Below are 53,971 nucleotides of genomic sequence, written 5' to 3' on the forward strand. Positions count from 1 at the left end.
TCAGCGCCCAAGTGTAGCCGAACATGATCAGCCGGCCGATGATGCTGCCGGTGAAGGCCTGGACGTGGGCATAGGCGGCCGGGCCGGACGCTGCAGCGATCAGCCACCAGGCCAGCAGCAGGGTTCCGACGTAGAGGGCGATACCGGTGGCGCGGTGGACGATGGACAGCGCCATCGTCAACGTCCAGCGGTAGACTTGCATGTGTGGTGAAAGCGGTCGTTCGATCCGTGCGGTCATGGGCTTTTGATGTTTATGGCGGCCCAGCAGGGGGCGCGCGGGGATCGCGAAAGGTCGGCTCTATTTACGGAGTCGATTTGGCTGGCGCAATCACCAAATCGCCATAAATCGAATCGGTGTTCAGCCTTACGGCGTTGATGCAACAAGCCAATCAGGGCCTTGGTATACCAGATCGATGGTGCACCGACCAACAATCGAACATTAATTCACTCTTTATGGCGGCGGGCGAGGCCCATTGAAATTACTATTGGAACGGCTCTAAGCCACCGCGCGCCCGCCACGGTTCGAACCAGTCAGTTCATGCGCCCTGAAGCAACGCGGTTCACCGACGGACCATCCGCGATTTCCGTCCTGCGCATCGATTTTCCGTCCGGCGGCGGATATGCGCACCTTGCATTCCACCCCAGCCGGAAGGCGCGTCGGGTCGACCGCGCAGATCGGATCGCCTACAGCTTCATGCGCAGCTCATTCCGAACGGACGAATCGGAGAAGTTGCGGCCGGTTGTCGGGGCAGGTCCGGGTGATTGCAGGTCTTGATCTTCGTGAACTCGTGGAGCTCGCGCTGCTGCTGATCGCAGTCGGCGCGCTCTCCGGGTTTCTGGCCGGTGTGTTCGGCATCGGCGGCGGCGCGATTCTGGTGCCGGTGTTTTACGAATGCTTTCGCATTGCCGGCGTGCCGCTGGACGTGCGCATGCCGCTTTGCGTCGGCACATCGCTTGCGGTCATCATCCCGACGTCGATCCGTTCGTTCCAGGCGCATCACAAGCGCGGCGCCGTCGACATGTCGATCCTGCGCGTGTGGTGGCTGCCGATCCTGATCGGTGTCGTCGCCGGCAGCGTGGTCGCGCGCTACGCCCCGGAGCGGCTGTTCAAGATCGTCTTCGTCTGCGTCGCCTATTCGGCGGCGGTCCGCCTGATCTTCGCGCGTGAAGGCTGGAAGCTCGGCGACGATCTGCCGAAGGGTCCATTGATGCGCGTCTACGGATTCTGCGTCGGCATTTTGTCGACGCTGATGGGCATCGGCGGCGGCCTGTTCTCGAACCTGCTGATGACCTTCTACGGCCGGCCGATCCATCAGGCGGTCGCGACCTCCTCGGCGCTGGCGGTGCTGATCTCGATCCCCGGCGCGCTCGGCTACGTCTATGCCGGCTGGCCGGCCGCGGCGACGTATCCCAGCGTCGCAGCGCTGCAAATTCCGTTCGCGCTCGGTTACGTCTCGCTGATCGGCGCCGTGCTGGTGATGCCGATGAGCCTCGTGACGGCGCCGCTCGGTGTGAAGGCCGCACATGCAATGTCGAAGCGGACGCTGGAGGTCGCGTTCGGATGCTATCTGTTTATCGTGGGCAGCCGGTTTGTGATGAGTCTTGTGGGCGGGCAGTGATCGGGGTGACCCGCGCTCACCAAGCGTTCCGCTGTCATCGCCCGACTTGATCGGGCGATCCAGTATTCCAGAGACAGCGGTGACTGAGCCGAGAGGCCGCGGCGTACTGGATGCCCCGGTCAAGCCGGGGCATGACAGCGCGTTGTGCGGATGGTCCTCGTCGCAAAACCCGCGACGAGCCGTCTCCTCACTTCTTCGCGTAAATATCCTTGTACGTATCGCGCAACACGTTCTTCTGCACCTTGCCCATGGTGTTGCGCGGCAGTTCGTCGACGACGAAGACGCGTTTGGGCATCTTGAATTTTGCCAGGCGCCCGTCGAGCGCTTTCAGCACTGCGGCCTCGGTGACATCGGCGCCCTTGTTGCAGACCAGCACGGCCGTGACGCCCTCGCCGAAATCGGCATGGGGCACGCCGATCACGGCGGACTCCACCACGCCGGGCATGGCGTCGATCTCGCTCTCGATTTCCTTGGGGTAGACGTTGAAGCCGCCGGAGATCACGAGATCCTTGCCGCGGCCGAGGATGTGGACGTAGCCCTTCTCGTCGATCTTGCCGAGATCGCCGGTGATGAAGAAGCCGTCGGGCCGGAATTCCGACTTGGTCTTCTCCGGCATGCGCCAATAGCCTTTGAAGACGTTCGGGCCCTTGACCTCGATCATGCCGATCTCATCGCGCGGCAATTCCTTGCCGGTCTCGGGTTCGGTGACGCGCACGGAGACGCCGGGGAGCGGAAAGCCGACCGCGCCGGGCACGCGCTCGCCGTCATAGGGGTTCGACGTGTTCATGTTGGTCTCGGTCATGCCGTAGCGTTCGAGCACGGCGTGGCCCGTGCGCGCCAACCATTCGCGATGGGTCTCTGCCAGCAGCGGTGCGGAGCCCGAGATGAACAGCCGCATGTGCTTCGTCGTCTCGCGCGACAGCGCGGGATTTTGCAGCAGGCGCGTGTAGAACGTCGGCACGCCCATCAGCACCGTGGCGCGCGCCATCAGCTTGATGATGAGGTCCGGATCGAGCTTTGGCAGGAAGATCATCGAGGCGCGGGCGAACAGCGTCACGTTGGTCGCCACGAACAGGCCATGCGTGTGGTAGATCGGCAGGGCGTGGATCAGCACGTCCTTGTCGGTGAAGCGCCAGTAATCGACCAGCGACAGTGAGTTCGACGCGAGATTGTCGTGACTGAGCATCGCGCCCTTGGAGCGGCCGGTCGTGCCCGACGTGTAGAGGATCGCGGCGAGGTCGTCGTTGGCCCGCGAGACGGTCGCAAACTCGCTGCTCGCCTTATCGGCGGCGTCCGTCAGCGAACCCTTGCCGTCAGGCCCGAGCGTCTCGACCTTGGCCTTCACCTTGGCAGCGATCGGCGCGAGCCCCTCGGCCTTGGAGGGATCGCAGACCACCAGCGACGGCTCGGCGTCGCCGATGAAGTAATCGAGCTCGTTCAGCGTATAGGCGGTGTTGAGCGGCAGATAGACCGCGCCGGCCCGCACGGTGCCGAGATACAGCACGATATTGGCGACCGATTTCTCGACCTGCACCGCGACGCGGTCGCCGGGCTTCACGCCGCGCGCGGCCAGCACGTTCGCCATTTGCCCGGCCCGCGCGATCAGATCGCCATAGCTGATATGGGCGCCGTCCTGCGTTTCGATCGCGAGGCGCTTGGGGTCGTCGAGGCCGTCGAACAGGCGGGAAAACAGATTGGCGTTGGCTGCTTGGTTCATGCAAGATTTCCTCGACCGCAAGGCAAACAAGGCCGGTCAAAACCGAGGGCTGGATTAGCAAAAACCGCCCCAATGAAGCAACGGAGACAGTTTGCATGACCAAAAATGGGAAACGCGTAGCCTGGGTCACCGGCGGCGGCAGCGGGATCGGGGAGGCCGGCGCCGAGGCGCTTGCGGCCGACGGCTGGATCGTCGTGGTCTCCGGCCGGCGGCAGTCAGCCCTGGATACCGTGGTTGCGAAGATCGCCAAGGCCGGCGGGACCGCCGAGGCGCTGGCGCTGGACGTGTCGAACGCCACCGAAGCCCAGACGGCGGCCGATCACATCGTCGCCAAGCACGGCCGCATCGACCTGCTGGTGAACAATGCCGGCATCAACGTCCCCAAGCGCAACTGGAAGGACATGGAACTGGAGGGCTGGGACAGGCTGGTCCAGGTCAATCTCAATGGCGTGCTCTATTGCATGCGCGCGGTGCTGCCGACGATGCGCAAGCAGCAGGACGGCTCGATCATCAACGTCTCGTCCTGGGCCGGTCGCCACGTCTCCAAGATGCCGGGGCCCGCTTACACCACGACCAAACATGCGGTGCTGGCGCTGACCCATTCCTTCAACATGGACGAGTGCGTCAACGGCTTGCGCGCCTGCTGCCTGATGCCGGGCGAGGTGGCGACACCGATCCTGAAGCTCCGCCCGGTGGTGCCGAGCGAGGAAGAGCAGGCGAAGATGCTGCAGTCGGAAGATTTGGGACGCACCATCGCGTTCATCGCCAGCATGCCGCCACGCGTCTGCATCAACGAACTCCTGATCAGCCCGACGCACAATCGCGGGTTCATTCAGACGCCGAACAACAGGGATTAGTGCGGAGGCGTGCGCCACAATCTCCGCCCGTCGTCCCGGGGCGCGACGTAGTCGCGAACCCGGGACCCATAACCACAGGGAGAAGTTGCGGCGCGAGAAGGTAACTCCGAGTCTTCGCCAAACCACTCCCTGTGGTTATGGGTCCCGGATCTGCGCTGCGCTTGTCCGGGACGACAGCGGAGTGTGTCACTTCGCTCTTCGCAATGACGGCGCACCCACCACACGGTCACACCGCCCCATAGTTTCACGCATCACAATAAATTATTCCTCGAAACCCCTTCGCAAACCGTCCCGTAGTTCGGCCAACGACGCGCTGCTGCTTCACGTCAAACGGTCGCAGTCGCCGTTGTTGCCCCAACGCAAACGCCGGCGAATTGCCGGTCACAATCCAATCGGGAGTTTCTCCATGTCGAAGCGCATTGCCTATCTCACCGCTGCTGCCTTCAGCGCGCTGGCCATCACCGCGACCGTCATCGCACCCGCTCGCGCCGAGGAAAAGACCGTCATGGTCGGCGGCGCCGCGATGTTCCCGTCGAAGAACATCGTCCAGAACGCCGTCAACTCGAAGGATCACACCACGCTTGTCGCGGCGGTGAAGGCGGCCGGCCTGGTGCCGACGCTGGAAGGCAAGGGCCCGTTCACGGTGTTCGCGCCGACCAACGCCGCCTTCGGCAAGCTGCCGGCCGGCACCGTCGACACCCTGGTCAAGCCTGAGAACAAGGCGACGCTGACCAAGATCCTCACCTACCATGTCGTGGCCGGCAAGCTCGAGGCCTCCGACCTGACCGACGGCAAGAAGCTCAAGACCGTCGAGGGCGAGGAGCTGACCGTCAAGAAGCAGGACGGCAAGGTCTGGATCGTCGACGCCAAGGGCGGAACCTCGATGGTGACGATCTCCAACGTCAACCAGTCCAACGGCGTGATCCATGTGGTCGACACCGTGCTGATGCCGGCAACGTAACACCGCGCACCCCTGTTTCATCCCCCGCAGGATGCGGCGAAACAGCGAGCCGGGGAGACCCGGCTCGCTTTATTGTGACCGCCATGGCCGGCGATTCGTGTCCCGGCCCGGCGTAACGAAGGCGGGCGGAGCGGCGTATAATCGCTGACACACGACGTTCAGGACGGAACCATCATGTCGAGCCTTACAGTCACGGACGAGCACATCGGCGCCAAGCCGGCCAAGGCGATTCAGCCGGTCTGGGTCCGCGTGATGCACTGGACCAATGCGGTCGCCATGATCCTGATGATCCTGTCGGGCTGGCAGATCTACAACGCCTCGCCGCTGTTCGGCTTCAGCTTCCCGCGCGAGTACACGCTGGGCGGCTGGCTCGGTGGTGGTCTTCTCTGGCATTTCGCGGCGATGTGGCTGCTGATGGTGAACGGCCTCGCCTATCTCGTGACCGGTTTCGTCTCCGGCCGTTTCCGCAAGAAACTCCTGCCGATCACGCCGGCGGGCGTGCTCCACGACGTCAGGGCGGCGCTGACCTTCAAGCTCAGCCATGACGATCTCAGCGTCTACAACTACGTGCAGCGCGCGCTCTATGCCGGCATCATCGTCGTCGGTGTGCTGATCGTGCTGTCGGGCCTGTCGATGTGGAAGCCGGTGCAATTGCACTGGCTGGTGACGCTGTTCGGCGATTACCCGACCGCGCGCTACGTCCATTTCTTCTGCATGGCCGCGATCTGCGCCTTCCTCGTCATTCACGTGCTGCTTGCGCTGCTGGTGCCGAAGAGCCTGCGCGCGATGATCATCGGTCGCTAGAGCATGATCCGGAAAAGTGTGAAGCGGTTTTCCGGCAAGATCATGCTCAAACAAAAGATGTGAGAATCGATATGGCCAAGCGTCCCTTCCTGATCCCCGGCGTCGACAAGCGGCTCTTGATCAAGGACTCCCTCAAGACCATGCCGGACGTCACCCGCCGCCGTTTCATCGCCGGCGGCGCCAGCCTCGGCGCGCTGACGCTGCTCACCGGCTGCGACGTGATCGACTCGTCCTCGGCAGACACGATGCTGGCGAAGATCTCGAAATTCAACGACGCCGTGCAGGATTTCATCTTCAATCCCGACGCGCTAGCGCCGACGTTTCCGGAGAGCGCGATTACAAAGCCGTTCCCGTTCAACGCCTATTACGATCTCGACGATGCGCCGGAGATCGAGGCCGATGACTGGAAGCTCGAGGTGCGCGGCCTCGTCGACAACAAGAAGTCGTGGACGCTGCCCGAGCTCACCAAGCTGCCGCAGTTCACCCAGATCACCCGCCACATCTGCGTCGAAGGCTGGAGCGCGATCGGCAGCTGGACCGGTACGCCCTTGCGCGATTTCCTGAAACTGATCGGCGCCGACACCCGCGCGAAATACGTCTGGTTCCAGTGCGCCGACAAGGACGGCTACAATTCGCCGCTGGACATGCGCACCGCGCTGCATCCGCAGACGCAGATGACGTTCAAATACGCGGGCGAGACCCTGCCGCGCGCCTATGGCTTCCCGATGAAGATCCGCGTGCCGACAAAGCTCGGCTTCAAGAACCCGAAATACGTCGTCTCGATGGAAATCACCAACGACTACAAGGGCGGCTATTGGGAAGACCAGGGGTACAATTCGTACAGCGGGAGCTGAGGTCGCCCCACAACTCTGGACATCATCGCTGCGGCGACCCTATTTTGCCGGCCGCATGAGTTCGAATCCAGCGAGCGGAATGACCATCAAGACATGGCTGATAGCGTCGCTGATCTGCGTTTCGGCGATGTCTGCGCTGGTCGACGGGCTGTTCTTTCTGCGCGGCATGTATGACAAGCCCGTCAGCAGCCTTCTCGCCGGCTATGTTGCGGGAATCTTGCTTGTCATGTGGATCTTGGCTGATCGAAAGGATCATCCGCAAGTCGGACGATCCTTCGATGACGGCTTTCTCCTGCTTGTGTTTTGGGTGCCTTATTTGCCTTACTACCTGTGGCGGACGAGGCGCGGCACGGGGCTATGGATGTGCGCCGGCTTCCTCGGCCTGTTCTCGCTCGGCTTCCTCGTCCAACTGGCAATATGGGCAGTCTTCCAAGTCGAGCTGTAGATCTCGTAGGGTGGGCAAAGCGACTTGTCCGCCATAGCTCGAAGAGCGACGGCGGAAGCGTGCCCACGCATTTTTCGTGATCGAGAGAGATGGTGGGCACGGCGCTACGCGCCTTTGCCCACCCTACGGTGCCGAGTTCCTCGGCCCCACCTTCCTCTGCAGCAACGATAGCACCGCCCCCAACGCCAGCAGCGCCGCCGAGACGTTCAGCGCGTAACTCAGGCTCCCCAGCGCATCCGTGATGGCGCCGACCACGATCGGACCGAGCGTCTGGCCGACGCCGAACGAGATCGTCATCGCCGCGATCGCGCGCGGCCATACCTCGCTCGGATAGTTGAAGCGCACGAAGGCGGTGGTCGAGCCGACCACGGCGAAGAAGGCGACGCCGAACACCACCGCCGAGGTCGCGAGCCACGCGGTCGAATGTCCGAGCATCGGCAGGCCGGCGCCGATCGCGTTGGTGCCGAGAATGATCGCGGTGGCGAGCCCGCCGCGGTCGAGCGCGAGCACGCCGCGCCAGACCCAGGGCGTCACGAACGCACTCATGCCGATCAGGCCCCAGAAGCCGGCTTGCGCCGCCGCGCCGCCGCCGCCGTCGCGCACATAGGCGATCATGAAGGTCATGTAGGCGATGTAGCCCGCGCCAAACAGTAAGTAGGCGGCGAGATAGATCAATGCGGGAAGGATCCGGAATGAGCCGTGACCATCTTCCGAAAAACGCGCGCCGCTCTCGATTCGGACCAGGAACAGCGGCACGGTCATGATGGTCGAGAGCAGCGTCAGCGCCCACCACACCATCCACCACGAGCCCGGCCCGAAATATTGCAGCGTGAACGGCGCGATCAGCCCGGAGGAAAGGATGCCGATGCCGGGGCCGGCATAGAACAGGCTCAGCAGGAAATTGGCCCGCTCCGGGCGCGACTGCGCGATGGTTGCGGCCAACGCGCCGCCGGCGACGAAGCCGGCCGCGGCCCCCAGGCCCAGCACGAGGCGCGCCAGGCTCAGCGCGATGAAATTGCCCGTCAGCGCGCAGGTCGCAAGCGCGGCGACGCAGGCCACGGTTCCACCGCGGATCGCCGCCGCCCAGCCGACGCGCTGGATCAGCCGGGATGCCACCAGCGCGCCCACGAGGTAGCCGACGGCGTTGATGGTGTTCATGAAACCCGCCGCCGAGTAGGACCAGCCGAGGTCCTCCCGCATGTCGGGCAGCACCAGCGCATAGGCAAAACGGCCGATGCCGAGCCCGACGGTCGCGGCCAGCGACAGGGTCAGGATTAGCCGCGCGGGATGTGCGACGGGCGGGGGTCGATCAGGGGCGAGCAAGGGGTACTCCGGCGACCCTCAGTGTGGCAGGCCCTGCCCGGCTTGCACAGCCGCGCGGCGGCAATGGTGTCTTGCCAAGCGCGCAACGCCGCTCTAGCACTCCGGCCGAAATTCACGAGATGCCGTCATGCCCGGCCTTGTGCCGGGCATCCACGTCTTCGGCGCTGTTGAGGCAAGACGTGGATGGCCGGGACAAGCCCGGCCATGACGAAACGGAGGAAGAACGACCATGGCGACCCACAAATTGCTGCTGCTCCCCGGCGACGGTATCGGCCCCGAGGTGATGGGCGAGGTGAAGCGGCTGATCGATTGGCTCAATTCGGCCGGGATCGCCAAATTCGAGACCGATACGGGCCTCGTCGGCGGCTCGGCCTATGACGCCCACAAGGTGTCGATCTCCGAGGGCGACATGGTCAAGGCGCTCGCCGCCGACGCCATCATCTTCGGCGCGGTCGGCGGCCCGAAGTGGGACGCCGTGCCTTACGAGGTGCGCCCGGAAGCCGGCCTGCTGCGCCTGCGCAAGGATCTCGCTTTGTTCGCCAACCTCCGCCCCGCCGTCTGCTATCCGGCGCTGGCCGACGCTTCGAGCCTGAAGCGCGAGGCGGTCGAGGGTCTCGACATCGTCATCGTGCGCGAGCTGACCGGCGGCGTCTATTTCGGCGAGCCCAAGACCATCACCGATCTCGGCAACGGCCAGAAGCGCGCCGTCGATACCCAGGTCTACGACACCTATGAGATCGAGCGCATCGGCCGCGTCGCCTTCGAGCTTGCCAAGAAGCGCAAGAACAAGGTGACGTCGATGGAGAAGCGCAACGTCATGAAGTCGGGCGTGCTCTGGAACGAGGTCATGACCGCGGTCCACAAGCGCGAATATCCCGATGTCACGCTCGAGCATCAGCTCGCCGATTCCGGCGGCATGATGCTGGTGAAGTGGCCGAAGCAGTTCGACGTCATCGTCACCGACAATCTGTTCGGCGACATGCTGTCCGACATCGCGGCGATGCTGACCGGTTCGCTCGGCATGCTGCCGTCGGCCTCGCTCGGCGAAGTCGACGTCAAGAGCAAGAAGCGCAAGGCGCTGTACGAGCCCGTGCACGGTTCGGCGCCCGATATCGCGGGCAAGGGTCTCGCCAATCCGATCGCGATGATCTCGTCGTTCGGCATGGCGCTGCGCTATTCCTTCGACATGGGCGCGCTCGCCGACAAGGTCGACGCCGCGATCGCCGCCGTGCTGGCGAGCGGCCTGCGCACCGCCGACATCAAGTCGGAAGGGACGACCGCTGCCTCGACCACGCAGATGGGCGAAGCGATCCTGAAGGAACTGCAGAAGCTGCACGCGTAAGCGGCGAACGCAGCTCTCGTAGGGTGGGCAAAGCGGAAGCGTGCCCACGACTTCGTTGCTATTGTAGAGAGATGGTGGGCACGGCGCGTTGCGCCTTTGCCCACCCTACGGCACCTGCTCTCGGAGCCTGGCTCATGGACGCCTCTTCCCGCCCCAAGATCGCGGAAACCATCATCCATGACACCGTGCGCCAGCGCGAGGCGCAGATCGGGCGTCGCTGCGAGATCCTGAGCCACACGCGCATCGAATACGCGACGCTCGGCGACTACTCCTATCTCGGTGAATACTGCGATGTCGCCGACGCCGTGATCGGCAAGTTCACCGCGATCGCGAACTCGGTGCGCATCGGCGCGCCCAATCATCCGATGGGCCGGCCGTCGCAGCATCGCTTCACTTATGTCCCGGAATATTACGAGGCGAGCGCGAGCCGCGACCGCGACTTCTTCGCGGACCGGCGCGGCGATCGCGTCATCGTCGGCAACGATGTCTGGATCGGCCATGCCGCGATCCTGCTGCCGGGCGTCACGGTCGGCGACGGTGCGGTGATCGGCGCCGGTGCGGTCGTCAGCCGCGATGTCGCGCCCTATACGATCGTCGGCGGCGTTCCCGCGCGCGCCATCCGCAAGCGGTTTGACGATGCCGTCGCGGCCAGCCTGCGCCGCATCGCCTGGTGGGATTGGCCGGATCAGCTCATCTTCGAGCGCCTCGCCGATTTCCGTTCGGAGGCGATCGAGGAGTTTTGCCGGCGATACGATCCGGCGGCTAATTCGTAATCTCCCAAAACAAAAAGGCCGGGCGCGAGCCCGGCCTTTCTGATTCGAAAAATCGATCCGCTCAGTACAGCGGGAAATTCTGCGGATAGCCGCCGAGATCGGACGGCGTCGGCAGCGGCTGGCGATCGATCGGACGGTTGTTGTTCTCGCGGGCGAACGACGGATAGCCCACCGCCGGCGGGAAGGCGTAGTCGCTGAACTTGCGGTCGCCCGGATTGACCTCGGTGCCGCCGTCGAGCCAGGAGCGCTTGCTCACGTAGATACGGGTGCGACCCTGCTGGTAGACCGCATTGGGGCCGCTCGGGCCGTAGATCGGCCGGCCGCGATCGTCATAGCGCTGCTTGGTCTTGGTGTCGGCCGCAGCCGGTGTCGCGAAGGCCACGGCAATCGCGGCGCCTGCCGCAAGCAACGTCGCCAGTTTGTTCGCGGCAAAGAAATTCGAGCTCATCACGTCCCCTTCAGGCGGCAAGCCGCCAGTCGATTTCACCCCATACTAGCCCGGCCGGGGTGGCCGCAACTAGGTCAATTCAGTCACACCGCGCCGGAATAATCGTGCGCGCCGGCAAAAGTTGCATGCGTACCAGTGACTTGAGCTTGATGAGGATCAAAGCGCGCCGCGCAATTGCGCATTCGCCGCGCCCAGCAGCCAGTCGGCGGAGCCGGCGGGATCGCAGGAGCGCCGCTTCAGCTCCGCATGGGCGAACAATTCCGCGAGCTTCGGCTCGTTGCCGGAGGTGAGCAGCGTCAGCCGGTTCAGGGTGCAGGCGATCGCCGCGCGGCGGGCCGGCATCGTGTCGCCCTGGCAGGAGAAGCCGGAGATCTGCAAGCCCGGCTCCTCGTTGCGCTTGAGGTAGCCGAGGCAGGCCGGCGTCCCGTCCGCTGTGCCGGTCGGCCGGAACAAGGCGACGGGGCCGAATTTGGTATCGATCAGGCCGGCCTGCTCGAGCGCGGTGGCCGCACCCAGTCCCATCTGGACGGCGAGGCCCGCGGCCGCCGGCCGCGTCACGTCGAATTCGCTGCCTTCCCGGTAGATCTCGAGCTCGGCCACAGGCTTGTCGGCCTCGCCGGTCCATCGCATGACGTCGCGCCGGCCCCCCTCGGGGTGCCTGAAAATGGTGTAAGAGGCTGTTTTCTCTGATGAATCGAGCCGGCTGAGAGCAAAGGCCGGGTGCGAGCGGGAGGCCTCGGCCCAGCCTGGCTTCTCCGCGGGCTCGTCGTCGCGCAGGTCAGGCAGCTGACCGAGCCCGGCAAGCGCGAGGATGGCAAACAGCGCCAGCGCCCCCACATAGGCGAACAGGCGTGCCAGCGTGCCGACGACCTCGTCGGCGAAATTGGCAAGCGCCAGATGGATCTGGGTGGGCGTTGCGGCCGTGCTGGCCTCAGGCGATTGCATCCACGGCCTTCAGGCATGGTCCAACGTTGTCTTGAGGCCGGTTCTCGCATAGAAGCGCTGCTCTTCCTGTTTAAGCGTCAGCTTCAGGAACGGGCTTTTTCATCGGAGAGTGAACGATGGGTTACAAAGTCGCAGTCGTCGGCGCGACCGGCAATGTCGGACGGGAAATGCTCAACATTCTGGATGAGCGCAAATTCCCCGCGGACGAGGTCGTGGCCCTGGCGTCACGCCGCAGCGTCGGTGTCGAGGTCTCCTATGGCGACCGCACCCTGAAGTGCAAGGCGCTCGAGCATTACGATTTCTCCGACGTCGACATCTGCCTGATGTCGGCGGGCGGCGAGGTGTCGAAGGAATGGTCGCCGAAGATCGGCGCCGCCGGCGCGGTCGTGATCGACAATTCCTCGGCCTGGCGCATGGATCCGGACGTGCCTTTGATCGTGCCGGAAGTGAATGCGGATGCGACCGCCGGCTTCAAGATGAAGAACATCATCGCCAACCCGAACTGCTCGACCGCGCAGCTCGTGGTCGCGCTGAAGCCACTGCACGACAAGGCCACCATCAAGCGCGTCGTGGTCTCGACCTATCAATCGGTGTCGGGCGCCGGCAAGGACGGCATGGACGAGTTGTTCGCGCAGACCAAGTCCGTCTACACCAACCAGGAACTGGTCAGTAAGAAATTCCCCAAGCGCATCGCCTTCAACGTCATCCCCCACATCGACGTCTTCATGGAGGACGGCTACACCAAGGAAGAGTGGAAGATGATGGCGGAGACCAAGAAGATTCTTGATCCCAAGATCAAGCTCTCCGCGACCTGCGTGCGCGTGCCGGTGTTCGTCGGCCACTCCGAGGCCGTCAACATCGAGTTCGAGAATCCGATCAGCGCGGACGAAGCGCGCAGCATCCTGCGCACGGCGCCGGGCTGTCTCGTCATCGACAAGCAGGAACCGGGCGGCTACGCCACGCCGTACGAAGCGGCCGGCGAGGACGCGACCTACATCAGCCGCATCCGCGAGGACGCCACGGTGGAGAACGGTCTCGTGCTCTGGTGCGTGTCCGACAATCTGCGCAAGGGTGCCGCGCTCAACGCGATCCAGATCGCGGAAGTCCTGATCAACCGCAAGCTGATCAGCGCGAAGAAGAAGGCGGCGTAACCCCGCCACAGGTCTCGTAGGGTGGGCAAAGCGAAGCGTGCCCACCACCTGCGCATAATCGGAAAAGATGGTGGGCACGGCGCGTTGCGCCTTTGCCCACCCTACGAATTCAAACCGCGCCGACGCAGCTCTACACCACGCTCCGCGCGCTCCTGAATTCCTTGCTCGCCTGGTCCAGCACGAACAGCGTTCCCTCCGCGACGCCGAAATAGGCGCCGTGCAGCTGCATCTGGCCGCTCTCGACGGCCTTGCGCACGAACGGGAACGTCATCAGGTTCTCCAGGCTGCGGAACACCGCGGCCTTCTCGATGCGCTCGACGAATTGCGCCATGCTCTCGCGCTCGCGCTGCTCGACCACCTCGCCCGGCTTGATGAACATCTGCATCCATTTGCCGATGAAGTCGCCGGGCGTCAGCGGCTCGATCTTGTCGACGAAGGCGCGGATGCCGCCGCATTGGGCGTGGCCGAGGATGACGATGTGCTTCACCTTCAGCACCGTCACGGCATATTCGAGCGCGGCCGAAACGCCGTGCGCGTTGCCGTCGGGCTGATACACCGGCACCAGATTGGCGATGTTGCGGACGACGAACAATTCGCCCGGGCCGACGTCGAAAATGGTCTCCGGCGCGACGCGGCTGTCGCAGCAGCCGATCACCATCACTTCCGGGAACTGTCCCTTCACCGACAGCTCGCGATAGCGGTTCTGCTCGGCCGGCAGCCGCTGAGTGGCGAAGGCGTTGTAGCCTTCCAGCAAATGCTTCGGGAATGTGATCATGGCCTATGCCTAATCATATACCGGTAGCGCGAACAAGCCTTTCGAATAGGCAGGCCAGATGCTATCGGCTTCGGCCATAATAGAGACGACGACACCGGAAGGAACGTAGCATGACCCGCCCGCGCCGCAGCCACCTGTTCATGCCCGGCTCCAATCCCCGCGCCCTTGAAAAGGCACGAAATCTCGCCGCCGACGGCCTCATCCTGGATCTGGAAGATTCCGTCGCTCCCGACGCCAAGGCGGTGGCGCGCGACGGCATCGCCGCCGCGATCGCCGCAAAAGGCTTCGGCAAGCGCGAGATCCTGATCCGGACCAACGGCCTCGACACGCAATGGTGGGCCGATGACGTCGCGATGGCGGCCAAGGCGTCGCCGGACGGCATCCTGGTTCCGAAAGTTTCAAGCATCGAGGATCTCCAGACCATCGGCCACCATCTCGCCGAACTCGGCGCGGCGCCGACCGTCAAGGTCTGGGCCATGATCGAGACCGCACGTGCGGTGCTGCATGCCGAGGAGCTGGCCGTGGCCGGCCGCGATCCGAAGACGCGCCTCTCCGGTTTCGTGTTCGGCCCGAACGACATCTCGCGCGAGACGCGCATCAAGATGATGCCGGGCCGCGCCGCGATGCTTCCGATGATCACCCACTGCATCCTGGCGACGCGCGCCGCCGGCCTCGAGATCCTCGACGGCCCCTATAGCGACATCAACAATCCCGACGGCTTTGCCACCGAATGCGCGCAAGGCCGTGATCTCGGCTTCGACGGCAAGACGCTGATTCATCCGTCGCAGATCGAGGCCTGCAACGCGATCTTCACCCCGCCGGACGAGGAGATCGCGCGCGCCCGAAAAATCATCGCGGCGTTCGAGCTGCCGGAAAACGTGTCGCGCGGTGCGATCCGGCTCGACGGCGCAATGGTCGAGCGCCTGCACGCCGACATGGCGCGACGCACGATCGAGATCGCGGATGCGATCGCGGCGATGGGGAAGGGCTAGGGCGCACGCCCAGCCATCCGATCGACATCGTCACGGCGATGCGCGATCGCGCTGCTCTTCGCTGATACCTGGCGGCGCGGCGATCATGGATTTCCGGGCTCCCGCGCTCCGCGCGGGCCCCGGAATGACGGATTGCATCAGCCTTGCTAGGCCGCTTTGGACTGACTGGCGGCTGCGAGGGTATCGCGCAGGTGTTGTTCCTTCTTTTCATCGAGCGAGGTCTTGAGGACCGTCCCTCCCGCATCCTTGATCTCGTTGAGAACCTTGTCTGCGGTCATGCTCTTGATGAGCAGGAACAGAACGGCGTCGCCCGATTTCACCTTCGCGGCGAGATCCTTCATGAAGTTATCTTTGATGCCGAAATCGGTCAGCGCGCCACCCAATGCGCCTGCGCCGGCACCGAGGGCCACGCCGATAAGAGGATTCAGGAACACCAATCCAAACAGCAATCCCCAGAAGCTGCCGCTTGCGGCGCCCATCATCGCAGTGTTCACGAGCTGATTGAGCTTGACGGAATCCTCCGTCTTGACTGCGATCACGGCATCCTGGATCGCGATCAGATATTCCTTCTGGAGCTTGAGTATCTTCTGCCGAACTTCTTCTGCCTTGGCTTCGGATGGGTATACGATCGCAACAAGGTCTGACATTGAACACTCCTGTTCTGATTTGAAGTGCTGCCCCTGATCCGCTTGATATGCGCGGCCAACGTTTAACACAGACCGAAACGTCTCTCGTCAGCTAATAGGTTCCACGCGTTCACAACTCGGAGATGTTCCGAGGCGGTGCAATTGAGTAAGCGGGATTGTCTTACGTGCCGTCGAACAAGAGCCACGGGCTTGTACTTCCGCGCCTTTGTAACGAGGCGTGACGGATCTTAATCAAATCGTCGGCTTCGCGGTGGGAAGCGCAATCGTGACGGATATTTTTCAGCCTTGCGATCGCGGCGATGGGGAAGGGCTAGGGCTCGCTTTTGGCCTGGCCGGCGATGCCGTGCCACACGGCGTCCTTCAGGGCGATGAGCGAAGGCGGTGGGATGGTCGGCGGATCGGCAGGTCCATTTGCCGCGCCCGGCACCAGCACGGCAACATGGATCTCGCCGTCGGTGTAGTAGGGGTCGCCACCGCCATTTCGGCCGAACAGCGTCGGGCCTATGCCCGAGATCTGAAAGAAATTGCTGACGACGTTGGCCTTGCGCAAATCGGTCATCAGGAGGTCTCGCTCGGCATCGATGTCGGGATCGATGTGATGAGTGACCTGTCCGGTGTCGTGGCTTAGTCCGACACCCCGGTCGAAGGTCGCCGAGCCAAGCCAGACCGGCCGACCGTCGTCACCCTTGTCGAGGGCCTTCCAGAACCGAACGTGATGCCGTCGATCCGCGCTGCGCCCGACGGGCTTCTCGAAAGCGAATTGCTCCTTCTTTCCCAGATAGTAGAGCGGGCTGACGGGAGCGTTGTGATAGGGGCGATCCAGCACCACGCTCCCGACGATCTCGACACTCGAACGCAGGGTCACGGCATCGGCGGCAAACCATCCGGCCGCATTCATGGCGCGGACGAGGTCTTCGTCGTTGCCGACGATACCGACGTTCAGGGGATCGGCAGGGATATCGTCCGACGTCCTGGTCACCATCGGCAACGAAGCAAGTCCGGCTTCGTGCTCGTGGTGAATCCACAGCAGGGGCACGAGGAAATACGCCAGCGCCAGATAGACGAGCAGCAGGGTTGCCAAACGGAAAAGCCACCGTCGCTTCTTCGTCCCGTTCTCGGCTGGGTTGGTCATGCGGCTTCGTTCGCACCAGGATGCCCGACACCATACCCCTCCAGCCCGCGACTACAATGCCATTCAGGATATCTGCACCAGCCCCTCGGTGAGGCACGATATCGGCGCGTTTGAACGATTCCAGATTGGCGTCCGGCGGCTGCGACAATTACTCACATCCGTCTCACGGCAGCTTCTCCATGCAGGCTTCGATTCGATGTTGCACGGACGCGTGTCATGCGAACGCGTGCAGACATTTCAAGTGTCGCGCCTGTCGCCGCGTGGAATCAAAACATCAATAGATGACGTTCTCTCGTACCCGACGCGCCGGATCGCTCTCAAAATATTAGATGCCTTCTATTAGGCGACGCGCGTCTCGCTGTTTATTGCACATCGTGTCTCGTCGGCGCGATGAGACGGGGCATCAATAAGAAAAGTCTCCGGGGTGTTATGATTTACGACTTGAAGTGCACGCGCACGATTGGATTCGTGTGCGTATCGATGCTGCTGACCACGACCGCATCGTTCGCCCAGCAATCGGACCGTCCATCGTCGGCTGGAACTGCGCAGCCACTTCCTCCCGTGACCGTGTCCGCGCCCGAGCACCGCGCTGCGCCCGCCCGGAGGCAGCATGCGTCTAGTCCGGCGCGATCGAGACGTCAGGCCGGTCGCGGCGAAAGCGCGCCGGCGGCCGCAGCGCCGGCGACAGTCGGTGCGCAGCGTGCCGCATTGCCGGTGCCCTATGTCGGCGGACAAATCGCGCGCGGCGGCCGGCTCGGTCTGCTCGGCAACAAGGACTATATGGAAACGCCGTACAGCCTCACGAGCTATACGGAGAAGACCATCCGTGACCAGCAGGCGACCAGCGTCGCGGAAGTTCTCACCAATTCCGATCCGTCGGTGCGTGCTGCCATCGGCAGCAGCAACCGCTATGACGCGCTGACCATTCGCGGCTTCCGCGTCGAAAACAGCGAGATCGCGTTGAACGGGCTGTACGGTCTCGTGCCGGCCTATCGCATCAACCCGGCGCCGATCGAACGCATTGAACTGCTCAAGGGCCCGGCGGCGTTCCTCAGCGGCATGGCCCCGCAGGGAAGCATCGGCGGCAGCGTCAATGTGGTGACCAAGCGTGCCGACGAGGATCTGACGCGCCTGACCGTCGGCTACATCTCGAACGCCCGCTTCGGCACGGAGGTCGACGTGGCGCGCCGCTACGGCGATCAGAAGGAATGGGGCGTCCGGTTCAATGGCGGGATCGATGGTGGAAACACCACGATCGATCGCCAGTCGGTGCGTGATGGTGTCGGCTCGCTCGGCGTCGATTACCGGGGCGAGCGATTCCGATGGTCTGCCGACGTCATCTATCAAGACGACTGGATGAAGGCTGCGGCGCGCGGCTATACCCCGGTCAAGGGCATCGCCGTGCCCAATGCGCCCGATCCGCGCATCAATCTCGCCCAGCCCTTCGATTATGCCCGCGCAAAGAGCCTGACGGGCCTGACGCGCGCCGAATATGATCTGTCGAACAACGTGACCGTGTTTGGCGCCATCGGCGGCAATCAGTTCGGCTACGACAAGCGGGAGGCGCCGGGCGCGACGCTCCTCACGGCGTCGGGTGACGCACTTTCGACGTCGCGCTTCCAGACCGGCAAGTCCGAGGGCGTATCCGGCGAAGCTGGTGTGCGGGCCCGTTTCGACACCGGTCCGGTCAGCCACGAGGTGGTTGTCAGCGGCAGCGCCTTGAACCGCACCGATTGGCTCGGCCAGACCAATTATGGAAACTATCTGACGAACATCTACGCGCCGACGATCCTGGCGAGCCCGGGCACGCCGGTCTCTTCATTCCCGGAGGGCAAGTCGGCTTTTCTCGGACTGCGCAGCGTTGGTGTCGCCGACACCCTCTCGATGATGAACGGGATGTTCCAGGTGATCGTCGGAGCCCGGCAGCAGCAGGTCATCGCGAACAACTACGACAGCGTCAGCGGGCTGGAATCGACCCACTACGATCAAAGCGCCACATCGCCCTCCGTGGCACTGCTGGTGCGGCCGATCAAGGAAGTGTCCTTTTATGCGAGCTACATCGAAGGTCTCACGCCCGGGCCGACGCCTCCGTCCGGTGCGGCCAACACCAACCAGGTGTTCGCTCCGTTCAAGACGAAGCAGTACGAGGTCGGGACCAAGCTCGATCTCGGCCGATTCGGCGCGAGCCTGGCGGCGTTCCAGATCAGCCTGCCCAGCGGCGTCACCGATCCCGTCACAAAAATCTACAGCCTCGACGGCGAACAGAGAAATCGCGGCATCGAGCTCAATACCTTCGGCGAGGTCGGCCCCGGCATTCGGGTTCTGGGCGGCGTAACCTATCTCGACGCGCGCCTCACCAAGACCGATGGCCATCTCTATGACGGGAATCATGCGATCGGTGCGCCGGGCTGGCAGAGCAATCTCGGCATCGAGTGGGATGCGCCCTTCCTGCCCGGACTGACAACGACGGCGCGCGCCATCTACACCAGCCGGGCCTATGTCAGCTCGGACAACATCCAGAGCGTGCCGGCCTGGATGACCTTCGACATCGGTGCGCGTTATGCGACCAGCCTGGCCGGGCGGCCCACCACGTTCCGCGCGTCCGTCACCAACCTGTTCGACAACCGCTACTGGATCGGCAACCCGACCGGCTACGTGATCAGCGGCATGCCGCGGACGCTATGGCTGTCGATGTCGGTCGACTTCTGACGCGAAGCGAACCCTCGTCGCGCCGCCTCAGTGCGGCGCGATTTCGGCGCGATCGAGCGATTCCAGCGTCGACGCGTTGCCGCAATAGCCGGGGTAGTTTTCGGCGGCGGTGCCGGAGACAAGCTCCAGGTTGCAGCGTGCCTTGTGATGGCACAGCGAACAGACCCGCTCCATGTCGCGCAGCAGCAGCGGCTGTGCGCGCTGCAGGCGGTCGCTGTCGATGCCGAGCCGGTCGAGCATCTGCGGCAACTCGTCGGCGGCGTGGTGGCCGTGGCGGACGAGGTCTTCGAGATCGTCGGGCGCGATCCTGAGATCGTTGGCGATGCGGTCGAAATCGGAGCGATCGAGCTGCCGCAACTCGTTCAGCTCGCGGCGATGCTTCAGCCAGCCGGCAAAGGATTCGATGAGGTCCTGGACGATGGGATAGGGCCTGCTTGCGGTGCTCATGCGAAGCTCCATGGGGCTCGTGCGATGGGAGCAAGACTAGGCACAATCGTGCAGACGCGCGTTGCGCTGGATCAAATTGGGAAGGGATCGAGGAAGCGGCTCTCGTGTCGCGGAGGTGTGCGGCAGTGTCGCAACAACACCGTCGCCGGGACGACAGCGGAGAATTGGCGTTCAGCTAAACCGCTCCGTCGCCCACGCATACAGGCTGCCGTGAATCGGCTTCTCGCCACCGCGGCCCTTGGGGGAGATGTGCAGGCCGATGATCTCGGGATCGGTGACGAGGCCGAGATAGCTCGAAGGATCGAAGAACAGTTTTGGCTCGGCGTGCACGGCGTAGAACGACTGCTTCGGCAGCGCATTCTGCAACTCGCCGGTGCGGCGCGCGAGCGCGGTCAGTGCCGCCGGCCCGTAGATCGCGACGCGAATATCCGAGAGACGGTTCGAGCCGCCGCGCAGGCGGCGCATCAGGAAGGTGATGCGGTGGCGCGCCGACAGCCAGTTCGGCGTCAGTTCCTCCTGCTCCATCAGATCTTCGAAGGCGGCGACGATGCCGTGCTCCGGCGGCAGGTAAATCACGGAGTTGCCGAGCTGGCGCGGCCGTTCCCAGGCGAAATACGGTCTTGCGGGATTGATCTCGACCGGCTTGAGCAACAGCACGTCGGCATCGAGCCAGAGGCCGAGGCCTTTCGCCATCAGCTTCATGCGGAAGAAATCGCTGAACTGCAGCGTGGTCCAGTCGCGCCAGCTACCGTCCGGCTGCGGTGGCCGCAGCCGTTCGGAGAATGCGTGCGGCAGGATCGCCTCGGCATCGGCATTGTCGACGCCGGCGGGCAGACCCGGGATGGTGTCGAAACTATAGACCGTGACCTTGTGGCCGGCAGCGAGCTGCGAGCGCAGACAGGTCTGGCGCAGCGCGTCCATCGGGCCATGCCAGAAGGTGACGATCTCGGGCAGCATGAGGCAGAGATATACGGGATATCAAAGGCAAAGAAAAAGCCCCGGCGCGCGTCTCGCACCGGGGCTTCGAATGAGACTTGAGATCAAGCCCAGGCGCGTTCGCGCTTGAGCTTGTCCTCATAGGTGTCGATCGAGGACTTCTTCTCCATCGTGAGACCGATGTCGTCGAGGCCGTTGATCAGGCAGTGCTTGCGGAACGGGTCAATCTCGAACTTGACCTTGCCGCCGTCGGGACCGCGGATCTCCTGGTTCGGCAGGTCGATCGTTAGCGTCGCGTTGGCGCCGCGCTCGGCGTCGTCGAACAGCTTGTCGAGGTCTTCCTGCGACACGCGGATCGGCAGAATGCCGTTCTTGAAGCAGTTGTTGTAGAAGATGTCGCCGAACGAGGTCGAGATCACGCAGCGGATGCCGAAATCGAGCAGCGCCCAGGGCGCGTGCTCGCGGCTCGATCCGCAGCCGAAATTGTCGCCGGCGACCAGCACCTTCGAGGTGCGATAGGCAGGCTGGTTGAGGACGAAATCCGGATTCTCGCTGCCGTCGTCCTTGTAGCGCTGCTCGGAGAACAGTCCCTTGCCAAGGCCGGTGCGCTTGATGGTCTTGAGGTACTGCTTCGGAATGATCATGTCGGTGTCGACATTGATGATCTTCAGCGGCGCCGCGACGCCTTCCAGCGTGGTGAACTTGTCCATCTTGGGCTTCCCGGTTGGAACTCAGGGGAGGGCTGTTTAGCCCGGTTGCCGCTCAAATCCTAGGCCGGATTCGGCAATCTTGGTCTGTCAGGGTGGCGGGGCCATGCTCTCGGGGACAAAGCCGGTCGGCAGGCCGTCGATGCTCTTCATGTTCTTCAGCCCCCAGTATTTCCGCAGATTGTCGACGCCCTGCTTCGTCCAGTAGCGCACCAGGCTGCCGCGCTCCTGCTTGTAGTCGAACAGGGGCACGCCCATGCCGCACGATGTCTGCACCAGCTCGACCGAGAGGCGCACGATCTGGCGTGCTCCGGTCATGTCCTCGAACCCAGGAGCGAGATCGGCGTACTCCGGCGTGCCGCGCATCAGCGACCGGCCCTGGCCATAGAGCCGCAGGATCACCGGGGGTCCTTCGAAGGCGCAAAACATGATGGTCAGGCGCTTGTCGTCGGAGGCAAGCAGGTGCGCGCGGGTCTCGCTGCCGCTACCGGTGCAATCGAGGTAGGCGACGTCATTGTCTCCGAGCACCCGGAACGAGGACAGGCCCTTGGGGGACACGTTGATGCGCCCTTTCGGCGGGGCGCTCGCGACGAAGAAGATTTTTTGACGCTCGATGAAAGCCCGGTGCTCCGGTTCGATCTTCGCGAATTGCTTGCCCATGTCCGGCGTCCTTTGCGCGGCGACGAAGTCTGGACAGAAAGCCTAACACCTACTTAATACCGGTTTAAGGATCTAACTTATGCTGGTATAAACACCACCATGATCGGACAAGACCCGGCCGCCCCGGCTCTCTCGCTCAGTGCGTTCCTGCGGGCGCTCCGGGAGCGCCAGTCGCCGGCCGAATTCGGCCTCGCCGCCGGGCCACGGCGGCGCACGCCCGGGCTGCGGCGCGAGGAGGTCGCCCAGCTCTGCGGCTTGAGCGTCACCTGGTACACATGGATCGAGCAGGGGCGCGACGTGTCCGTCTCGGCCTCGGCACTTGCGCGCCTCGCCAGCGGGTTGCGCCTGTCACGAGCCGAGCGCAGCTATTTGTTCGAAGTCGCCGGCAAGCGCGATCCCGAACGTCCCGGCATCAGCGATGATCCGCCCGAGGAGATCCTGGCCTGCGTCGATGCGATCGATGGACCCGCCTACATCCTCGATCGCACGTGGCGCGCGCGTCGCTGGAATGCGAAGGCGTCCCTGCTGTTTGCAGGATGGCTCGACGCGGACGGCGAGAAAAATCTGCTGCGCTACATCTTCCTCAGGCCCGAGGCGCGAACCCTGATCCTTGACTGGACTGCCCGCGCGCGTCGCGTCGTCGCGGAGTTCCGCGCCGCGGTGACGGCCTACTCCGACGATCCGGAGATTCGCCGGCTGGTCGAGGAGCTGAGACTGGGAAGCCCCGACTTCGAACGCTGCTGGGAAACACAGGGAGTGTTGGCGCGCGAAGGAGGCGAGCGCACATTCGATCATCCGACCATGGGGCTGCTGCACTATCAGCAGGTGTCGCTGTCTCTCGCGGGTTGGTCCGACTATCGGCTGACGATGCTTCTCCCTGCAGCGCGCCTCGAGACGTCCGCGCCCTACTCGGCCTGAGCCTCGATCGCCTCCATATCGGCGTCAGAGAGGCCGAAATGGTGGCCGATCTCGTGGATCAGGACGTTCGCCGAGGATTTAATCCCGCACCTCCTTCGCCCTAGCCGGGGCTGGTCATCTGTCTCTCAGTCCTCGGGCAGAAGATTTTCGATTGCTTCCTTCAATTCAGCCAAGCCATGCCCGCCTGGTATTGCCTCAACGAGGCTCTCGAACAAAGAGTCGATCATGTCGAGAAGCTTCTTCAAAGCCTTCAAAGTTGGCTTGGCCCATAACCACTGTGAGATTCTCGACAGGCTAGCCAGCTTCGCCTTGAGCTCCACGCCGACAAGACCATGTCTTTGCAATTCTTGAATTGGGACTGTCTTGATTTCCTCGACGAGAGGAGGAACGTCGCGCTCACGACAAACTAGCCAAGCGTCGCGGAAGAGCGATTCCAAATCTTCAGGCAGCAAGTTTTTGCTAAAGAGTTTGGGTGGGACGGCGTGAACTTCGCTCGCCTTCTTTTGAATGATCTCCTCTACAACGGCGAGGAAATATTCCACAAAATGCTGTAGCTGAGCACGATCGTCTTTGCCAGACAAAGAAGCGAACTGGGGCATGGCGGCATCCTCAATTGCAATGCACCTAGCTTACAATGCAATTTATAGATGTAAATCGACCTGGTCGCTATGGCGACCGGGCCTCAATCGCCGCCATGTCGTCGTCCGAGAGGCCGAAATGGTGGCCGATCTCGTGGATCAGGACGTGGCGGACGATATGGCCGATGGTCTCGTCGTGCTCGGCCCAGTAGTCGAGGATCGGCCTGCGGTAGAGCCAGACCATGTTGGGCAGCCGCGCCACGTCGCCAAAGCTCTGCTGGGGCAGGCCGACGCCCTGGAACAGGCCGAGCAGGTCGAACTCGCTCTCGCATTCCATCTCGTCCAGGACCTCCTCGGTGGGGAAGTCGTCGACGCGGATGATCACGCCTTCGCAGAGGCCGCGAAATTCCGCCGGCAGGCGCTCGAAAATGTCGTGCGCCGTCACTTCCATCTCGGCCAGCGAGGGCGCTTTCAGGTCCGTCCACATCGGGTTCTCATAAAGCGTTTTCGAGCGAAGTGGCTACCGGTTCGCGTAAAGAAAACGCGATAAAAAAGAATCTAGAGCCCCGTTCCAATCCTATCGGAACGGAAAGGGCTCTAGCGCGGGTTTCCCGCCGATGCATCCGGCTTTATAAGCGCGCGAGGTTGACGGGCGCCGCCAAAACGGGGAGCTTGGGGCCTCGATGGGGGACGGGTCAGGTGGGCGATAAAATGCGAGCAAACACAGCGCTGACGCTACTGTGCATGGGGTTGTTTTCGCTGGTTTGCGTTGGTGGTGCCCATGCCCAGCCTCTTGCCCAGACGGCGGGCACCGAACTCCGCATGGCCCAGGCGGTCTCGCCCGACGACGTCCCGCCGCCGCGCAAGCGGCCCCAGACCCGCCTCCGCGTCACGCCCTACTACACCCCGGACGGCGTCTATCCGCGTTACAATCCGGGCCCGGATGCGGTCCGCGAGTGCAACGCCGTTTATGTGCAGGAATTCCGGCCGAGCGGTACGGTGATCGTGCCGCATATGAGCTGCTACTGGCGTCGCGGCTGATCCACCCTCAGTGCCCGCGCAGCGCGCCGATCAGCCCGGCGCCGACGACGAGGGCTGAGGCGCCATAGACCAGGATCGCCATCACGAGCTGCGTCAGCGGGCTTGCCGTGCCGCCCTCGACGCCGGGCCCTTGCGAGGCCAGCGCCGAACTCGCGCCGAGCAGCACGCTCGCCGTGATCGCGAGGCGAGATGTCCGCAGTCTGCTGGAACTTGCCAAGAAACTTGCCAAGAAACTTGCCATGACCATCTCCTGCATTCGCTCGACCAGAAGATACGTACGTCGCTGACGGCTGGTTTTGGTGGCGCGTGAAATGTTGCGCCGCTGCCGAGGAACCTAGCCCGTGTTCTCTGCATTCAAGTCCGGGGCGCGTTTCATCCATAGCAGATTCAGGCCCGCGGTTCCAGGTTCGGCGCTCGCCGAGCCTGCGACGCGACGCTTGATCCGTGCGTGCACCCGCAACGATGTCAGGAGATCCAACGAAATGCAGTCAATGAAAATGCTCGGCCTCGCGGCCGCTGGCGCGCTGTTCGTCCTCGCCGCGCCGGTGGAGCGCGCGCAGGCGGTGTCGCTGATCAATCCCGGCGCCGCGCAATCGGTGCAGGATGAAGCCCGGCCGACGACCGAGGTGCGCTGGCATCGCCATCACTGGCGCCCGCGTCATTGGCGCGGACATCGCTGGCATCATCATCGCCGCTGGTGATGCGCCGGTCGCGTTGAGGACAGGCCCGCATGACGGGCCTGTTTTAACTTGCAGGCGGCCGCGCGTTGCCCTCATGCTGCGGGCGGAGGTCGTCATGACGAGATGGATCGCATTGGCTGTTGTTGTCGGGCTCGCCGCGGGCCTGCCTCACGCTTCCGCCGCGCAGCGCGTGACGAAGCTTCCGGATGCCTCGGCGGGGCGCGCGGTGTTCGATGGGCGACGACACGTCCGATACGATGTTGCGCGCTACACGCCGCGTCCTGATCCGCACTATTACGCGCGGCCCGTGTATTATCGGCCTTATCCTTACGGCGTGCCGGCACCCTTCGTGATCGGCTACGGGCCGTTTTGGTGATACCTCAGGCCGCAGGCGCAAATCCCTTCACCAGCAGCACCGTCGCTTGCGCGCCTGCCTTGCGATCACGCGAGATGTCCTGGTAGTCGGGCGAGTTCGAGAAGGCGAGGAATGCAGCCTCGTCGGGAAACGACATCATGACAAGCTTGTCGTGCAGCCATTCGCCTTCGAGCACGCGCGGTTGCTCGTCAGCGGCGAGCAGCCTTCCATTGAATTTCCTGAACACGTCGAAGAACCGCGCCTGGTAGCGGTCATAGGCCGCGCGATCCGTCATCTTCAGCTGCGCAATCGCGTAGACGGTCATCTCTCGAATTCCTTGTGTTCTAGCACTTCGTTCTCGCGCTGCGCGGAGCGTCGTTCATTCATGGCGCGTTCACCTCCCTGTCCCTAGCTTAATCTCGGGAGCGGCCGCAATTGAACAGCGATGGCGCGAGACGCAGCGCCGCAATGACGCTGTCCATATTCAGGGAGACATTCCATGCTGAGGATATTGGGTCCGCGGACAGGCGCGTTGCGCTTGCTCGGGCTTGCGGCCATTGCCACGTTGATGCTGTCGGGCGGGGCTGCGCGTCGCGCTGAAGCGATGACGCCGATCAATCCGACCGCGCTGCCGCTGCCGAAAGCTGCAAGCGGCGACATGATGATCCAGGTCCGCCACGGTGGTGGCGGCGGCGGTGGACATGGCGGTGGCGGACATGGCGGAGGCTTTCACGGCGGCGGTGGTTTCCACGGCGGCGGAGGCCATTTCGGTGGTTTCCATGGTGGTGGCTTCCGCGCCGCGCCCGCCTTCCATGGCGGCGGCATGCGCTACGGCGGCATCCATTATGGTGGCTATCATCGTCACTGGGGCGGCGGCTATTATCGCCCGCACTACGGCTATCGCCATTTTCACCGCCGCTACTACGGCGGCTACTATCCCACCTACCACTATCCCCGCCGCTGCCGGATCGTCTGGACCTATTACGGCCCGCGCCGCATCTGCCGCTGGCACCATTGGCATCGCTGGCACTATCCGTACCGCTATTGGTGAGTGCGGAAATGAAAAGGGCGCCCCAGCGGCGCCCTTTGTTCATCGAGCTGCCTGGAGCTAGTCCTTCAGCCTCCACGACGTGGATTTCCACGGCATCAAATTCTCGACCTTCCACCGCTTGAACATCGCTGGTGGCCAATGGCTGAGCCGTGATGTCTCCTCGACCTCGGGCTTGGCGACGATGCGCAGCGGCGTTGCGCGCCGCCGGTGTTGGCGGGTCGCATCGCTGATCAGATCGACATATTCGGGCTTGTTGGCCATGAGGTGTCCCCGCGAAACCGTCGCGAGGACACAATGTGGGTGACGCGGATTAACGGCCGTTTGCCGCGATCACTACAATTGCAGGGAGTGGCTCAGCGCCAGTCCCGGACGTCGACGAAGTGACCGGCGATCGCAGCTGCCGCCGCCATTGCCGGCGACACCAGATGGGTGCGGCCCTTGAAGCCCTGGCGTCCCTCGAAATTGCGGTTCGAGGTCGAGGCGCAACGCTCTTCCGGAGCCAGCTTGTCGGGGTTCATCGCGAGGCACATCGAGCAGCCCGGCTCGCGCCATTCGAAGCCGGCCTTGATGAAGATCTTGTCCAGACCTTCAGCTTCGGCCTGCTCCTTCACGAGGCCGGAGCCCGGCACGACCATGGCGTTGACGTGACCAGAGACATGCTTGCCTTCCGCGATCTTGGCGGCAGCGCGCAGATCCTCGATGCGGCCGTTGGTGCAGGAGCCGATGAAGATGCGGTCGAGCTTGATGTCGGTGATCTTCGTGCCCGCCGTCAGGCCCATATATTTCAGCGCGCGATGCTTGGAGAGGCGCTTGGCTTCGTCCGCGATCTTGTCGGGATCGGGCACCATGCCGGTCACCGAGATGACGTCCTCAGGGCTGGTGCCCCAAGTCACGATCGGCGGCAGCTTTGCGGCGTCGAGGCGCAGCTCGTTGTCGAAATGTGCGCCCTCGTCGGAACGCAGCTTCTCCCAGTAGCGCATCGCCGCATCCCAGTCCGCGCCCTTCGGTGACTTCGGGCGACCGCGCAGGAAGTCGTAGGCTTTCTGGTCGGGCGCAACGAGGCCGGCGCGGGCGCCGCCTTCGATCGACATGTTGCAGACCGTCATGCGGCCTTCCATCGACAGCGCGCTGATCGCGTCGCCGGCGTATTCCAGCACATAGCCGGTGCCGCCGGCGGTGCCGATCTCGCCGATGATGGCCAGGATGATGTCCTTGCCCGTCACGCCGTCCGGCAATTTGCCGTCGACGGTGACGCGCATGTTCTTCGCCTTCTTCTGGATCAGCGTCTGCGTGGCCAGCACGTGCTCGACCTCGCTAGTGCCGATGCCGTGCGCGAGCGCGCCGAACGCACCATGCGTCGAGGTGTGGCTGTCACCGCAGACGATGGTGGTGCCGGGCAGGGTAAAGCCCTGCTCGGGGCCGATGACGTGGACGACGCCCTGGCGCTTGTCGAACTCGTTGTAATATTCGATGCCGAATTCCTTGGCGTTTTCGGCCAGCGCCTTGATCTGCTCGATGCTCTCCGGATCGGGATTCGGCTTCGTGCGGTCGGTGGTCGGAACGTTGTGGTCGACGACGGCGAGCGTCTTCTCCGGCGCATGGACCTTGCGGCCGGTGGAACGCAGGCCTTCGAACGCCTGCGGCGAGGTCACCTCGTGCACCAGATGACGGTCGATGTAGAGCAGGCAGGTGCCGTCATCGGCTTCGTGCACCAGATGGTCGTTCCAGATCTTGTCGTACAATGTGGTCGGCTTGGACATGAGCTTCAGCTCCGAACAATGTTGTATCAGCGGATATGCGCGGTCACGCGCGGGGCACAGGGCAGTCTTCAGCGCAGCCTTTAAGCTGCGGGACTAAGCTCTGACGTTGCCGAGGTCGCGAAGCGTCCGAAGAATCGGCCAGGCAGCCGCGAGCGATCGTCGATGACGATGCGCTGGGGAGCTACGAAGCTGGTCAGATCTGGAAACATTCCAAGAATATATAGCAGGCCAAGTTGGAAGCGCGAGAGCTTTGACACGCACGGCTGACGCAACAAAAAAGCGCGGGGTTTTGCCCCGCGCTCTCGAAAACTTGCCTGGTGGCGGGGCTTACTCGCCGACCGCGGTCTGGCGGTCCTGCTTCTCGACGATGCGGGCCGACTTGCCGCGAAGGTTGCGGAGGTAATAGAGCTTGGCGCGACGCACCTTGCCGCGGCGCACCACCTTGATCGAGTCGATCATCGGCGACATCACCGGGAACACGCGCTCCACGCCTTCACCGTAGGAGATCTTGCGAACGGTGAAGCTCTCGTTGAGGCCAGCGCCGGAACGGCCGATGCAAACGCCTTCATAGGCCTGCACGCGCGTGCGGTCGCCTTCGACGACCTTCACGTTGACGATCACGGTGTCGCCGGGACCGAATTCCGGAATTTCCTTGGTGGCGGAGAGCTTGTCGAATTGCTCTTTTTCAAGCTGTTGGATCAGGTTCATGGGTAAATCTCCATCGGCGCGCCCAGCCTTGGAAACGGGGGCTGCGCGAAATTCGTTTATCCAGCCATTGCGGATGTGGGCGCTCCTATAAGGCAAGCCGGAGCGTTTGTCACCCGTCTGTCTTGTTTTTTGGCGTTTTTTGGCGCCTCGGCCGATTCGGGGCTTTCGGCGGGATTTGGGCCCATAAATCCGGCCGCCGGGCCTCTGTCAGGGCCTCCGATTGCGCCCGCCGCCAGGCGGCGACCTTGGCGTGGTCGCCCGAGGTCAGGGTCTCCGGGATCGGAACCCCCTCGAACAGCTGCGGCCGGGTATATTGGGGGTATTCGAGCAGGCCGTCGGAAAAGCTCTCTTCGGTTCCCGAGGCTCCCTTGCCCATCACCCCCGGCAGCAGCCGGACGCAGGCGTCGATCAGGGCCAGGGCTGCGATTTCGCCTCCCGAGAGCACGTAATCGCCGATCGAGACCTCCTCGAGGGCGCGAGCGTCGATCACCCGCTGGTCGATCCCCTCGAACCGCCCGCAGACGATCAGGGGGCCGGGGCCCCGGGCGAGTTCGGCGACGCGTGCCTGGGTCAATGGCCGACCCCGGGGACTCATCAGCAGTTTTGGCCGGGCTTTTGACGGATCTTGGCCGGTTCCAGCGGCATCGATCGCCGCCGCGAGAACGTCGGCGCGCAGCACCATGCCCGGGCCGCCGCCGGCGGGGGTGTCGTCGACGCTGCGGTGGCGGTCGGTCGCGGAAGCCCGGATGTCCCGCGCCTCGATCTCCCAGAGGCCGGAGGCCAGCGCCCGGCCGGCCAGGCTCACGCCGAGCGGCCCCGGAAACATCTCCGGAAACAGCGTCAGCACCGTCGCGCGCCAGGGGGAGGGATTGCTCATGGCCGCTGGTTAGGGCATTGCGGCCGGGAGGTCGAGGCCCCGTCGGCCTCAGTTCTTGCGGCCGTATTCGACGAGCTCGAAGGTGTTGTTGAGCAGCAAATGGCCGTTGGCCCGCGAGGCAAGGGAACGCTTCACCCAGTGGTCGATGGCTGGCGCGTACCAGACCACGGTGGTGATGTCGTTCTTGCGCGTCGGGTCGTTGGTCGGCCGTCGCAGATACGTCGCTTCGATCTTGTAGGTCTCGAACGTGCCGGCCTTGGTCGTGACGGTCTCCTGACCGACCACCTTCGAACGGCCCGAGCGCTTCCAGATGTAGCCTTTGGCGTTGTTGACGTCGTCGGCGGAGAAGCTCCAGCTGTCGCCAACCTTCAGCGGCGTATGGATGCCGCTGCCGTCGCCGGGCTGATATTTCCATTCGCCCGATGTCTTCACGTTCCACGATCGATCGAAGACGATCATGCCCTCGGTTTCCTTGCCTTGGGTCGTGACGCGGATGCTGATCTCGCTCGGCGAGACCTCGGTGACGAGGTGCGTGCGGACTGCGGTGATCTTTCCACTGATCTCATCGCGCAACTCAAAGGTCCAGAAGTCGCCCTGGAGCGGCTCCTCCATGGCCGTCACCGCCTTTGCCGCGGCAGGCGTCGACGGAGTCGTGGCTGCATCGTCAGCGGCCCAGGCTGAAGTGCCTGCAACAAGCAGGCAAGTCATCGCCATCATCGATTTGCGAAGCATCGTAACGTCCCCCACCATGTCTCTGTTCGCAGCCTGATCGACTAGCGGCGCCCGTACTCGACCAGCTCGGCCATGCTGCGGTCGCGGACGCGGCCATCGGACCGGCTGACACTGGCGCGCTTCACCCAGTGATTGATCGACGGCGCGTACCAGATCTGCTGCTCGGACAGATATTTCTTGGTGGTATCGTTGGCGTTGCGAGACTCGATCGCGATCTCGATCTCGATCTTGTAGGTCTCGAACGTTCCGGCGCGGGTGGTGAGGCTCTCCTGAGCCGTCACCTTCGCCGTGCCCGTCCGCTTCAGGCTGATGCCGTTGGAGCTGTTGAAGTCGGTGGCCTTCACCGGCCAGCTCTTGCCGACCGCGAGTGGAGCGCGGATGCCCATGCCGTCATTGGGCGTCGATCGCCAGATGCCGTTGGTGATCATGTCCCAGGCGCGATCGTAGCTCTGAAAACCGAGGTCGGATTTGCCGAGAACAGCAAGCCTGATGCCGATCTCCGTCGGCGAGATGTCCGTGATGGTGTGCGTGATGGTCGATTTGAGATCACCCGTGATCTCGTCGCGCACCTCATAGGTCCAGTGGTCGCCAATTTCCGGCTCTTCCATCGTCTCTTGCGATGACGTGGCCTGGGCCGTTGGCGCGGGTGGCTGGGCGGCAGTCTGGGCTGTTGCGGCCCCCGCAAACGCGAGCAGGCCAATCGTTGCCAGAAGACAGCGGCGCAGCATGGATATCTCCGGATGTCGGGAATCGCCGGGTGGATGGTGCAACCCAAGCGTGAACCAGCCGGATGCCAAACGCAAGCCCCCGCTGCGGAGAATGGTCAGCGTGCCGTTACAGTGCCGTCATGACGACGATTTCGGATCGTCGCCCTCGATCACCTGCGGCAGCTCGATCACGACGCGGCCGCCGGCGATATCGACCTCGGGCACAACTGCGTTGGTGAACGGCAGCAGCATCGTCGGGCCCTTGAGGGGCGCGATCTCGATGATGTCGCCGGCACCGAAATTATGGATCGCGAGCACGCGGCCGAGCCCATCGCCTGCCGTGGTGACGGCGGCGAGCCCGATCAGATCGGCGTGGTAATATTCGTCCTCGTCGGTCGCGGGCAGTTTTTCGCGCGCGACGTGGAGTTCTATACCGTTGAGGCGCTCGGCCTCATCGCGGGTCGTGACGCCCTTGAAGGTCGCGACCAGATGGTCCTTGGCTTCGCGGACCTGCGCCAGTTCGAACTGGCGCTTGCCGTCCTTGGAGAGCAGCGGACCGTAGCGCTTCACGGCAAAGGGATCTTCGGTGAAGGTCCACAATTTGACCGCGCCGCGCACGCCATGCGCGGCGCCGATCCGCGCGACGCAGATCAGCGCCGACATGGATGAGCCTTAGCCCTTCGCTGCGGCTTCGGCCTGCGCCTTGCGCTCCTTGCGCGGCACGGCCTTCTCGGGGTTGTTGCGCGCTTCGCGCTTCTTGACGCCGGCGGCATCGAGGAAGCGGGACACGCGGTCCGACGGCTGCGCGCCCTTGGCGAGCCAGGCCTTCACCTTGTCCATGTCGAGCTTCAGGCGGGTCTCGTTGTCCTTCGGCAGCAGCGGGTTGAAATAGCCGAGACGCTCGATGAAGCGGCCATCGCGGGGAAAGCGCGAGTCGGCGACGACGACGTGATAGACGGGACGCTTCTTGGTGCCTGCGCGGGCGAGGCGGATAACGACGGACATTCAGTTCTCCTTCAAAGTACGTTTTGTTCGGTTGATTGGTATTTTCGCGCCGCGCGAGACCTGCGTCCTTCGCGACGAATTCCTCATTTCTTCTTGCCTGGAAAACCGCCGAGGCCCGGCAGCGTCGGCTTGCCGCTCAGCCCGGTCAGTCCAGGAACGTTCGGCAGACCGGTGCGAAGACCGGCCGGCAAATCCTTCGGCAGGCTGGGCAGACCCTGTCCGCCGCCACTCTGCATCTTCTCCTGCAGCGCCTTCATCTCGTCCGGAGACGGCATCTTCATGCCGCCGCCGAAGCCCATCGCCTGCGCGATGCCGGCGAGCGGGCCGCGCTTGCCAGAGCCCATGGCCTTCATCACGTCGGCCATGTTCCGGTGCATCTTCAGCAGCTTGTTGACCTGCTCGACGCTCTGGCCGCTTCCTGCAGCGATACGCTTCTTGCGGCTGGCCTTGAGCAGGTCGGGATGACGGCGCTCGTCGCGCGTCATGGAATCGATCACCGCGACCTGGCGCTTCAAAATCTTGTCGTCGATGCCGGCGGCCGCGATCTGGTTCTTCATCTTGGCGATGCCGGGCATCATGCCCATCAGGCCGCTGATGCCGCCCATATTCGCCATCTGCAGCAGCTGCTCGCGCATGTCGTTGAGGTCGAACTGACCCTTGCGCATGCGCTCGGCAGTGCGCGCCGCCTTCTCCGCGTCGATATTGGCGGCGGCGCGTTCGACCAGCGAAACGACGTCGCCCATGCCGAGGATGCGGCCGGCGATACGATCGGGATGGAAATCTTCCAGCGCATCGGTCTTTTCACCGGTGCCGATCAGCTTGATCGGCTTGCCGGTGACCGCGCGCATCGACAGCGCAGCGCCGCCACGGCCGTCGCCGTCGACGCGCGTCAGCACGATGCCGGTGAGGCCGACGCGCTGATCGAACGACCGCGCGAGATTCACGGCGTCCTGGCCGGTGAGGCTATCCGCGACAAGCAGCACTTCATGCGGGTTGGCAGCCGCTTTGATCGCGGCCGCTTCCGCCATCATCTCTTCGTCGAGCGTGGTGCGGCCGGCGGTGTCGAGCAGCACGATGTCGTAGCCGCCGAGCTTGCCGGCTTCGAGTGCGCGCTTGGCGATCTGCGGCGGCTGCTGGCCGGCGACGATCGGCAGCGTCGGAATGTCGAGGTCGCGGCCGAGCACCGCGAGCTGCTCCATCGCCGCCGGGCGATAGACGTCGAGCGAGGCCATCAGCACCTTGCGCTTGTCGCGCTGGACCAGGCGGCGGGCGAGCTTTGCGGTGGTGGTCGTCTTACCGGAGCCTTGCAGGCCGACCATCATGATCGGCACCGGCGGCACGGAGTTGACGTCGATGGTCTGACTTTCGGCGCCGAGCGTGTTGATCAGCTCGTCATGGACGATCTTGACCACCATCTGGCCGGGGGTCACCGACTTGACGACGGTGGCGCCGATCGCCTGCTCGCGGACGCGTTCGGTGAAGCTGCGCACGACCTCGAGCGCGACGTCGGCCTCGAGCAGCGCGCGGCGCACCTCGCGCATCGCGGCGTCGACGTCCTTTTCGGTCAGCGCACCGCGCCCCGTCAGACGATCGAGAATGCCACCAAGCCGTTCCGACAGATTGTCGAACAATGCAATTGTCCCTTGTCATGCCCGCCGGAAAGGCGATCTTCCAAACACCTTTACGCCCGAGGGCGCACAGCGCTGTCGGGCGTTGACCTCTGGCCTCCGGGGCCAGGCGGCGGGTCGAAAAGAATGCCTTTCCGAGAAAGTGGGCGGGTTAAACGCCGCTGAAGCCCGAAAGTCAAGGAAAGTTAGGGGGCTGGAGGCCCGCTGCCAGGGCAAGATACTGAAAACGTGATCGTTTTGGGGGCGGGTTCCTTTTCCTGCGGCCCCGCCCATATAGGCGGAGATGCCTTACCGCCCCGACCATCCCTGAAGTCCGACCCGTGCAGATCACCCGCCGCCGCATCTTTGGACTGCTCGCAGGCGGGGCCGCGCTGGTCGGAATCCCGTCCTTTTGGATCTCCCGCATGAAAAACTATGACGGCCCTGTCTCCGATCATTTCGATGGTCTGCACTTCTTCGATCCGAACGGCGCGCCGCCGAGATCGCTCGGCGAGGTGTTCCGCTGGCAGTTCGGCGGGCGGCGGAAGCGCGAGGCCTGGCCGGATTGGGTGCCTAATTCTCATGCCGACACGCCGCCGGCGGGCGTCGACGGCGACAAGGTGCGGCTCTCCTTTGTCGGCCACGCCAGCTGGCTGATCCAGACCGGCAGCCTTAACATTCTCGTCGATCCCGTCTGGTCCTCGCGGGTCTCGCCGGTGGGGTGGGCCGGGCCGAAACGGCACAACGATCCCGGCATCGCCTTCGAGAAGCTGCCGAAGATCGACGTCGTGCTGGTCTCGCACGGGCATTACGATCATCTGGACATCGCGACACTGTCGCGGCTCGCGAAGAATTTCGCGCCGCGCGTCGTCACCCCGCTCGGCAATGACGTGACGATGCGGAGCGCCGACTCCGCCATCAAGGCCGAGGCGCGCGACTGGCACGACCGCGTCGAGCTCGGCGGCGGCATCGCCGTAACGCTGGTGCCGACCCGGCACTGGACGGCACGCGGCATGTTCGACCGCAACAAGGCGCTGTGGGCGAGCTTCGTGCTGGAGACGCCGGCGGGGAAAATCTACGTGGTCTGCGATTCCGGCTATGGCGACGGCGGACATTTCCGCCGCGTCGCCGAGAAGCACGGGCCGCTACGCCTGGCGATCCTGCCCATCGGCGCCTACGAGCCGCGCTGGTTCATGCGCGACCAACACATGAATCCGGAAGACGCCGTGAAAGCGATGGATGATTGCGGTGCGCAACAGGCGCTCGGGCATCATCACGGTACGTTCCAACTGACCGACGAGGCGATCGATGCGCCGGCCAAGGCGCTGGTGGAAGCGCTCGACGCCGCGAAGATTCCGCAGGAGCGGTTCGTCGCGATGAAGCCGGGGCAGGTGGTGGAGATTTAGCAGAGATTGAGCTTCATTCTCCGCTGTCGTCCCGGACAAGCGAAGCGCAGATCCGGGACCCATACGCCGCAGCAGCGGTTTGGCGAAGATAGGCACTGATCGTCTTGCGCAACAACAACAGCTGCGGCGTATGGGTCCCGGCCTTCGCCGGGACGACACCGTTGCTGTTGTGCGCAGCGTGCCCTTTACGGCCTACTGCTCTTTCGGCTTGATCGCCCAGCTCACATTCACCGTCACCGACAGTGTTTCCTCACCCGGCGCGACGGCCGAGGGCGCGGCCATCGGGGCTGCGGCCATGCGGCCCTTGAACAGCGGCATCGGAGCGCCGCCTTCGTAGACGCTGAGCGGTGCGCCCAGCGTGACGCCGGTGGCCCTGGCGTAGATCTCGGCCTTGCGGCGGGCATCGGCCACGGCCCGTTCGCGGGCATCGTCGAGCAGTTTCGAGGCCTGCGTCACCTCGAACGAGATGTTGCCGATGTCATTGGCGCCGGCACCGACCAGCGTGTCGATAATGCCGGCGACCTTGGTCACGTCGCGAATTTTCACGGTGACGCGGTTGGAGGCGCGGAAGCCGACGACCGGCGAGGCGCCTGTCGATTTGTTCTGGCCGTATTGCGGCTGCAGCGACAGCCGCGAGGTCTGGTAGTCCTTCTCGTCGATCCCCGCGCCTTTCAGCGCCAGCAGCACCTTGCCCATCGCGGCGTTGTTGGCGTCGGACGCTTCCTTCGCCGACTTGGCATCGTTGGCGACGCCGGCATCGATCTGCGCGAGGTCGGGCGCGACGGAGACGGTCGCCTCGCCACTGACGGTGATGGCGGACGGAAAATCGTCGGCGCGTGCGGGCGCGGCCAGCAGGGTGGCGGCGAAGATGGCGGCGAGGGCGGCGGGCTTTTTCATCGGTCTCACTTCAGCGGCACGAACACATTGATCACGAGCTTGTCCTCGGCGGTCTTCAGGGGATCGGTGAGGTATTCCTCGATGAACGTGTCTTTGGCTTCCAGCTTCTTGTCGTCGAGGTGATTGGTGATCGCCTCATAGGTGTTGTCCATGTTGTCGTAGGAGCCGCGATGGACGAATTTCAGCGCCTTGCCCTCCGGCGATTTGCCGATGCTCATGTCCTTGGTCAGGTTCTTCGGATCCTGCTCGATCGGGATCTCGGCAAGGAAGGTGAAACCGGTGTCGTCGGTCGAGGTGTAGACGATCATCGAATTGCCGGCGTGTTTGATGCCCTGCTTGTCGAGCAGCGCGTTCAGCGCCTTGAAGGCGTCGACCAGGGTGTCGAAGGCCGAGTCCCAATTGGCAGTGCCCTTGACCATCACGACCTTCTTGGCCTCGAGCGTGGTCTCCAGGCCAAAGGGATCGGCGGTCTGCACCGGGGCGGGCGTGGCGGCCGCGGCGGGCGGCGGGGTTGCCGGGCTCGGCGAGGCGCTGGCCGCCGGCGATGGGGCCGGCGCGGGGGTTGCGGCGGGGGCCGGCGTGGCACTTGCGGCCGGGGAGGGCGTGGCGGATGGTGCCGACGAGGGACTGGCCGACGCGGCGGGTGCCGGGCTTGGGGTCTGTGCGCGAGCGCCGGACAGACCAAGCGATAATGCTGCTGCCGGGATCAGCGCGGCCAGAGCGAGACGACGAAAACCATTCATTTTATTCTCCCCAGACCTTGCCCACCAAGGCCTTAACCCGGCCGTAGATCCCGGCTCGCGCGAACCGCGCCGTTCTAACACGCAAGCGCCGAATTCGTCCCATGACAGATGCGTCATGGCAGGCGTCCCGGGTCTCGACGGCAAAACACTGGCCAAGCCGGCAAGGATCGCCATATAAGGCAGGCGAAATTCAGGAATTTTCATGAGCGCGCTGGCCAACCACGCATTTGCCAAGATGAACGGCATCGGCAACGAGATCGTCGTTGTCGACATGCGCGATTCCGCAGGCCGGGTCACGCCGGACGACGCCCGCGCGGTGGCCTCCGCGGACGGTGGCGTCCCCTATGACCAGCTCATGGTGCTGCAGAAGCCTCGGCTCGACGGCACCGAAGCCTTCATCAGCATCTACAACAATGACGGCTCCGAAGCCGGTGCCTGCGGCAACGGGATGCGCTGCGTGGTTCGCCGCATTTTCGAGAAGAGCGGACAGGCCACGGCGACCTTCGAGACGGCGGCCGGCCTGCTCAATGCCTGGCAGGGCCCGGCGTCAGACCTCTACACCGTCGATATGGGCGCGCCGAAGTTCGGCTGGCAGGACATTCCGCTGGCGGAAGAGTTTCGCGACACCCGCTACATCGAATTGCAGATCGGGCCGATCGACAAGCCGATCCTGCATTCGCCGTCCGTGGTCAGCATGGGCAATCCGCACGCGATCTTCTGGGTCGACGACGTCAACGCCTATGATCTCGAGCGCTTTGGTCCGCTCCTGGAAAATCATCCGATCTTCCCCGAGCGCGCCAACATCACGCTGGCTCATATCGTCGATCGCGAGCACGTCACGATGCGTACCTGGGAGCGCGGTGCGGGTCTCACCCGGGCCTGCGGCTCGGCGGCCTGTGCGACCGCGGTTGCGGCGGCACGCCTGAAGCGCACCGAACGCAAGGTCGAGATGACGCTGCCGGGCGGCAAGCTCGGCATCGAATGGCGCGAGCGCGACGACCACGTGCTGATGACGGGCACCGCGACCTTCGAATATGAAGGCAATTTCGATCCGGCGCTGTTTGCGCCGGCCGGGTAATGGCTGTCGAGGTCGTCACTTTCGGCTGCCGCCTCAATGCTTTCGAGGCCGAGGTGATCCGCCGCGAAGCGGAGGGCGCCGGTCTTTCCGATACCATCGTCATCAACAGCTGCGCCGTCACCAACGAGGCGGTGGCGCAGGCGCGGCAGTCGATCCGCAAGTTGAAACGCGAACGGCCCGGTGCGCGCATCGTCGTTACCGGCTGCGCGGCTCAGACGCAAAGCGATATGTTCGCCGAGATGGCCGAGGTCGATCGCGTCGTCGGCAATGACGACAAGATGCGCGGTGAAGCCTGGCGCGCGGCGCGGGATGCCTTCGATCTCGGCGCCAGCGAGAAGATCGCGGTCAGCGACATCATGTCCGTGCGGGAGATGGCGCCGCATCTGATCGACGGTTTTGCGAGCGGCCTGCCGCGGGTGTTCGTGCAGGTGCAGAACGGCTGCGATCATCGCTGCACCTTCTGCATCATTCCCTATGGCCGCGGTAATTCGCGCTCGGTGCCGATGGGCGCGGTGGTCGATCAGGTGCGGACGCTGGTGGAGCGCGGTCATGCCGAGATCGTGCTGACCGGCGTCGATCTCACCAGCTACGGCGCCGATCTGCCGGGCGCACCAAAGCTCGGCATGCTGACCAGGCAGATCCTGCGGCATGTGCCGGAGCTGAAGCGGCTGCGCATCTCCTCGATCGATTCGATCGAGGCCGACATCGATCTGTTGGATGCCATCGCCGACGACGCGCGGCTGATGCCGCATCTGCATCTGTCGCTGCAATCCGGCGACGACATGATTCTGAAGCGCATGAAGCGGCGGCATTCGCGTCAGGATGCGCTTGCGTTCTGCGATCAGGTGCGCCGGCTGCGCCCTGACATCGTTTTCGGTGCCGACATCATCGCGGGTTTTCCGACCGAGACCGAGGAGATGTTCTCGCGCTCGCTCGATCTGGTCGACGAATGCGGCCTGACATTCCTGCACGTTTTCCCCTATTCCCCGCGTCCCGGCACGCCGGCCGCGCGGATGCCGCAGGTCGCCGGCGGTGCGATCAAGGCCCGTGCGAAGCGGCTGCGCGCAGCGGGCGAGGCCGCGTTGCGGCAGCGGCTGCAAGCCGAGATCGGCGCGATGCGCGACGTGCTGATCGAGAGCGAGGAGCAGGGGCGCACCGAGCATTATCTGCCGGTGGCGATTGCGGGCGAGCGCGTCGGCAGCGTCGTGCCGCTGGCGATCGCCGGCTGCGATGGCGAGCGGCTGACGGTGTGATTCTTCCCTTCTCCCCTTGCGGGAGAAGGTGGCGCGAAGCGCCGGATGAGGGGTTGCTTCCGCAAGCACGCAGTTGAGTTAGAGGAGAGAGACCCCTCACCCGTCTCGCCGCTACGCGACGAGCCACCCTCTCCCACAAGGGGAGAGGGGAAGGGTCTACGACGCCCGCACCTGCCAGAACCGCAGCGTGCGTCGTGCATTCTCCGGCGACATGCGGGCGAAATTGCTCTGCGCTCTCGCAACATCCGCCGGCTTCATGGCGCCTGTCGCAAAGCGGCTTTCGAGCACGGCGGCGGTGGTTTCCCAGCTCAGTTGCGCCGCCTTGCACGGCACCAGCAGACCGTCTTCGCGCAGGCTCTGCATCAGCGGACGAATCACCTCGACGGTCGATCCTGACAAGGCTGCGAGAGCTGCCACGGCCTCCTCGTAGCGTCGGTGTCTTGCAAAACCGAGCAGCGTCGCCTCGCTGAGCTGGCCGGATGCCTTGAGACTGGCAATCGCCCGCTTGGCGCCTTCGAAATCGCGGACGCCGGACATCTCGCGTTCGACGCCAACCGTGACCGCGGCAATCGCACTCTGGATCTCATCGAACAGATCGGGCGGCGCGCGCGACAGCAGCCGGGTGCGAACCGTATCCGTCGCGGAACGCAGCAATTGGCGGCGCAGGTCCGACGGCAGGTCGACGCGGACGCCGACGCTCACCGCGAGCTCGGGATCGCTCTCGGCCTGTCCGACGACGACGGCAAATCCCTTGCCGGACATGCGCGCGCCGGGATTGGCGGCGAGACGCCGGCTGACGCTGGGATAACGACGCGCCAGCAGCGCGTCGGTGACGATCTCCTTCAGCCACCAGCGGCCGGCGACCGCGAGCAGATGCGTTTCGCCCTTGGATGATGCGATCCTCACTAGCTCGCCGTCGTCGAGGCGTGCGGATTCCTGCAGCACCGGACCGGCGATACGGATCTCGTCATTGTTGGCGAGGCGGCGGATGACGGAGGGCGGGGCCTGCGCGACCGGCGCGAGCTGGGCGCTGATCTCGGCGAGCGCGACGCGTGCACCCATGTCGGCGATAGCGCGCAGCTCGATGGTGCCGATCAGGCGTTCGAGTACGTCGTCGAACAGCGCGACCTGCTCGTCGTCAAAACTTCCGGCGGAGGACAGGAACAGGTCGGTGACGCGCCGGGCCGTTTCGAGGCCCTTTTCCGCGGAGCCCAGTCGAATGGCGGATTCGACCTCGTCGACAATCGATAGCTCGGCCTTGGACATGACGCGTTGCTCGTCCTGAGCGGATGGGAGGCTTGTTCTAAGCAACCGCTATCATTAGAGACGAGCCCTGAACGTTTCGTAAACCATGGCTTGGTAGCCGAGCACTCCTCCTCATCCTGAGGAGCCCGCAAAGCGGGCGTCTCGAAGGATGGCCGCAGGCGAGATGCGGGCCTTCATGGTTCGAGACGGCGCCGACGCGCCTCCTCACCATGAGCGTTGAGCAATTTGCTATTCCCCGTTCCAGCCGCAGGCGCGGAGTTTTTCGTGCATGTGGGGCGGAGCGGGCGCGACCACGCGGACCGGGTCCTTGTTCCGGGAGATCGGCACCACGATCTCGCGGGAATGCAGGTGCAGCTTCGGCTCGCCGAAGCGCGGACCGTTGCCGTAAATGTTATCGCCGAAGATCGGCCAGCCAGTCGCCGACGAATGCACCCGCAATTGATGGGTCCGGCCGGTGACCGGTTCCATGGCGAGCCAGGTGAAACCGTCGCCCCGGCCCATCACCTTCCAGTTGGTGACGGCCTTCTGCCCCTCCGGATCAGGCTTCTGCCACCAGCCGCGCTCGGCATTGAGCCGGCCGAGCGGCATGTCGACGGTGCCTTCGTCTTCGGCAGGGCCACCCTCGACCACGGTCCAGTAGGTCTTGCCGATCTTGCCATGCTTGAACAGGAGGCCGAGCGAGGCGGTCGCCTTGCGATGGCGGCCGAGCACCAGGCAGCCGGAGGTGTCCTTGTCCAGCCGGTGGGCCAGCACCGGCGGCCGCGGCAGGCCGAAGCAGAGCGCGTTGAAGGAGTCCTCCAGATTGGCGCCGCCCTTGGGACCGCGATGCACCGGCAGGCCGGCCGGCTTGTCGATGATCAGCATCAGCCCGTCGCGGTGGAGCACGCGCGCCAAAATCTGGTCGGCGGTCAATTCGGGAACATCGAGCAATTGCAGGACCTTTGGACAAGACTTTCGTTTAGGGGCGGGAACGGCTAACACACCCCCGCCATGAACGATACCACGTCAGATCCCCCCAAGCTGAGCTGGTGGCGCCGCCTGTCCAACGGGCTGAAGCGCACCTCGTCCTCGCTCGGGACCGCGGTCGCCGACCTCGTCACCAAGCGCAAGCTCGACCGTGCCATGCTCGACGACATCGAGGATGTGCTGCTGCGCGCCGACCTCGGCACCTCGGTCGCGGTGCGGATCGCGGACGCGGTCGGCACCGGGCGCTACGACAAGGCGATCTCGGCCGACGAGGTCAAGGACGTGGTCGCGACCGAGGTCGAGAAGGTGCTGGCGCCGGTCGCAAAACCGCTCGAGATCGATGCGGCCAGGAAGCCGTTCGTGATCCTCGTGGTCGGCGTCAATGGCTCCGGCAAGACCACCACCATCGGAAAGCTCTCGCAGAAATTCGCATCCGAAGGCCGCAAAGTGATGCTGGCTGCCGGCGACACGTTTCGCGCAGCCGCGATCGAGCAGCTCAAGGTCTGGGGCGAGCGCACCAAGACCCCGGTCATTGCCGGCGCGCAGGGCTCGGACTCGGCGAGCCTCGCCTTCAATGCGCTGACGGCGGCGAAAGAGCAGGCCGTCGATGTGCTCCTGATCGACACCGCCGGCCGCCTGCAGAACAAGGCCGAGCTGATGAACGAGCTCGAGAAGGTCGTGCGCGTGATCCGCAAGGTGGACGACACTGCGCCGCATGCCGTGCTGCTGGTGCTGGACGCAACCGTTGGCCAGAATGCGCTGTCGCAGGTCGAGGCCTTCCATCGCACTGCCGGCGTCACCGGCCTCGTGATGACCAAGCTCGACGGCACCGCCCGCGGGGGCATTCTGGTGGCGCTCGCGGAAAAATTCAAACTGCCGGTGCATTTCATCGGCGTCGGCGAAGGCGTCGACGATCTCGCGCCGTTCACCGCGCGCGATTTCGCCCGTGCCATCGCCGGAATCGAAAGCTAGAGAATGGACAAGACCCAGCCGCATCCGCTGTTCAAGCTTGCGACCGAGCTCGGTCCGCTGCTCGTGTTCTTCTTCGTCAATGCGAAGTTCAATCTGTTCGCCGCGACCGGCGCCTTCATGGTCGCGATCGTGGCGGCGATGGTCGCCTCTTACGTGGTGACGCGCCACATCCCGATCATGGCGATCGTGACCGGCGTGATCGTGCTGGTGTTCGGCACGCTGACGCTGGTGCTGCACGACGAGACCTTCATCAAGGTCAAGCCGACCATCATCTACGGGCTGTTTGCCGCGATCCTCGGCGGCGGGCTTCTTTTCGGCCGCTCCTTCATCGCCGTGATGTTCGACCAGATGTTCAATCTGACGCCGCAGGGCTGGCGTATCCTCACCTTGCGCTGGGCGCTGTTCTTCGCCGGCATGGCGGTGCTGAACGAGATCGTCTGGCGCACCCAGAGCACGGACTTCTGGGTGAACTTCAAGGTGTTCGGCGTCACGCCCATCACCATGATCTTCGCCATCGCCCAGATGCCGCTGACCAAGCGCTACGGCGTCGAGCCGGTCTCGCTGGAGACCAGCGAGGCCGAGGCGGGGGATGTGCGGAAGGGGTGAGGGTCTTTCGCGAGCGAAGGCGCGCAACCCACCCTCATCTGTCATCGCCCGACTTGATCGGGCGATCCAGTATTCCAGAGACAACAGTGAGATACGGAGAGGCCGCGGCGTACTGGATGCCCCGGTCAAGCCGGGGCATGACTGCAGTGTGTGTGGCCGAGTGCCTCGCGCACGAGCGCCGCGTCAGCTCCCCGCCTTCAACGCCTTCACCATCTGCGGCAGCAGCACCGCCCTGTAATTTTCCGGCGTGATCGGGCCGACCAGCTTGTAGACGATGGTGCCCTCGGGGCCGACGACGAAGGTCTCCGGCACGCCATAGACGCCCCATTCGATCGAGGCGCGGCCGTTGGCGTCGGTGCCGACGCGGCCGAACGGATTGCCGTAGCGGCCGAGGAAACGCCGCGCGTTGTCGGGCGCATCCTTGTAATTGATGCCGACCATCTGGAAGCGCTTGTCGCCGGCGAGCTCGGTCAGCAGCGGCGCTTCGTCGTGACAGGGCACGCACCAGGAGGCCCAGACGTTGACGAGGCTGACCTTGCCCTTGAACGCGGCGGGATCGAGCCCGGGCACCTGCGCGCCGCCGGCCTGCAATCCCTCGAGCGGCGGCAGCGTGGTCTGCGGCGCGGGCCGGCCGATCAGCGCGGACGGAATTCGCGAAGGATCGCCGCTGCCGAGCCGGAACCAGAACAGCACGGCAAGGGCGATGAAGGCGAGCAGCGGCAGCACCATCAGGAAGGTGCGGCGCTGCGGCGGTGCCGAGGTCGATTGCTCGCTCATGTCGTCGTTCTTGGCGTGTCCACGGCGCTGCGGCCCGAGCGGCGGGTGACGCCGCTGCGGTCGAGCGCGCGCAAGCGCTGGGTCTGGTTGCGATAGTCGAACACGACCCAGCCGATCAGGATCGCGACAACGATGGCTGCGGCCGCATAGGATGTCACGATGAAGGATGCGTAGGGACCGAGCGACATCGTCATGCAGCTCCCTCTGACGCGTTTCCTTGACGCGAACCGGGGCTTAACTCGCTTGAAAACGCGACGCGGCTCGCCTGCATCATCTGCAGGGAGCGGACACGGCGTCGCAAAATCTCGTTGCGCATCGCAGCCAGGTGCAGCGTGACGAACAGCAGCGTGAATGCGATCGCCATCACGAGAAGTGGAATCAGGAACGATTTGTCGAGCGTCGAGCCGCCCATGCGCATCACCGAGGCCGGTTGATGCAGCGTATTCCACCAATCGACCGAGAATTTGATGATCGGCAGATTGATCGCGCCGACCAGCGTCAGCACGGCGGCTGCGCGTGCCGCGCGCGAGGGATCTTCCACCGCGCGCCACAGCGCCATCAGGCCGAGATACATCAGAAAGAGAATCAGCACCGACGTCAGCCGCGCATCCCATTCCCAATAGGTGCCCCACATCGGCCGGCCCCACAGCGAGCCCGTCAGCAGCGCCAGGAAGGTGAAGGCTGCGCCGATGGGAGCTGCGGCTTTCGCGGCGACGTCGGCCAGCGGATGCCGCCAAACCAATGTTCCCAGTGAAGCCACGCTCATCACGCCCCAGACGAACATCGACAGCCACGCATTGGGCACGTGGATGAACATGATCTTCACGGTCGCGCCCTGCTGATAATCGTCGGGCGCGTACGCCGATTGATAGAGGCCGATCGCGAGCAGGATGACGGTCGCGGCCGCGAGCCACGGCAGCACCCGCGCTGAGAGCGCGAGGAACCTGGTGGGATTGGCGAGGTCGATCAGCGTCATGGTAATCTGATAATCACAGGTCGGCGCTCACGCAATCAGCACGAATGCGCGTAGCGAAAGTTGATCGGGGTCAAGGCAAGCGAACTCATTTCAGTCCAGTCCATGTTTCAGGCTCGCCGCCGCCGCAAACGGGCCGATCACGAGGCTGACCAGCGACAGCGCACAGAGGATCGAGAACGGCGCGCCGAACGTCATGGGGCCGACGATCGCGGCCTGCGAGGCCGCAACCCCGAAGATCAGGACCGGAATCGACAGCGGCAGCACCAGCACGGCCATCAGCAGCCCGCCGCGATGCAGGGTCACTGCCAGCGCCGCGCCGATCATGCCGGTAAAGGTCAGCGCCGGCGTGCCCGCCAGCAGCGTCAGCGCCACCGCACCGGTCGCAACCATGTCGAGGTTGAGCAAGAGGCCCAGCACCGGGGTTGCGACAATCAGCGGCAGGCCGGCCGCCAGCCAATGCGCCAGCGCCTTGGCCGCGCAGGCGAGTTCCAGCGGCGTCCGGCTCATCGTGATCAGGTCGAGCGAGCCGTCCTCGTGGTCGGCCATGAACAGCCGGTCCAGAGTCAGCAGGCTCGCCAGCAGTGCCCCGAGCCACAGGATCGCCGGTCCCAGCCGCGACAACAGCGCCAGGTCCGGCCCCACCGCAAACGGCATCAGCACCACCACGGTCAGGAAGAACAGCACGCCGATCAGCGCCCCGCCGCCGACGCGGAGCGCGATCCGGATGTCCCGGCGAATGAGGGCGGCGAGGGCGGTCATGGGGTGGCCCCCCTAAGGTCGCGCGCCGGCTGCGGGCACACTGTGCTCCCTCCCCCCTTGTGGGGGAGGGTCGGAGAGGGGGGTAGCCCCGGGAGAGATGTTTTTGAGAAGCGGGCCGCCAACCGGGCGCCTGCGTCGGCAACGCTAGAACCGAAATGCCTTGCCGTGCGGCACCCCCCTCCCTGACCCTCCCCCACAAGGGGGGAGGGAACGGAGAGAGCGACACCTAGCCGCTCGAAAAGCTGAGGGTCTGTCGGAATCACATTGCACCCCCGATCCGCAGCTCCCGCGATTCGATGCCGAGCGGCCCATGCGTTGCGGCAATAATCATCCCACCGCGGGCGAGATGGTCTCGCATCAACCCGCCGAACATGTCCTGGCCGGCGGCATCCAGCGCATTGGTCGGCTCGTCCAGCAGCCAGACCGGGCGGCGGACCGTCAGCAGCCGGGCCAGCGACAGTCGGCGGCGCTGGCCGGCCGACAGGAAGGCCGCGGGCAGATGGGTGGCGTGGTCGAGGCCGACGGTGGCGAGGCTTTGCGCGGCGTCGCCGCGCTCGCCGCCCAGAAAATCAGCCCAGAATGACAGATTTTCAGCCACGCTCAGCGCGGGCTTGAGGGCATCGCGGTGGCCGAGATAGTGGCATTGCTCGGGCAGCGTCATGTCGGCGTCGCCCCCGTCCAGTACGATTGTGCCGCCGGCCGGAATGAGCAGACCGGCAATCAGCCGCAGCAGCGAGGTTTTGCCGGATCCGTTGCGCCCCGTCACCGCCACGGCTTCGCCGGAGACCGCCTCGAAATCGAGCGCCGAAAACACCTCGCGGCCGCCCCGCACGCAAGTCACGCCGCGTCCGGACAGCTGCATCTGGCCTGGTCTCAACCCGCTCAAGCCATGCCTCAGGAAACCTTGGGGTAGCGCATCAGAATTTTTGGCTCGCGACTTGCTCGGTACGTTTGTGGCTGTGGCGGCGCGGTTAGAAAGCTTCTATAAGCCCGGAACTACTTGATGCAGCAACTCAACCTGCCCCTGCAAGCGACCCAGCCGGATTCGCTGACGGTGTTAAAATACCCCCTGCCGGGTATAACTAACAATTGGGATTTCCTACATGACCTCGCTCGACAGCTTCAAATGCAAAAAGACCCTCAAGGTCGGCGCCAAGACCTATGTGTATTACAGCCTGCCCACGGCCGAGAAGAATGGTCTGAAGGGAATTTCGAAACTTCCCTATTCGATGAAGGTCCTGCTCGAGAACCTCCTCCGCAATGAGGACGGCCGCTCGGTCAAGAAAGAGGACATCGTCGCGGTCTCGAAGTGGCTGCGCAAGAAGTCGCTGGAGCATGAGATCGCATTCCGCCCGGCGCGCGTGCTGATGCAGGATTTCACCGGCGTGCCGGCGGTGGTCGATCTCGCCGCGATGCGTAACGCGATGCAGAAGCTCGGCGGCGATGCCGAGAAGATCAATCCGCTGGTCCCCGTCGATCTCGTCATCGACCACTCCGTGATCGTGAACTTCTTCGGCGACAACAAGGCTTTCGGCAAGAACGTCGCCGAGGAGTACAAGCAGAACCAGGAGCGCTACGAGTTCCTGAAGTGGGGCCAGAAGGCGTTCTCGAACTTCTCCGTCGTGCCGCCCGGCACCGGCATCTGCCACCAGGTCAATCTCGAATATCTCTCCCAGACGGTGTGGACCAAGAAGGAGAAGATGACGGTCGGCAAGAAGACCGGCACCTTCGAGGTCGCCTATCCCGACTCGCTCGTCGGCACCGACTCCCACACCACCATGGTCAACGGTCTCGCCGTGCTCGGCTGGGGCGTCGGCGGCATCGAGGCGGAAGCCTGCATGCTCGGTCAGCCGTTGTCGATGCTGCTGCCCAACGTCGTCGGCTTCAAGCTGAAGGGCGCGATGAAGGAAGGCGTCACCGCGACCGACCTCGTGCTGACCGTCACGCAGATGCTGCGCAAGCTCGGCGTGGTCGGCAAGTTCGTCGAGTTCTTCGGCCCCGGCCTCGACAATCTCTCCGTCGCCGACAAGGCGACCATCGCCAACATGGCGCCGGAATATGGTGCGACCTGCGGCTTCTTCCCGGTCGACGCTGCTGCGATCGATTACCTCAAGACCTCCGGCCGCGCCGCACCGCGCGTCGCGCTGGTGCAGGCCTATGCGAAGGCGCAAGGGCTCTTCCGCACCGCCAAGTCGGCTGATCCGGTGTTCACGGAAACGCTGACGCTCGATCTCGCCGACGTCGTGCCGTCGATGGCCGGTCCGAAGCGTCCCGAAGGCCGCATCGCGCTGCCATCGGTCGCCGAAGGCTTTTCGCTCGCGCTCGGCACCGAGTACAAGAAGGCGGAGGAGCCCAACAAGCGCTTTGCCGTCGAAGGCAAGAACTACGAGATCGGCCATGGCGACGTCGTGATCGCCGCCATCACCTCCTGCACCAACACCTCGAACCCGAGCGTGCTGATCGGTGCCGGCCTCCTGGCGCGCAACGCCGCCGCCAAGGGCCTGAAGGCAAAGCCGTGGGTGAAGACTTCGCTGGCTCCGGGCAGCCAGGTGGTCGCGGGCTATCTCGCCGATTCCGGCCTGCAGGCAGATCTCGACAAGGTCGGCTTCAACCTGGTCGGCTTCGGCTGCACCACCTGCATCGGCAATTCCGGTCCGCTGCCGGAAGAGATCTCGAAGTCGATCAACGACAACGGCATCGTCGCCGCTGCCGTGCTCTCCGGTAACCGCAACTTCGAAGGCCGCGTCTCGCCGGACGTGCAGGCGAACTATCTGGCCTCGCCGCCGCTGGTCGTCGCACACGCGCTCGCCGGCAGCGTCACCAAGAACCTTGCCGTCGAGCCGCTCGGCGAAGGCAAGGACGGCAAGCCGGTCTACCTCAAGGACATCTGGCCGACGACGAAGGAGATCAACGCCTTCATGAAGAAGTTCGTGACCGCGTCGATCTTCAAGAAGAAGTATGCCGACGTGTTCAAGGGCGACACCAACTGGCGCAAGATCAAGACGGTCGAGAGCGAGACCTATCGCTGGAACATGTCGTCGACCTATGTGCAGAACCCGCCCTATTTCGACGGCATGAAGAAGGAGCCGGAGCCGGTCACCGATATCGTCGAGGCGCGCATCCTCGCCATGTTCGGCGACAAGATCACCACCGACCACATCTCGCCGGCCGGTTCGATCAAGCTCACCTCGCCCGCTGGCAAATATCTCAGCGAGCACCAGGTGCGTCCCGCCGACTTCAACCAGTACGGCACGCGTCGCGGCAATCATGAAGTCATGATGCGCGGCACCTTCGCCAACATCCGCATCAAGAACTTCATGCTGAAGGGCGCGGATGGAAACATTCCGGAAGGCGGTCTCACCAAGCACTGGCCCGACGGCGAGCAGATGTCGATCTACGACGCCGCGATGAAGTACCAGCAGGAGCAGGTGCCGCTGGTGGTGTTCGCCGGCGCCGAATACGGCAACGGCTCGTCGCGCGACTGGGCTGCGAAGGGGACGCGTCTGCTCGGCGTTCGCGCCGTGATCTGCCAGAGCTTCGAGCGCATCCATCGCTCCAACCTGGTCGGTATGGGCGTGCTGCCGCTGACCTTCGAGGACGGCACCTCCTGGTCGTCGCTCGGCCTGAAGGGCGACGAGAAGGTCACGCTGCGTGGCCTGGTCGGCGACCTGAAGCCGCGCCAGAAGCTGACCGCGGAAATCGTCTCCGGCGACGGTTCGTTGCAGCGCGTTTCGCTGCTTTGCCGCATCGATACGCTGGACGAGCTCGATTACTACCGGAACGGCGGTATCCTGCACTATGTGCTGCGCAAGCTCGCGGCCTAAGCGCGAATTTGTGAACGGTGGCTCACCGCGACGTGAGTAGAAGGTTAAACGAAGGCGGCCTATCACAAGGCCGCCTTTGTACGTTTGCGGCATGTTTCAGGTGGGCCCGCCCGGCGAACAGTTCGCATCGGACGGTTGAATGTGCCGCGCCCGTAAGATTACGGTGACCATCAGGCGATAGGATATCCCTCCCCGACGACGAGATGTGACGTTCGACATGACTGGAATGATGGCTTCTCATTTGGTTTCGCGATGGTCCGGCGCACTCTGGTCGGGAGCGCTCGGCATCTGCGCTATCGTCGCTGTCATCCGTCCCGCCCAGGCCGATCCCCGCGCCGTGGTCGAGCTCTTCACGTCGCAGGGCTGCTCGTCCTGCCCGCCCGCCGACAAAGTCATCGGCGACCTCGCCAAGGATCCTTCGATCATCGCGCTGAGCATGCCGATCGACTATTGGGATTATCTCGGCTGGAAGGACACGCTGGCAGATTCACGTTTCTCGGCGCGGCAGCGCGCCTATTCACGCATGCGCGGTGACCGCGAGGTCTACACGCCGCAGGTCGTGGTCAACGGCGCCACCCACGTCATCGGCAGCGATCGCTCCGGCATCGAAAACGCGATCGACAAGACCGACACGAGCACTGGCGTGATGAGCGTGCCGGTGACGATGTCGCTGGCGGGCAAGCAGATCAACGTGTCGGTGGCCGCGAGCAAAGAGCCGGCGATCTCGCACGGCGAGGTCTGGATCTGCTCGATTGCGAAGTCGGTGCCGATCGAAATCAGCCGCGGCGAAAATCGCGGTCAGCAGATCACCTACCACAACGTCGTGCGCAATCTGCTCAAGGTCGGCGACTGGAACGGACATCCGGAAAGCTGGACGGTCCCGCTGGAGAATCTCACCTCGCGCGATGGCGTCGACGGCGCGGTGGTCTATGTCCAGGACGGCAGCCGCGAGAAGCCCGGTGCGATGCTGGGCGCGGCGTACACGTCGCTGCACTGAAGCGCGCTTCGCATTCGCTCTGCCACGTACTCCATCTCAATCATCATGATGAGGAGCGCGCTCTTGCGCGCGTCTCGAGCCATGCAGGCCCGCTGACGCATCCCGGCCTTTCATCCTTCGAGACGCCGCGAATGCGCGGCTCCTCAGGATGAGGGGCGAGAGGCTTCGCGCGGATGTTCGGAGAGCAGTTCGTCGCGGCGGCAACACCCCGACACAAACAAAAAAGGACCAACTTGCGTTGGCCCTCCTTGTCGCGCGTACAGACCCGATCCTGTCCGACCCCGGGGGGCTGGGGGCTGAGGAATCCGGAACCGAAAGGACCGGGTCAACGCACATAAGTCTTTTCGCAATGCAGGGCGGCGGGCGATGGGCGGAAAAGCGGCGATCCTGTGATTCTTGCTAACGATCCCGTGACGGTTTGCCGCTGAGAAGTTCCACCGTTGCGTGTGTCATGATTCGCAACCCGGGCGAGCTGAGCGGCGGTCCCTCAAGAGGTCCTTCAAGAGGCCCTTGCGGCGGGGAACGGTTGGCGCAATCATGCAATTGTCATGATCCGCGGCTCCGGGGACGGTCTTCGCGGAGGCGGGTCGTGCTGATGCGACAGGAGGCGCTGCATGAGTTTGACGCCGGAGGATGCCGATCCGAGCGAGCAGCGCGCAGTGGCGCGCCCCGCCGCTGCGAACGCCCAGCCGAACCGGGTGACGTTCAACCGGCTCGAGCTGAACCGAATTCTCAATCTCTATGGCCGCATGGTGGCCGACGGCGAGTGGCGCGACTATGCCATCGACTTCCTGAAGGACCGTGCGGTGTTCTCGGTCTATCGCCGCGCCTCCGAAGTGCCGATCTATCGCATCGAGAAGGATCCGCGGCTGGCCCGCAAGCAGGGCATGTACAGCGTGATCACGGCGACCGGCCTGATCCTGCGCCGCGGCCACGAGCTCGACCGCGTGCTGCTGGTGATCGACCGGAAGCTGGCGGTGGTGTAGCCAAGCGAACGGTGCCGTAGGGTGGGCAAAGCGAAGCGTGCCCACGACCTTTTGAGATAGAGAGAGATGGTGGGCACGGCGCTTCGCGCCTTTGCCCACCCTACGAGACTTATTGCCCCGGCACCGTCTTCGCGCCCTCGCCGAGATCCCGCTGCATCATCACCGTATCCAGCCAGCGGCCGAATTTCAGGCCGACATTCGGATGCGTGCCGATCATCTTGAAGCCGCCCCTGGTGTGCACGCCGATCGAGCCGGCATTGGCGGAATCGCCGATCACCGCGATCATCTGGCGGAAGCCGCGCCCCTCGCATTCGGTGATCAGCCGCTCCAGCAGCATCGAGCCGATGCCGCGGCGGTGGAAGGAGGGGTCGAGATAGATCGAGTTCTCGACCGTGAAGCGATAGGCCGGACGGGGCCGGTAGGCGCCGGCATAGGCGTAGCCGGCGACGCGGCCGTCGAGGATGGCGACGAAATAGGGATAGCCACCGTCGACCAGCGCGCGATAGCGCCGCGTCATTTCGGCGAGGTCGGGCGGCTCCAGCTCGAACGTCGCGGTGCCCTCGCGGACGGCCTGCTGATAGATGGCGGTGATGGCGGGGAGGTCGGCCTCGATGGTGGGCCTGATTTCGGGTGCGGACATGGGGGGAAGATTAGAGCGTTCTCGCCACGGCTGGAAGGGGCAGGGATGCTTCCTTACCCGTCATTGCGAGCGCAGCGAAGCAATCCAGAAATGCGTCCGCGTCGGGGCTCTGGATTGCTTCCGTCTTCGCCAAAGGCTTTTGCGGACAACAAGTTGTCGCGAGAGCCAGCCCCAAACAAAAACCCCGGCCTTTCGGCCGGGGTTCGTGTCCGTTCTCTCGGGTCTGGCGCTTAGTCGCGCTGGCCGAGGAGCTGCAGCAGCAGCGTGAACAGGTTGATGAAGTTCAAGTACAGCGACAGCGCACCGGAGATCGCCGCACGCTCGGCGATGTCACCGCCGGCCGAGGCGTAGCCGTAGATGTAGTCGTTCTTCAGGCGCTGCGTATCCCAGGCGGTGAGGCCCGCGAACACGAGGACGCCGACCACCGACACGATGAACTGCAGCGCCGTGCTGGCCAGGAACAGGTTGACCAGGCTCGCGATGATGATGCCGATCAGGCCCATGAACAGGAACGAGCCCATGCCGCTCATGTCACGCTTGGTGGTGTAGCCGTAGAGGCTCAGCGCGCCGAAGGTCGCCGCGGTGATGAAGAACACCCGCACGATCGAGGTGTGCGTGTACACCAGGAAGATCGAGGACAGCGAGATGCCCATCAGCGCCGAGAACACCCAGAACAGGATCTGGGCGGTCGAGGGGGCGAGACGGTTGATGCCGGCCGAGATCACGAACACCATGGCGAGCGGCGCCAGCATGAACAGATACTTCAGCGGGCTCACGAACATCGCGTAGCCGAACGGCGTCAGGAACAGCTTGCCGACGCGGACGGCTTCCGGGGTCGGAACGTCAGTCACGGCAGCCATGTAAACGCCGAGCGCGGCCAGACCGGTGATGGCCAGGCCGATGCTCATGTAATTGTAGATGCGCAGCATGTAGGCGCGCAGACCGGCGTCGACCGTCGCGGCGTCAACACGCCCGGCGGCCCGGCCGAAAGGAGAAGCGTAATTGCGGTCTAGGTCCGACATGGTCGAATTCCCGTTGGTTGCCCGGTCCGGCACGAGGGTTGCCATGCCGCCGGGTCGTCTAATTCTATCTCGGATACCGATGTCTGCCGACATTAATTTTGGCTAACAATCGGGTCTCCGAACCCATCCGATATGTGGGAAACTAACACATTCGCTGCAACCGTCCACGCGCGGCCGAATGTCGCCCTTGTCGCGCAATCCAGACGAGTAGGCGTGGTTAATCGCAAGAATCGTGCGTTTCCGCTCCGGCGTAGTCACCCGCTACCTTTTGTCACAAATTGCGCAACACTGTGGCGGGCTTTTTGTTCAACGCCAGCAGCGTGCCGGCGAGCCCGAGCCCGACGGTGACGACCAGGGCGGCGACCACCACGCCGGCCGCGCTGCCGGCCTGCCAGACGAAGGTCAGGGTCATCAGCCGCGTCACGATCATCCAGGCCGCGATGCTGCCGGCGATCACGCCGAACACCGCGGTGGCAAGGCCGATCAGGAGATATTCGAGCGCATAGGCGCCGAGCAGCCGCAGCCGCGTGGCGCCGAGCG

General features: G+C 64.2%; 61 protein-coding genes and 1 pseudogene (2 of these 62 running past the window's edge). 24 read left to right on the top strand and 38 right to left on the bottom strand.

All coding sequences use genetic code 11. The features are described 5' to 3' along the window. Positions 1–238, bottom strand: partial view of a succinate dehydrogenase, cytochrome b556 subunit gene (gene sdhC / locus NLM32_RS01900; RefSeq protein ID WP_254127586.1) — the 5' portion only. 161 nt of this gene lie to the left of the window's left edge; the window shows 238 of its 399 coding nt (coding positions 1–238); its start codon is at positions 236–238; its stop codon lies beyond the left edge, outside the window. Positions 239–758: 520 nt separating this feature from the next. Here sdhC and NLM32_RS01905 point away from each other — a divergent pair. Continuing rightward, positions 759–1,619, top strand: a complete 861-nt coding sequence (locus tag NLM32_RS01905; RefSeq protein ID WP_254127588.1) for a TSUP family transporter — start codon at positions 759–761, stop codon at positions 1,617–1,619. Positions 1,620–1,806: 187 nt separating this feature from the next. Here the strand turns inward: NLM32_RS01905 and NLM32_RS01910 are convergent, their stop codons facing one another. Continuing rightward, positions 1,807–3,336, bottom strand: a complete 1,530-nt coding sequence (locus NLM32_RS01910; RefSeq protein WP_254127590.1) for a malonyl-CoA synthase — start codon at positions 3,334–3,336, stop codon at positions 1,807–1,809. 95 nt (positions 3,337–3,431) lie between these two features. Between NLM32_RS01910 and NLM32_RS01915 the strand changes: the two genes are divergently transcribed. The 5 genes from NLM32_RS01915 to NLM32_RS01935 all read left to right on the top strand — a co-directional run bounded on the left by NLM32_RS01915 (position 3,432) and on the right by NLM32_RS01935 (position 7,257). Beyond that, a complete protein-coding gene (locus NLM32_RS01915) occupies positions 3,432–4,193 on the top strand; it encodes an SDR family oxidoreductase (RefSeq protein WP_254127592.1) in 762 nt (253 codons plus the stop codon). Between the two features lie 406 nt (positions 4,194–4,599). Next, on the top strand, positions 4,600–5,154 hold the full coding sequence (locus tag NLM32_RS01920) for a fasciclin domain-containing protein (RefSeq protein WP_194465444.1): 555 nt from the start codon (positions 4,600–4,602) through the stop codon (positions 5,152–5,154). 174 nt (positions 5,155–5,328) lie between these two features. Next, complete coding sequence (locus NLM32_RS01925; protein ID WP_254127594.1) at positions 5,329–5,958, top strand: cytochrome b/b6 domain-containing protein; 630 nt, start codon at positions 5,329–5,331, stop codon at positions 5,956–5,958. A gap of 71 nt (positions 5,959–6,029) precedes the next feature. Further along, complete coding sequence (locus tag NLM32_RS01930) at positions 6,030–6,812, top strand: molybdopterin-binding protein (protein ID WP_254127596.1); 783 nt, start codon at positions 6,030–6,032, stop codon at positions 6,810–6,812. Positions 6,813–6,891: 79 nt separating this feature from the next. After that, complete coding sequence (locus NLM32_RS01935) at positions 6,892–7,257, top strand: hypothetical protein (RefSeq protein WP_254127598.1); 366 nt, start codon at positions 6,892–6,894, stop codon at positions 7,255–7,257. 123 nt (positions 7,258–7,380) lie between these two features. On the opposite strand, the gene NLM32_RS01940 is transcribed toward NLM32_RS01935, so the two are convergent. Next, a complete protein-coding gene (locus NLM32_RS01940) occupies positions 7,381–8,580 on the bottom strand; it encodes a YbfB/YjiJ family MFS transporter (protein ID WP_254127600.1) in 1,200 nt (399 codons plus the stop codon). 229 nt (positions 8,581–8,809) lie between these two features. Here NLM32_RS01940 and leuB point away from each other — a divergent pair, with 229 nt between their 5' ends. Then, entirely contained in the window at positions 8,810–9,922 is a 1,113-nt protein-coding gene (gene leuB / locus NLM32_RS01945; protein WP_254127602.1) for a 3-isopropylmalate dehydrogenase, read from the top strand. A 134-nt stretch (positions 9,923–10,056) separates the two neighbouring features. After that, positions 10,057–10,695, top strand: coding sequence for a DapH/DapD/GlmU-related protein (locus NLM32_RS01950; RefSeq protein WP_254127604.1), 639 nt, complete (start codon positions 10,057–10,059; stop codon positions 10,693–10,695). A gap of 61 nt (positions 10,696–10,756) precedes the next feature. On the opposite strand, the gene NLM32_RS01955 is transcribed toward NLM32_RS01950, so the two are convergent. Together NLM32_RS01955 and NLM32_RS01960 are read right to left on the bottom strand one after the other, a co-directional pair. Next, positions 10,757–11,143, bottom strand: coding sequence for a hypothetical protein (locus NLM32_RS01955; protein WP_254127606.1), 387 nt, complete (start codon positions 11,141–11,143; stop codon positions 10,757–10,759). Between the two features lie 156 nt (positions 11,144–11,299). Continuing rightward, positions 11,300–12,088: a hypothetical protein gene (locus tag NLM32_RS01960; RefSeq protein WP_254127608.1), complete on the bottom strand. Its 789-nt coding sequence runs from the start codon at positions 12,086–12,088 to the stop codon at positions 11,300–11,302. Between the two features lie 116 nt (positions 12,089–12,204). On the opposite strand from NLM32_RS01960, the gene NLM32_RS01965 reads away from it, so the two are divergent. Then, positions 12,205–13,239, top strand: a complete 1,035-nt coding sequence (locus NLM32_RS01965; RefSeq protein WP_254127613.1) for an aspartate-semialdehyde dehydrogenase — start codon at positions 12,205–12,207, stop codon at positions 13,237–13,239. Between the two features lie 130 nt (positions 13,240–13,369). Here NLM32_RS01965 and NLM32_RS01970 read toward each other — a convergent pair whose 3' ends face one another. Continuing rightward, complete coding sequence (locus NLM32_RS01970; RefSeq protein WP_254127614.1) at positions 13,370–14,014, bottom strand: carbonic anhydrase; 645 nt, start codon at positions 14,012–14,014, stop codon at positions 13,370–13,372. A gap of 110 nt (positions 14,015–14,124) precedes the next feature. Between NLM32_RS01970 and NLM32_RS01975 the strand changes: the two genes are divergently transcribed. Beyond that, complete coding sequence (locus NLM32_RS01975; RefSeq protein WP_254127615.1) at positions 14,125–15,006, top strand: CoA ester lyase; 882 nt, start codon at positions 14,125–14,127, stop codon at positions 15,004–15,006. A gap of 146 nt (positions 15,007–15,152) precedes the next feature. Here the strand turns inward: NLM32_RS01975 and NLM32_RS01980 are convergent, their stop codons facing one another. Together NLM32_RS01980 and NLM32_RS01985 are read right to left on the bottom strand one after the other, a co-directional pair. Next, a complete protein-coding gene (locus NLM32_RS01980) occupies positions 15,153–15,653 on the bottom strand; it encodes a DUF1269 domain-containing protein (RefSeq protein ID WP_254135184.1) in 501 nt (166 codons plus the stop codon). Between the two features lie 310 nt (positions 15,654–15,963). Further along, entirely contained in the window at positions 15,964–16,785 is an 822-nt protein-coding gene (locus NLM32_RS01985; RefSeq protein WP_254127616.1) for an LssY C-terminal domain-containing protein, read from the bottom strand. A gap of 480 nt (positions 16,786–17,265) precedes the next feature. On the opposite strand from NLM32_RS01985, the gene NLM32_RS01990 reads away from it, so the two are divergent. Continuing rightward, positions 17,266–19,494, top strand: coding sequence for a TonB-dependent siderophore receptor (locus NLM32_RS01990; protein WP_254127617.1), 2,229 nt, complete (start codon positions 17,266–17,268; stop codon positions 19,492–19,494). 27 nt (positions 19,495–19,521) lie between these two features. On the opposite strand, the gene NLM32_RS01995 is transcribed toward NLM32_RS01990, so the two are convergent. The 4 genes from NLM32_RS01995 to NLM32_RS02010 all read right to left on the bottom strand — a co-directional run bounded on the left by NLM32_RS01995 (position 19,522) and on the right by NLM32_RS02010 (position 22,244). Beyond that, positions 19,522–19,941 carry a DUF6455 family protein gene (locus NLM32_RS01995; RefSeq protein ID WP_254127618.1) on the bottom strand — a complete coding sequence of 140 codons (420 nt, stop codon included), beginning with the start codon at positions 19,939–19,941 and terminating at the stop codon, positions 19,522–19,524. 171 nt (positions 19,942–20,112) lie between these two features. Further along, on the bottom strand, positions 20,113–20,898 hold the full coding sequence (locus tag NLM32_RS02000) for a capsular polysaccharide synthesis protein (protein ID WP_254127619.1): 786 nt from the start codon (positions 20,896–20,898) through the stop codon (positions 20,113–20,115). 83 nt (positions 20,899–20,981) lie between these two features. Beyond that, a complete protein-coding gene (gene leuD / locus NLM32_RS02005; RefSeq protein ID WP_254127620.1) occupies positions 20,982–21,587 on the bottom strand; it encodes a 3-isopropylmalate dehydratase small subunit in 606 nt (201 codons plus the stop codon). Between the two features lie 87 nt (positions 21,588–21,674). After that, entirely contained in the window at positions 21,675–22,244 is a 570-nt protein-coding gene (locus NLM32_RS02010) for a pyridoxamine 5'-phosphate oxidase family protein (protein ID WP_254127621.1), read from the bottom strand. A gap of 99 nt (positions 22,245–22,343) precedes the next feature. Between NLM32_RS02010 and NLM32_RS02015 the strand changes: the two genes are divergently transcribed. Beyond that, positions 22,344–23,162 (top strand): helix-turn-helix transcriptional regulator, encoded by an 819-nt coding sequence (locus NLM32_RS02015; protein WP_254127622.1) that lies wholly within the window; start codon positions 22,344–22,346, stop codon positions 23,160–23,162. Here the strand turns inward: NLM32_RS02015 and NLM32_RS02020 are convergent. The 3 genes and pseudogenes from NLM32_RS02020 to NLM32_RS02030 form a co-directional block, all read right to left on the bottom strand. After that, a pseudogene (locus tag NLM32_RS02020) lies at positions 23,150–23,230 on the bottom strand (metallopeptidase family protein); the annotation flags it as partial. The gene NLM32_RS02015 and the pseudogene NLM32_RS02020 overlap by 13 nt on opposite strands. 57 nt (positions 23,231–23,287) lie before the next feature. Next, a complete protein-coding gene (locus NLM32_RS02025) occupies positions 23,288–23,761 on the bottom strand; it encodes a hypothetical protein (protein ID WP_254127623.1) in 474 nt (157 codons plus the stop codon). A 67-nt stretch (positions 23,762–23,828) separates the two neighbouring features. Next, entirely contained in the window at positions 23,829–24,227 is a 399-nt protein-coding gene (locus tag NLM32_RS02030) for a metallopeptidase family protein (protein WP_254127624.1), read from the bottom strand. A gap of 257 nt (positions 24,228–24,484) precedes the next feature. Between NLM32_RS02030 and NLM32_RS02035 the strand changes: the two genes are divergently transcribed. Beyond that, positions 24,485–24,781, top strand: a complete 297-nt coding sequence (locus NLM32_RS02035; RefSeq protein WP_254135185.1) for a hypothetical protein — start codon at positions 24,485–24,487, stop codon at positions 24,779–24,781. A 7-nt stretch (positions 24,782–24,788) separates the two neighbouring features. Here the strand turns inward: NLM32_RS02035 and NLM32_RS02040 are convergent, their stop codons facing one another. Further along, positions 24,789–25,022, bottom strand: a complete 234-nt coding sequence (locus NLM32_RS02040) for a hypothetical protein (RefSeq protein ID WP_254127625.1) — start codon at positions 25,020–25,022, stop codon at positions 24,789–24,791. Positions 25,023–25,263: 241 nt separating this feature from the next. Between NLM32_RS02040 and NLM32_RS02045 the strand changes: the two genes are divergently transcribed. Then, on the top strand, positions 25,264–25,482 hold the full coding sequence (locus NLM32_RS02045; RefSeq protein WP_254127626.1) for a hypothetical protein: 219 nt from the start codon (positions 25,264–25,266) through the stop codon (positions 25,480–25,482). Positions 25,483–25,576: 94 nt separating this feature from the next. Next, complete coding sequence (locus tag NLM32_RS02050; protein ID WP_254127627.1) at positions 25,577–25,837, top strand: hypothetical protein; 261 nt, start codon at positions 25,577–25,579, stop codon at positions 25,835–25,837. Positions 25,838–25,841: 4 nt separating this feature from the next. Here the strand turns inward: NLM32_RS02050 and NLM32_RS02055 are convergent, their stop codons facing one another. Then, the gene (locus tag NLM32_RS02055; protein WP_254127628.1) at positions 25,842–26,141 is read right to left on the bottom strand and encodes a DUF1330 domain-containing protein; all 300 of its coding nucleotides are present in this window, start codon (positions 26,139–26,141) and stop codon (positions 25,842–25,844) included. 174 nt (positions 26,142–26,315) lie between these two features. On the opposite strand from NLM32_RS02055, the gene NLM32_RS02060 reads away from it, so the two are divergent. Beyond that, on the top strand, positions 26,316–26,867 hold the full coding sequence (locus tag NLM32_RS02060) for a hypothetical protein (protein ID WP_254127629.1): 552 nt from the start codon (positions 26,316–26,318) through the stop codon (positions 26,865–26,867). A 57-nt stretch (positions 26,868–26,924) separates the two neighbouring features. Here NLM32_RS02060 and NLM32_RS02065 read toward each other — a convergent pair whose 3' ends face one another. The 9 genes from NLM32_RS02065 to ffh form a co-directional block, all read right to left on the bottom strand. Next, positions 26,925–27,128 (bottom strand): hypothetical protein, encoded by a 204-nt coding sequence (locus NLM32_RS02065; RefSeq protein ID WP_254127630.1) that lies wholly within the window; start codon positions 27,126–27,128, stop codon positions 26,925–26,927. A gap of 92 nt (positions 27,129–27,220) precedes the next feature. Further along, positions 27,221–28,627, bottom strand: a complete 1,407-nt coding sequence (leuC, locus tag NLM32_RS02070) for a 3-isopropylmalate dehydratase large subunit (RefSeq protein WP_254127631.1) — start codon at positions 28,625–28,627, stop codon at positions 27,221–27,223. Positions 28,628–28,954: 327 nt separating this feature from the next. Then, the gene (gene rplS / locus NLM32_RS02075; protein ID WP_254127632.1) at positions 28,955–29,335 is read right to left on the bottom strand and encodes a 50S ribosomal protein L19; all 381 of its coding nucleotides are present in this window, start codon (positions 29,333–29,335) and stop codon (positions 28,955–28,957) included. Between the two features lie 109 nt (positions 29,336–29,444). Then, the gene (trmD, locus tag NLM32_RS02080; RefSeq protein WP_254127633.1) at positions 29,445–30,212 is read right to left on the bottom strand and encodes a tRNA (guanosine(37)-N1)-methyltransferase TrmD; all 768 of its coding nucleotides are present in this window, start codon (positions 30,210–30,212) and stop codon (positions 29,445–29,447) included. A 48-nt stretch (positions 30,213–30,260) separates the two neighbouring features. Further along, entirely contained in the window at positions 30,261–30,944 is a 684-nt protein-coding gene (locus NLM32_RS02085; RefSeq protein ID WP_254127634.1) for a DUF3108 domain-containing protein, read from the bottom strand. 41 nt (positions 30,945–30,985) lie between these two features. Further along, the gene (locus NLM32_RS02090) at positions 30,986–31,672 is read right to left on the bottom strand and encodes a hypothetical protein (protein WP_254127635.1); all 687 of its coding nucleotides are present in this window, start codon (positions 31,670–31,672) and stop codon (positions 30,986–30,988) included. A gap of 117 nt (positions 31,673–31,789) precedes the next feature. Further along, positions 31,790–32,314, bottom strand: coding sequence for a ribosome maturation factor RimM (gene rimM / locus NLM32_RS02095; RefSeq protein ID WP_254127636.1), 525 nt, complete (start codon positions 32,312–32,314; stop codon positions 31,790–31,792). 9 nt (positions 32,315–32,323) lie between these two features. Then, positions 32,324–32,656: a 30S ribosomal protein S16 gene (gene rpsP, locus NLM32_RS02100; protein WP_014438992.1), complete on the bottom strand. Its 333-nt coding sequence runs from the start codon at positions 32,654–32,656 to the stop codon at positions 32,324–32,326. Between the two features lie 83 nt (positions 32,657–32,739). Further along, complete coding sequence (gene ffh, locus NLM32_RS02105; RefSeq protein ID WP_254127637.1) at positions 32,740–34,287, bottom strand: signal recognition particle protein; 1,548 nt, start codon at positions 34,285–34,287, stop codon at positions 32,740–32,742. Between the two features lie 317 nt (positions 34,288–34,604). On the opposite strand from ffh, the gene NLM32_RS02110 reads away from it, so the two are divergent. Continuing rightward, positions 34,605–35,669, top strand: a complete 1,065-nt coding sequence (locus NLM32_RS02110) for an MBL fold metallo-hydrolase (protein ID WP_254127638.1) — start codon at positions 34,605–34,607, stop codon at positions 35,667–35,669. Between the two features lie 192 nt (positions 35,670–35,861). Here NLM32_RS02110 and NLM32_RS02115 read toward each other — a convergent pair whose 3' ends face one another. Then, positions 35,862–36,566: an SIMPL domain-containing protein gene (locus tag NLM32_RS02115; RefSeq protein ID WP_254127639.1), complete on the bottom strand. Its 705-nt coding sequence runs from the start codon at positions 36,564–36,566 to the stop codon at positions 35,862–35,864. A gap of 5 nt (positions 36,567–36,571) precedes the next feature. Next, on the bottom strand, positions 36,572–37,309 hold the full coding sequence (locus tag NLM32_RS02120; protein ID WP_254127640.1) for a GyrI-like domain-containing protein: 738 nt from the start codon (positions 37,307–37,309) through the stop codon (positions 36,572–36,574). A 202-nt stretch (positions 37,310–37,511) separates the two neighbouring features. Between NLM32_RS02120 and dapF the strand changes: the two genes are divergently transcribed. Both dapF and mtaB read left to right on the top strand, forming a co-directional pair. Beyond that, entirely contained in the window at positions 37,512–38,387 is an 876-nt protein-coding gene (gene dapF / locus NLM32_RS02125; protein WP_254127641.1) for a diaminopimelate epimerase, read from the top strand. Beyond that, the gene (gene mtaB / locus NLM32_RS02130; protein ID WP_254127642.1) at positions 38,387–39,640 is read left to right on the top strand and encodes a tRNA (N(6)-L-threonylcarbamoyladenosine(37)-C(2))-methylthiotransferase MtaB; all 1,254 of its coding nucleotides are present in this window, start codon (positions 38,387–38,389) and stop codon (positions 39,638–39,640) included. The genes dapF and mtaB overlap by 1 nt, the downstream gene beginning before the upstream one ends. 156 nt (positions 39,641–39,796) lie before the next feature. Here mtaB and NLM32_RS02135 read toward each other — a convergent pair whose 3' ends face one another. Beyond that, complete coding sequence (locus tag NLM32_RS02135) at positions 39,797–40,906, bottom strand: DUF2336 domain-containing protein (protein ID WP_254127643.1); 1,110 nt, start codon at positions 40,904–40,906, stop codon at positions 39,797–39,799. Between the two features lie 228 nt (positions 40,907–41,134). Further along, complete coding sequence (locus NLM32_RS02140; RefSeq protein WP_254127644.1) at positions 41,135–41,836, bottom strand: RluA family pseudouridine synthase; 702 nt, start codon at positions 41,834–41,836, stop codon at positions 41,135–41,137. 60 nt (positions 41,837–41,896) lie between these two features. On the opposite strand from NLM32_RS02140, the gene ftsY reads away from it, so the two are divergent. Both ftsY and NLM32_RS02150 read left to right on the top strand, forming a co-directional pair. After that, the gene (ftsY, locus tag NLM32_RS02145) at positions 41,897–42,844 is read left to right on the top strand and encodes a signal recognition particle-docking protein FtsY (RefSeq protein ID WP_254127645.1); all 948 of its coding nucleotides are present in this window, start codon (positions 41,897–41,899) and stop codon (positions 42,842–42,844) included. Between the two features lie 3 nt (positions 42,845–42,847). Continuing rightward, a complete protein-coding gene (locus NLM32_RS02150; protein ID WP_254127646.1) occupies positions 42,848–43,450 on the top strand; it encodes a septation protein A in 603 nt (200 codons plus the stop codon). A gap of 183 nt (positions 43,451–43,633) precedes the next feature. Here the strand turns inward: NLM32_RS02150 and NLM32_RS02155 are convergent, their stop codons facing one another. The 5 genes from NLM32_RS02155 to ccmA all read right to left on the bottom strand — a co-directional run bounded on the left by NLM32_RS02155 (position 43,634) and on the right by ccmA (position 46,824). Next, complete coding sequence (locus tag NLM32_RS02155; protein ID WP_254127647.1) at positions 43,634–44,227, bottom strand: DsbE family thiol:disulfide interchange protein; 594 nt, start codon at positions 44,225–44,227, stop codon at positions 43,634–43,636. Then, entirely contained in the window at positions 44,224–44,421 is a 198-nt protein-coding gene (gene ccmD / locus NLM32_RS02160; protein WP_254127648.1) for a heme exporter protein CcmD, read from the bottom strand. Before ccmD ends, NLM32_RS02155 begins: the two co-directional genes overlap by 4 nt. Further along, on the bottom strand, positions 44,418–45,203 hold the full coding sequence (locus tag NLM32_RS02165) for a heme ABC transporter permease (protein WP_254127649.1): 786 nt from the start codon (positions 45,201–45,203) through the stop codon (positions 44,418–44,420). The genes ccmD and NLM32_RS02165 overlap by 4 nt, the downstream gene beginning before the upstream one ends. A 90-nt stretch (positions 45,204–45,293) precedes the next feature. Beyond that, the gene (gene ccmB, locus NLM32_RS02170; RefSeq protein ID WP_128963386.1) at positions 45,294–45,962 is read right to left on the bottom strand and encodes a heme exporter protein CcmB; all 669 of its coding nucleotides are present in this window, start codon (positions 45,960–45,962) and stop codon (positions 45,294–45,296) included. Positions 45,963–46,221: 259 nt separating this feature from the next. Further along, entirely contained in the window at positions 46,222–46,824 is a 603-nt protein-coding gene (gene ccmA / locus NLM32_RS02175; protein ID WP_254127650.1) for a heme ABC exporter ATP-binding protein CcmA, read from the bottom strand. Between the two features lie 241 nt (positions 46,825–47,065). On the opposite strand from ccmA, the gene acnA reads away from it, so the two are divergent. The 3 genes from acnA to NLM32_RS02190 all read left to right on the top strand — a co-directional run bounded on the left by acnA (position 47,066) and on the right by NLM32_RS02190 (position 51,769). Continuing rightward, the gene (acnA, locus tag NLM32_RS02180; protein WP_254127651.1) at positions 47,066–49,786 is read left to right on the top strand and encodes an aconitate hydratase AcnA; all 2,721 of its coding nucleotides are present in this window, start codon (positions 47,066–47,068) and stop codon (positions 49,784–49,786) included. 217 nt (positions 49,787–50,003) lie between these two features. Next, complete coding sequence (locus NLM32_RS02185) at positions 50,004–50,783, top strand: thioredoxin family protein (RefSeq protein WP_254127652.1); 780 nt, start codon at positions 50,004–50,006, stop codon at positions 50,781–50,783. A gap of 614 nt (positions 50,784–51,397) precedes the next feature. Continuing rightward, positions 51,398–51,769 (top strand): DUF2794 domain-containing protein, encoded by a 372-nt coding sequence (locus NLM32_RS02190; RefSeq protein WP_254127653.1) that lies wholly within the window; start codon positions 51,398–51,400, stop codon positions 51,767–51,769. A gap of 109 nt (positions 51,770–51,878) precedes the next feature. Here the strand turns inward: NLM32_RS02190 and NLM32_RS02195 are convergent, their stop codons facing one another. From NLM32_RS02195 to NLM32_RS02205, 3 genes are all read right to left on the bottom strand, one after another. After that, positions 51,879–52,409, bottom strand: coding sequence for a GNAT family N-acetyltransferase (locus tag NLM32_RS02195; RefSeq protein WP_254127654.1), 531 nt, complete (start codon positions 52,407–52,409; stop codon positions 51,879–51,881). A 230-nt stretch (positions 52,410–52,639) separates the two neighbouring features. Then, entirely contained in the window at positions 52,640–53,431 is a 792-nt protein-coding gene (locus tag NLM32_RS02200) for a Bax inhibitor-1/YccA family protein (protein ID WP_234684314.1), read from the bottom strand. A 271-nt stretch (positions 53,432–53,702) separates the two neighbouring features. Continuing rightward, positions 53,703–53,971: the final stretch of an ABC transporter permease gene (locus tag NLM32_RS02205; RefSeq protein ID WP_254127655.1), read on the bottom strand. It continues 2,302 nt past the right edge of the window; 269 of the gene's 2,571 nt are visible here — the last part of the coding sequence; its start codon lies beyond the right edge, outside the window; the stop codon is at positions 53,703–53,705.

This window comes from Bradyrhizobium sp. CCGUVB14 (assembly GCF_024199935.1).
In the GTDB taxonomy this organism is placed as follows: Bacteria; Pseudomonadota; Alphaproteobacteria; order Rhizobiales; family Xanthobacteraceae; genus Bradyrhizobium.

Excerpts from the sequence above, each read along its gene's own strand:
- NLM32_RS01910 (WP_254127590.1), bottom strand. The coding sequence starts at position 3,336 with ATGAACCAAGCAGCCAACGCCAATCTGTTTTCCCGCCTGTTCGACGGC.
- NLM32_RS01915 (WP_254127592.1), top strand. The coding sequence starts at position 3,432 with ATGACCAAAAATGGGAAACGCGTAGCCTGGGTCACCGGCGGCGGCAGC.
- NLM32_RS01920 (WP_194465444.1), top strand. The coding sequence starts at position 4,600 with ATGTCGAAGCGCATTGCCTATCTCACCGCTGCTGCCTTCAGCGCGCTG.
- NLM32_RS01925 (WP_254127594.1), top strand. The coding sequence starts at position 5,329 with ATGTCGAGCCTTACAGTCACGGACGAGCACATCGGCGCCAAGCCGGCC.
- NLM32_RS01930 (WP_254127596.1), top strand. The coding sequence starts at position 6,030 with ATGGCCAAGCGTCCCTTCCTGATCCCCGGCGTCGACAAGCGGCTCTTG.
- NLM32_RS01935 (WP_254127598.1), top strand. The coding sequence starts at position 6,892 with ATGACCATCAAGACATGGCTGATAGCGTCGCTGATCTGCGTTTCGGCG.
- leuB (WP_254127602.1), top strand. The coding sequence starts at position 8,810 with ATGGCGACCCACAAATTGCTGCTGCTCCCCGGCGACGGTATCGGCCCC.
- NLM32_RS01950 (WP_254127604.1), top strand. The coding sequence starts at position 10,057 with ATGGACGCCTCTTCCCGCCCCAAGATCGCGGAAACCATCATCCATGAC.
- NLM32_RS01955 (WP_254127606.1), bottom strand. The coding sequence starts at position 11,143 with ATGAGCTCGAATTTCTTTGCCGCGAACAAACTGGCGACGTTGCTTGCG.
- NLM32_RS01960 (WP_254127608.1), bottom strand. The coding sequence starts at position 12,088 with ATGCAATCGCCTGAGGCCAGCACGGCCGCAACGCCCACCCAGATCCAT.
- NLM32_RS01965 (WP_254127613.1), top strand. The coding sequence starts at position 12,205 with ATGGGTTACAAAGTCGCAGTCGTCGGCGCGACCGGCAATGTCGGACGG.
- NLM32_RS01970 (WP_254127614.1), bottom strand. The coding sequence starts at position 14,014 with ATGATCACATTCCCGAAGCATTTGCTGGAAGGCTACAACGCCTTCGCC.
- NLM32_RS01975 (WP_254127615.1), top strand. The coding sequence starts at position 14,125 with ATGACCCGCCCGCGCCGCAGCCACCTGTTCATGCCCGGCTCCAATCCC.
- NLM32_RS01980 (WP_254135184.1), bottom strand. The coding sequence starts at position 15,653 with ATGTCAGACCTTGTTGCGATCGTATACCCATCCGAAGCCAAGGCAGAA.
- NLM32_RS01985 (WP_254127616.1), bottom strand. The coding sequence starts at position 16,785 with ATGACCAACCCAGCCGAGAACGGGACGAAGAAGCGACGGTGGCTTTTC.
- NLM32_RS01990 (WP_254127617.1), top strand. The coding sequence starts at position 17,266 with ATGCTGCTGACCACGACCGCATCGTTCGCCCAGCAATCGGACCGTCCA.
- NLM32_RS01995 (WP_254127618.1), bottom strand. The coding sequence starts at position 19,941 with ATGAGCACCGCAAGCAGGCCCTATCCCATCGTCCAGGACCTCATCGAA.
- NLM32_RS02000 (WP_254127619.1), bottom strand. The coding sequence starts at position 20,898 with ATGCTGCCCGAGATCGTCACCTTCTGGCATGGCCCGATGGACGCGCTG.
- leuD (WP_254127620.1), bottom strand. The coding sequence starts at position 21,587 with ATGGACAAGTTCACCACGCTGGAAGGCGTCGCGGCGCCGCTGAAGATC.
- NLM32_RS02010 (WP_254127621.1), bottom strand. The coding sequence starts at position 22,244 with ATGGGCAAGCAATTCGCGAAGATCGAACCGGAGCACCGGGCTTTCATC.
- NLM32_RS02015 (WP_254127622.1), top strand. The coding sequence starts at position 22,344 with ATGATCGGACAAGACCCGGCCGCCCCGGCTCTCTCGCTCAGTGCGTTC.
- NLM32_RS02025 (WP_254127623.1), bottom strand. The coding sequence starts at position 23,761 with ATGCCCCAGTTCGCTTCTTTGTCTGGCAAAGACGATCGTGCTCAGCTA.
- NLM32_RS02030 (WP_254127624.1), bottom strand. The coding sequence starts at position 24,227 with ATGTGGACGGACCTGAAAGCGCCCTCGCTGGCCGAGATGGAAGTGACG.
- NLM32_RS02035 (WP_254135185.1), top strand. The coding sequence starts at position 24,485 with ATGGGGTTGTTTTCGCTGGTTTGCGTTGGTGGTGCCCATGCCCAGCCT.
- NLM32_RS02040 (WP_254127625.1), bottom strand. The coding sequence starts at position 25,022 with ATGGCAAGTTTCTTGGCAAGTTTCTTGGCAAGTTCCAGCAGACTGCGG.
- NLM32_RS02045 (WP_254127626.1), top strand. The coding sequence starts at position 25,264 with ATGCAGTCAATGAAAATGCTCGGCCTCGCGGCCGCTGGCGCGCTGTTC.
- NLM32_RS02050 (WP_254127627.1), top strand. The coding sequence starts at position 25,577 with ATGACGAGATGGATCGCATTGGCTGTTGTTGTCGGGCTCGCCGCGGGC.
- NLM32_RS02055 (WP_254127628.1), bottom strand. The coding sequence starts at position 26,141 with ATGACCGTCTACGCGATTGCGCAGCTGAAGATGACGGATCGCGCGGCC.
- NLM32_RS02060 (WP_254127629.1), top strand. The coding sequence starts at position 26,316 with ATGCTGAGGATATTGGGTCCGCGGACAGGCGCGTTGCGCTTGCTCGGG.
- NLM32_RS02065 (WP_254127630.1), bottom strand. The coding sequence starts at position 27,128 with ATGGCCAACAAGCCCGAATATGTCGATCTGATCAGCGATGCGACCCGC.
- leuC (WP_254127631.1), bottom strand. The coding sequence starts at position 28,627 with ATGTCCAAGCCGACCACATTGTACGACAAGATCTGGAACGACCATCTG.
- rplS (WP_254127632.1), bottom strand. The coding sequence starts at position 29,335 with ATGAACCTGATCCAACAGCTTGAAAAAGAGCAATTCGACAAGCTCTCC.
- trmD (WP_254127633.1), bottom strand. The coding sequence starts at position 30,212 with ATGAGCAATCCCTCCCCCTGGCGCGCGACGGTGCTGACGCTGTTTCCG.
- NLM32_RS02085 (WP_254127634.1), bottom strand. The coding sequence starts at position 30,944 with ATGCTTCGCAAATCGATGATGGCGATGACTTGCCTGCTTGTTGCAGGC.
- NLM32_RS02090 (WP_254127635.1), bottom strand. The coding sequence starts at position 31,672 with ATGCTGCGCCGCTGTCTTCTGGCAACGATTGGCCTGCTCGCGTTTGCG.
- rimM (WP_254127636.1), bottom strand. The coding sequence starts at position 32,314 with ATGTCGGCGCTGATCTGCGTCGCGCGGATCGGCGCCGCGCATGGCGTG.
- rpsP (WP_014438992.1), bottom strand. The coding sequence starts at position 32,656 with ATGTCCGTCGTTATCCGCCTCGCCCGCGCAGGCACCAAGAAGCGTCCC.
- NLM32_RS02115 (WP_254127639.1), bottom strand. The coding sequence starts at position 36,566 with ATGAAAAAGCCCGCCGCCCTCGCCGCCATCTTCGCCGCCACCCTGCTG.
- NLM32_RS02120 (WP_254127640.1), bottom strand. The coding sequence starts at position 37,309 with ATGAATGGTTTTCGTCGTCTCGCTCTGGCCGCGCTGATCCCGGCAGCA.
- dapF (WP_254127641.1), top strand. The coding sequence starts at position 37,512 with ATGAGCGCGCTGGCCAACCACGCATTTGCCAAGATGAACGGCATCGGC.
- mtaB (WP_254127642.1), top strand. The coding sequence starts at position 38,387 with ATGGCTGTCGAGGTCGTCACTTTCGGCTGCCGCCTCAATGCTTTCGAG.
- NLM32_RS02135 (WP_254127643.1), bottom strand. The coding sequence starts at position 40,906 with ATGTCCAAGGCCGAGCTATCGATTGTCGACGAGGTCGAATCCGCCATT.
- ftsY (WP_254127645.1), top strand. The coding sequence starts at position 41,897 with ATGAACGATACCACGTCAGATCCCCCCAAGCTGAGCTGGTGGCGCCGC.
- NLM32_RS02150 (WP_254127646.1), top strand. The coding sequence starts at position 42,848 with ATGGACAAGACCCAGCCGCATCCGCTGTTCAAGCTTGCGACCGAGCTC.
- NLM32_RS02155 (WP_254127647.1), bottom strand. The coding sequence starts at position 44,227 with ATGAGCGAGCAATCGACCTCGGCACCGCCGCAGCGCCGCACCTTCCTG.
- ccmD (WP_254127648.1), bottom strand. The coding sequence starts at position 44,421 with ATGACGATGTCGCTCGGTCCCTACGCATCCTTCATCGTGACATCCTAT.
- NLM32_RS02165 (WP_254127649.1), bottom strand. The coding sequence starts at position 45,203 with ATGACGCTGATCGACCTCGCCAATCCCACCAGGTTCCTCGCGCTCTCA.
- ccmB (WP_128963386.1), bottom strand. The coding sequence starts at position 45,962 with ATGACCGCCCTCGCCGCCCTCATTCGCCGGGACATCCGGATCGCGCTC.
- ccmA (WP_254127650.1), bottom strand. The coding sequence starts at position 46,824 with ATGCAGCTGTCCGGACGCGGCGTGACTTGCGTGCGGGGCGGCCGCGAG.
- acnA (WP_254127651.1), top strand. The coding sequence starts at position 47,066 with ATGACCTCGCTCGACAGCTTCAAATGCAAAAAGACCCTCAAGGTCGGC.
- NLM32_RS02185 (WP_254127652.1), top strand. The coding sequence starts at position 50,004 with ATGACTGGAATGATGGCTTCTCATTTGGTTTCGCGATGGTCCGGCGCA.
- NLM32_RS02190 (WP_254127653.1), top strand. The coding sequence starts at position 51,398 with ATGAGTTTGACGCCGGAGGATGCCGATCCGAGCGAGCAGCGCGCAGTG.
- NLM32_RS02195 (WP_254127654.1), bottom strand. The coding sequence starts at position 52,409 with ATGTCCGCACCCGAAATCAGGCCCACCATCGAGGCCGACCTCCCCGCC.
- NLM32_RS02200 (WP_234684314.1), bottom strand. The coding sequence starts at position 53,431 with ATGTCGGACCTAGACCGCAATTACGCTTCTCCTTTCGGCCGGGCCGCC.